46 protein-coding genes and 1 pseudogene (1 of these 47 running past the window's edge) are annotated in these 57,671 nt (G+C 46.7%); 39 read left to right on the forward strand and 8 right to left on the reverse strand.

Annotated features, from left to right (window positions below):
* Positions 1 to 508 precede the first annotated feature (508 nt).
* The 8 genes from ACFVQB_RS20195 to ACFVQB_RS20230 all read left to right on the forward strand — a co-directional run bounded on the left by ACFVQB_RS20195 (position 509) and on the right by ACFVQB_RS20230 (position 10,106).
* Positions 509 to 1,081, forward strand: a complete 573-nt coding sequence (locus tag ACFVQB_RS20195) for a GyrI-like domain-containing protein (RefSeq protein WP_379442939.1) — start codon at positions 509 to 511, stop codon at positions 1,079 to 1,081.
* A 420-nt stretch (positions 1,082 to 1,501) separates the two neighbouring features.
* Positions 1,502 to 3,205, forward strand: coding sequence for a patatin-like phospholipase family protein (locus ACFVQB_RS20200; RefSeq protein WP_379442943.1), 1,704 nt, complete (start codon positions 1,502 to 1,504; stop codon positions 3,203 to 3,205).
* 177 nt (positions 3,206 to 3,382) lie between these two features.
* Entirely contained in the window at positions 3,383 to 3,730 is a 348-nt protein-coding gene (locus tag ACFVQB_RS20205; RefSeq protein ID WP_379442945.1) for a GNAT family N-acetyltransferase, read from the forward strand.
* Between the two features lie 105 nt (positions 3,731 to 3,835).
* A complete protein-coding gene (rarD, locus tag ACFVQB_RS20210; protein WP_379442947.1) occupies positions 3,836 to 4,714 on the forward strand; it encodes an EamA family transporter RarD in 879 nt (292 codons plus the stop codon).
* 461 nt (positions 4,715 to 5,175) lie between these two features.
* Positions 5,176 to 5,442, forward strand: coding sequence for an AbrB/MazE/SpoVT family DNA-binding domain-containing protein (locus ACFVQB_RS20215; protein ID WP_036617560.1), 267 nt, complete (start codon positions 5,176 to 5,178; stop codon positions 5,440 to 5,442).
* Positions 5,439 to 5,774, forward strand: coding sequence for a type II toxin-antitoxin system PemK/MazF family toxin (locus ACFVQB_RS20220; protein WP_379442958.1), 336 nt, complete (start codon positions 5,439 to 5,441; stop codon positions 5,772 to 5,774). The genes ACFVQB_RS20215 and ACFVQB_RS20220 overlap by 4 nt, the downstream gene beginning before the upstream one ends.
* A gap of 299 nt (positions 5,775 to 6,073) precedes the next feature.
* Positions 6,074 to 9,226: a GNAT family N-acetyltransferase gene (locus tag ACFVQB_RS20225; protein ID WP_379442961.1), complete on the forward strand. Its 3,153-nt coding sequence runs from the start codon at positions 6,074 to 6,076 to the stop codon at positions 9,224 to 9,226.
* A gap of 1 nt (position 9,227) precedes the next feature.
* Entirely contained in the window at positions 9,228 to 10,106 is an 879-nt protein-coding gene (locus tag ACFVQB_RS20230; RefSeq protein WP_379442965.1) for an amidohydrolase family protein, read from the forward strand.
* A 171-nt stretch (positions 10,107 to 10,277) separates the two neighbouring features.
* On the opposite strand, the gene ACFVQB_RS20235 is transcribed toward ACFVQB_RS20230, so the two are convergent.
* Positions 10,278 to 11,234, reverse strand: a complete 957-nt coding sequence (locus ACFVQB_RS20235; protein ID WP_379442969.1) for a phosphotransferase — start codon at positions 11,232 to 11,234, stop codon at positions 10,278 to 10,280.
* A gap of 193 nt (positions 11,235 to 11,427) precedes the next feature.
* On the opposite strand from ACFVQB_RS20235, the pseudogene ACFVQB_RS20240 reads away from it, so the two are divergent.
* A pseudogene (locus tag ACFVQB_RS20240) lies at positions 11,428 to 12,129 on the forward strand (iron-containing alcohol dehydrogenase); the annotation flags it as partial.
* 346 nt (positions 12,130 to 12,475) lie between these two features.
* Here the strand turns inward: ACFVQB_RS20240 and ACFVQB_RS20245 are convergent.
* Both ACFVQB_RS20245 and ACFVQB_RS20250 read right to left on the reverse strand, forming a co-directional pair.
* Positions 12,476 to 13,540: a hypothetical protein gene (locus tag ACFVQB_RS20245; RefSeq protein WP_379442973.1), complete on the reverse strand. Its 1,065-nt coding sequence runs from the start codon at positions 13,538 to 13,540 to the stop codon at positions 12,476 to 12,478.
* 76 nt (positions 13,541 to 13,616) lie between these two features.
* Positions 13,617 to 14,408 (reverse strand): hypothetical protein, encoded by a 792-nt coding sequence (locus ACFVQB_RS20250; RefSeq protein WP_379442977.1) that lies wholly within the window; start codon positions 14,406 to 14,408, stop codon positions 13,617 to 13,619.
* Positions 14,409 to 14,710: 302 nt separating this feature from the next.
* Between ACFVQB_RS20250 and ACFVQB_RS20255 the strand changes: the two genes are divergently transcribed.
* Both ACFVQB_RS20255 and ACFVQB_RS20260 read left to right on the forward strand, forming a co-directional pair.
* Positions 14,711 to 16,768 carry a methyl-accepting chemotaxis protein gene (locus ACFVQB_RS20255; protein ID WP_379442981.1) on the forward strand — a complete coding sequence of 686 codons (2,058 nt, stop codon included), beginning with the start codon at positions 14,711 to 14,713 and terminating at the stop codon, positions 16,766 to 16,768.
* Positions 16,769 to 17,030: 262 nt separating this feature from the next.
* Positions 17,031 to 17,447 (forward strand): hypothetical protein, encoded by a 417-nt coding sequence (locus tag ACFVQB_RS20260; RefSeq protein ID WP_379442983.1) that lies wholly within the window; start codon positions 17,031 to 17,033, stop codon positions 17,445 to 17,447.
* A gap of 159 nt (positions 17,448 to 17,606) precedes the next feature.
* Here the strand turns inward: ACFVQB_RS20260 and ACFVQB_RS20265 are convergent, their stop codons facing one another.
* Entirely contained in the window at positions 17,607 to 17,981 is a 375-nt protein-coding gene (locus ACFVQB_RS20265) for an iron-sulfur cluster biosynthesis family protein (RefSeq protein ID WP_256336612.1), read from the reverse strand.
* An 85-nt stretch (positions 17,982 to 18,066) separates the two neighbouring features.
* On the opposite strand from ACFVQB_RS20265, the gene ACFVQB_RS20270 reads away from it, so the two are divergent.
* The 9 genes from ACFVQB_RS20270 (at position 18,067) to ACFVQB_RS20310 (ending at position 30,730) form a co-directional block, all read left to right on the forward strand.
* The gene (locus ACFVQB_RS20270) at positions 18,067 to 18,192 is read left to right on the forward strand and encodes a hypothetical protein (RefSeq protein WP_379442988.1); all 126 of its coding nucleotides are present in this window, start codon (positions 18,067 to 18,069) and stop codon (positions 18,190 to 18,192) included.
* A 37-nt stretch (positions 18,193 to 18,229) separates the two neighbouring features.
* Complete coding sequence (locus ACFVQB_RS20275) at positions 18,230 to 19,258, forward strand: LacI family DNA-binding transcriptional regulator (protein WP_109998934.1); 1,029 nt, start codon at positions 18,230 to 18,232, stop codon at positions 19,256 to 19,258.
* Between the two features lie 182 nt (positions 19,259 to 19,440).
* Positions 19,441 to 20,700: an ABC transporter substrate-binding protein gene (locus ACFVQB_RS20280; RefSeq protein WP_379442994.1), complete on the forward strand. Its 1,260-nt coding sequence runs from the start codon at positions 19,441 to 19,443 to the stop codon at positions 20,698 to 20,700.
* A 74-nt stretch (positions 20,701 to 20,774) separates the two neighbouring features.
* The gene (locus ACFVQB_RS20285) at positions 20,775 to 21,662 is read left to right on the forward strand and encodes a carbohydrate ABC transporter permease (RefSeq protein ID WP_379442998.1); all 888 of its coding nucleotides are present in this window, start codon (positions 20,775 to 20,777) and stop codon (positions 21,660 to 21,662) included.
* Positions 21,655 to 22,500, forward strand: a complete 846-nt coding sequence (locus tag ACFVQB_RS20290; RefSeq protein ID WP_379443002.1) for a carbohydrate ABC transporter permease — start codon at positions 21,655 to 21,657, stop codon at positions 22,498 to 22,500. The genes ACFVQB_RS20285 and ACFVQB_RS20290 overlap by 8 nt, the downstream gene beginning before the upstream one ends.
* Positions 22,501 to 22,582: 82 nt before the next feature.
* Positions 22,583 to 24,115, forward strand: coding sequence for a glycoside hydrolase family 30 protein (locus ACFVQB_RS20295; protein WP_379443006.1), 1,533 nt, complete (start codon positions 22,583 to 22,585; stop codon positions 24,113 to 24,115).
* A 102-nt stretch (positions 24,116 to 24,217) separates the two neighbouring features.
* Positions 24,218 to 27,208: a beta-galactosidase gene (locus tag ACFVQB_RS20300; protein ID WP_379443010.1), complete on the forward strand. Its 2,991-nt coding sequence runs from the start codon at positions 24,218 to 24,220 to the stop codon at positions 27,206 to 27,208.
* A 297-nt stretch (positions 27,209 to 27,505) separates the two neighbouring features.
* Positions 27,506 to 28,840, forward strand: a complete 1,335-nt coding sequence (locus ACFVQB_RS20305) for an AbfB domain-containing protein (protein WP_379443014.1) — start codon at positions 27,506 to 27,508, stop codon at positions 28,838 to 28,840.
* 51 nt (positions 28,841 to 28,891) lie between these two features.
* Positions 28,892 to 30,730 carry an RICIN domain-containing protein gene (locus ACFVQB_RS20310; RefSeq protein WP_379443018.1) on the forward strand — a complete coding sequence of 613 codons (1,839 nt, stop codon included), beginning with the start codon at positions 28,892 to 28,894 and terminating at the stop codon, positions 30,728 to 30,730.
* Positions 30,731 to 30,848: 118 nt separating this feature from the next.
* On the opposite strand, the gene solA is transcribed toward ACFVQB_RS20310, so the two are convergent.
* Complete coding sequence (solA, locus tag ACFVQB_RS20315; protein ID WP_379443022.1) at positions 30,849 to 31,988, reverse strand: N-methyl-L-tryptophan oxidase; 1,140 nt, start codon at positions 31,986 to 31,988, stop codon at positions 30,849 to 30,851.
* Positions 31,989 to 32,219: 231 nt separating this feature from the next.
* On the opposite strand from solA, the gene argH reads away from it, so the two are divergent.
* From argH to ACFVQB_RS20365, 10 genes are all read left to right on the forward strand, one after another.
* Complete coding sequence (argH, locus tag ACFVQB_RS20320; RefSeq protein WP_379443026.1) at positions 32,220 to 33,728, forward strand: argininosuccinate lyase; 1,509 nt, start codon at positions 32,220 to 32,222, stop codon at positions 33,726 to 33,728.
* A 17-nt stretch (positions 33,729 to 33,745) separates the two neighbouring features.
* Complete coding sequence (locus tag ACFVQB_RS20325) at positions 33,746 to 34,690, forward strand: amidohydrolase family protein (RefSeq protein ID WP_379443029.1); 945 nt, start codon at positions 33,746 to 33,748, stop codon at positions 34,688 to 34,690.
* Between the two features lie 62 nt (positions 34,691 to 34,752).
* Positions 34,753 to 36,102 (forward strand): sugar ABC transporter substrate-binding protein, encoded by a 1,350-nt coding sequence (locus ACFVQB_RS20330; protein ID WP_379443033.1) that lies wholly within the window; start codon positions 34,753 to 34,755, stop codon positions 36,100 to 36,102.
* 27 nt (positions 36,103 to 36,129) lie between these two features.
* A complete protein-coding gene (locus ACFVQB_RS20335) occupies positions 36,130 to 37,074 on the forward strand; it encodes a carbohydrate ABC transporter permease (protein ID WP_379443037.1) in 945 nt (314 codons plus the stop codon).
* A 25-nt stretch (positions 37,075 to 37,099) separates the two neighbouring features.
* Complete coding sequence (locus ACFVQB_RS20340; RefSeq protein WP_379443041.1) at positions 37,100 to 37,960, forward strand: carbohydrate ABC transporter permease; 861 nt, start codon at positions 37,100 to 37,102, stop codon at positions 37,958 to 37,960.
* 235 nt (positions 37,961 to 38,195) lie between these two features.
* Positions 38,196 to 38,630: an alpha/beta hydrolase-fold protein gene (locus ACFVQB_RS20345; RefSeq protein WP_379444429.1), complete on the forward strand. Its 435-nt coding sequence runs from the start codon at positions 38,196 to 38,198 to the stop codon at positions 38,628 to 38,630.
* A gap of 105 nt (positions 38,631 to 38,735) precedes the next feature.
* Entirely contained in the window at positions 38,736 to 39,491 is a 756-nt protein-coding gene (locus ACFVQB_RS20350; RefSeq protein WP_379443045.1) for an exodeoxyribonuclease III, read from the forward strand.
* A gap of 267 nt (positions 39,492 to 39,758) precedes the next feature.
* Complete coding sequence (locus tag ACFVQB_RS20355; protein WP_379443049.1) at positions 39,759 to 40,742, forward strand: alpha/beta fold hydrolase; 984 nt, start codon at positions 39,759 to 39,761, stop codon at positions 40,740 to 40,742.
* A gap of 44 nt (positions 40,743 to 40,786) precedes the next feature.
* Positions 40,787 to 42,736 (forward strand): serine hydrolase domain-containing protein, encoded by a 1,950-nt coding sequence (locus tag ACFVQB_RS20360; RefSeq protein WP_379443053.1) that lies wholly within the window; start codon positions 40,787 to 40,789, stop codon positions 42,734 to 42,736.
* 219 nt (positions 42,737 to 42,955) lie between these two features.
* Complete coding sequence (locus ACFVQB_RS20365; protein ID WP_379443058.1) at positions 42,956 to 43,933, forward strand: diaminopimelate dehydrogenase; 978 nt, start codon at positions 42,956 to 42,958, stop codon at positions 43,931 to 43,933.
* Positions 43,934 to 44,115: 182 nt separating this feature from the next.
* Here ACFVQB_RS20365 and ACFVQB_RS20370 read toward each other — a convergent pair whose 3' ends face one another.
* Both ACFVQB_RS20370 and ACFVQB_RS20375 read right to left on the reverse strand, forming a co-directional pair.
* Positions 44,116 to 44,970 (reverse strand): pentapeptide repeat-containing protein, encoded by an 855-nt coding sequence (locus ACFVQB_RS20370; protein WP_379443062.1) that lies wholly within the window; start codon positions 44,968 to 44,970, stop codon positions 44,116 to 44,118.
* 106 nt (positions 44,971 to 45,076) lie between these two features.
* Positions 45,077 to 46,126 (reverse strand): LacI family DNA-binding transcriptional regulator, encoded by a 1,050-nt coding sequence (locus ACFVQB_RS20375; RefSeq protein WP_379444433.1) that lies wholly within the window; start codon positions 46,124 to 46,126, stop codon positions 45,077 to 45,079.
* Between the two features lie 246 nt (positions 46,127 to 46,372).
* Here ACFVQB_RS20375 and ACFVQB_RS20380 point away from each other — a divergent pair, with 246 nt between their 5' ends.
* From ACFVQB_RS20380 to ACFVQB_RS20400, 5 genes are all read left to right on the forward strand, one after another.
* A complete protein-coding gene (locus tag ACFVQB_RS20380; protein ID WP_379443066.1) occupies positions 46,373 to 47,647 on the forward strand; it encodes a glycoside hydrolase family 140 protein in 1,275 nt (424 codons plus the stop codon).
* A gap of 63 nt (positions 47,648 to 47,710) precedes the next feature.
* Entirely contained in the window at positions 47,711 to 48,757 is a 1,047-nt protein-coding gene (locus ACFVQB_RS20385) for a Gfo/Idh/MocA family protein (protein WP_379443069.1), read from the forward strand.
* The gene (eutH, locus tag ACFVQB_RS20390) at positions 48,757 to 49,842 is read left to right on the forward strand and encodes an ethanolamine utilization protein EutH (RefSeq protein WP_379443073.1); all 1,086 of its coding nucleotides are present in this window, start codon (positions 48,757 to 48,759) and stop codon (positions 49,840 to 49,842) included. Before ACFVQB_RS20385 ends, eutH begins: the two co-directional genes overlap by 1 nt.
* A gap of 108 nt (positions 49,843 to 49,950) precedes the next feature.
* Positions 49,951 to 51,834: a beta-glucoside-specific PTS transporter subunit IIABC gene (locus tag ACFVQB_RS20395; RefSeq protein WP_379443077.1), complete on the forward strand. Its 1,884-nt coding sequence runs from the start codon at positions 49,951 to 49,953 to the stop codon at positions 51,832 to 51,834.
* A gap of 385 nt (positions 51,835 to 52,219) precedes the next feature.
* Positions 52,220 to 52,762, forward strand: coding sequence for an NADPH-dependent FMN reductase (locus ACFVQB_RS20400; protein ID WP_379443080.1), 543 nt, complete (start codon positions 52,220 to 52,222; stop codon positions 52,760 to 52,762).
* A 164-nt stretch (positions 52,763 to 52,926) separates the two neighbouring features.
* Here the strand turns inward: ACFVQB_RS20400 and gdhA are convergent, their stop codons facing one another.
* Positions 52,927 to 54,303 carry an NADP-specific glutamate dehydrogenase gene (gdhA, locus tag ACFVQB_RS20405; RefSeq protein ID WP_379443083.1) on the reverse strand — a complete coding sequence of 459 codons (1,377 nt, stop codon included), beginning with the start codon at positions 54,301 to 54,303 and terminating at the stop codon, positions 52,927 to 52,929.
* A 389-nt stretch (positions 54,304 to 54,692) separates the two neighbouring features.
* Here gdhA and ACFVQB_RS20410 point away from each other — a divergent pair, with 389 nt between their 5' ends.
* The 4 genes from ACFVQB_RS20410 to ACFVQB_RS20425 form a co-directional block, all read left to right on the forward strand.
* Positions 54,693 to 55,166 carry a GreA/GreB family elongation factor gene (locus ACFVQB_RS20410; RefSeq protein ID WP_379443085.1) on the forward strand — a complete coding sequence of 158 codons (474 nt, stop codon included), beginning with the start codon at positions 54,693 to 54,695 and terminating at the stop codon, positions 55,164 to 55,166.
* Positions 55,156 to 55,662, forward strand: coding sequence for a cation:proton antiporter regulatory subunit (locus tag ACFVQB_RS20415; RefSeq protein WP_113053601.1), 507 nt, complete (start codon positions 55,156 to 55,158; stop codon positions 55,660 to 55,662). The genes ACFVQB_RS20410 and ACFVQB_RS20415 overlap by 11 nt, the downstream gene beginning before the upstream one ends.
* Before the next feature lie 3 nt (positions 55,663 to 55,665).
* Positions 55,666 to 56,871, forward strand: a complete 1,206-nt coding sequence (locus ACFVQB_RS20420) for a cation:proton antiporter (RefSeq protein ID WP_379443088.1) — start codon at positions 55,666 to 55,668, stop codon at positions 56,869 to 56,871.
* Between the two features lie 184 nt (positions 56,872 to 57,055).
* Positions 57,056 to 57,671, forward strand: partial view of an alpha/beta hydrolase gene (locus ACFVQB_RS20425; RefSeq protein WP_379443091.1) — the 5' portion only. Its footprint extends 341 nt past the window's final position; 616 of the gene's 957 nt are visible here — the first part of the coding sequence; the start codon lies at positions 57,056 to 57,058; the stop codon falls past the right edge of the window.

Genomic DNA, 57,671 nt, shown 5'->3' on the forward strand with positions numbered 1-57,671 from the left:
AGCGAGGTGTTTTTTGTCAATAGAATTAGTTTTGTTGAAATGTTCTTACACCCACTAGGGGGGTTAGCTCGATATTCTAGGTGCGAAAGTTGAGTAATTAATCAGTAACGAAATAAACTTTTCGAGGGTTACGAAACTTAATTGTGCACAAATAGTTGCGATACGAAGCCCTAGCACAACTATACTTTTGTTAATAGGAGGGATCAGATGGATTGGCTTATGAAGATAAATCGGGCATTGGATTATATTGAAATGAATCTAGTCGGTGAGATCGAATTGAAGGAAGTTGCTCAATGCGCTTGTTGTTCTTCACATTAGTTTCAGAGAATGTTTTCATTCATTGCAAATGTTTCACTTGCGGAATATATAAGAAGAAGACGGCTTACTCTCGCTGCAATTGAATTGCAGAATAGTCATATGAGTTGTTGATATTGCCATAAAGTATGGTTATGAATCACTGGTTTCATTGGCAAGGGCTTTTCAATCGTTGCATGGTGTTAATCCAGCAATGGCTCGTGAAGAAGGGACTGCCCTCAAAGCCTATCCTCGGCTTTCCTTCCTTATTTCGATTAAAGGAGAAGAGCCTATTAACTATCGTATCGAAACAAAAGAAAATTTTCAAATATTTGGAATTGAAAAAGTGTTTCAATTAAACGGGATAGAGACTCCAGCAGAATTATGGAAGCAAAGCCACGAAAACGGCGGACTTGCTGCAAATGCCGGTGACCTACCAGATTTTTTAAGTCAGTATTATCATAAAGTACGTGCTGTTTGTAGCTACAAAAAAACCGGAGAGGATACTTTCCCATATATGTTGTGTGCATTTAAAGATGAAACAAGTAAAGCCGATGGATATACAAGTATAACGATACCAGCACAAACGTGGGCGATCTTTTCATCTGATCCCTTTACATGGGATAAATTCGATGAAACCATTGAAACATTATATAGACGATTCTTTTCTGAGTGGCTTCCTACTACAGGATATGAACAGGTAGACGGAATGGAATTTGAAATTACTGGAGGTAAAGATGGACTGAATTTTGTTGAGCTATGGTTTGCTGTAAGAAAAATATCTTAGTTTTATTTCTTTTAGATTATTCTGAAATAATAACTTAATAATGACAAGGGGAGTAGCCAAATGTTACCGATTGGTTGCTTCTTTATTCAACTAACGGGAAACGTTATTTGAATAAGCAAATGAGCGGTCTGCAGAGTTAGCAGGTTGCTCATTTTTTCGTTGAGCTGTCGGTCAGATAAGAGCTTAATGAATTTGTTTATTATCGAACCAAGATCAGCGTGGTATTGACGTATCGGAAGCATATGGGTGTATTTTGGAAAACTTATGGGTTACGTCTCAAGCCTGAAAAGGATGTCGCCTGCTCTTATTCAATTGAAGTTACTTTTGGATTGAAAGTAATTATAAGTTCACAGTATAATACAAGGAAGTAAGTTTAATTTTGGAATTTATGACTAGAGTTAAATCTTAGGAGGAAGTTACTTGCAAAAGGAACCTTTACCCCAGTCAGAGAGCGATATCCAGGAAAATGTCGTTCCCAAAATGGGACTTGCGCTTTCGGGAGGCGGATTTAGAGCTTCCTATTTTCACTTGGGTGTATTAAGATCACTTGCAAAGAAAGATTTGTTACGACATGTAGAGGTCATATCTACCGTATCCGGAGGAACGATTATCGGTGTACTTTATTATTTGGAACTTAAGAAGCTCATCGAAGAGAAATACGATCATGAAATACTCCCAGAAGATTATTTACAGATTGTAAAAAATATAGAGACGGAATTCTACAAATTTACATCCAAAAATATTCGAATGTTATCGTTCCTTGATGTAATGAAGAATACAAAGATTGAAATATTGAAATTAAAAATACTATTGTTATCTAATATAAGATACACGCGCACAAACTATATTGGGGAGCTATTTGAAGAGCATCTTTATAAAAAGTTTAGAAGCGAAGACACGAAATTGAGGGTAAAAGATTTACGGATTTCTCCGAAAGGCACTTCTGAGTGCCCCATAAATAAAATACCAAGCCTTGTGATTAACACGACATGTTTGAATAACGGGGCGGGCTTTTTTATTACATCAGAAAAAAGTTACTTGAAGCATCCCAAAAACAGTATTTCAAAATCTGCTCAATATAAAGGCGACATTCATACGGACGACATGTTGTTAAGTGATATCATCAGTGCTTCAGCGAGCGTGCCAGGCATATTTCAACCGATTTCGGTATATTTGCCAGAACTTGAAATCTCTCATTCCTTATTCCTGGTAGACGGCGGGGTGTTCGATAATCAAGGAATTGAAGCTTTACTTGATAAAGGCTGCAATTACTTTATCATTAGCGACGGCTCTAAACCGCTTGATTTCAAATTTTATCCCTTGTATAGCCGCTTTGGAAGTTTATTTAAGACCAACGACATTTTAATGAATAGGAATAGAAATCACACGATAGATAATCTTTATATGAATTATCCGGATACAGTCGTATTTCCGCATTTGCTCTACGGTGTAGATTCGCATCGATTTTATCCTAAAGATGATTGGGAGGATTACATTTTAAATCCTTCAAGTCAGAGTGACATAAAGACCGAGGAAAAAGTATTTCCGTACGGGTATTTGGAATATATATCAAAAATAAGAACCGACTTGGATGCATTTACCGAAACTGAGGCTTATGGGTTATCTTATTGCGGAATGAAAATTTGTGATAATGCTGTCAATAATAACGTGTCTCTATCTAAATTAATTAATGATGTTCCAGAAAAATATCAATTTGATTTCGATCAATTTGATGCTTTAATTAAATCTGAAATGCCTAGCTCTTTACAAAGACAGTTCGAAGTCGGCCAAAGCCGGTTGTTTAAATGGCCTAAAATACTGAAGAAATCTGCAATATCCACAAAAGTAATGGAGTTTTTAACAGCAATAATGAAAAGTCCATTTCTATTGTCGTGGTTCATCTTGATAGTGTTAACTAGCAATATAGTCAAAGTCTCGATTACTGTAGGGACTACCAACCCGTATTGGAAATTTGCAGTGTTTCTTTATCCTTTTATTTACCCAATTATATATGGCATTATTATATTTATCTTCGTCGTAGTACGTTCTTTTATTATTTTCATATTTTTAAAAACGATAAATAAATGGTATTTGAGAGTAGGAAATTTGGATCACCATAAATAAAATGATGGAACTGGGCCAAAAGTAGCTCAATAAAACCAAGAAGGCAGCCGGTCAATGTTATCGGCTGTTTTGTTCAACTAACGGGCAGAATTGCTTCATCAATTATCGAATGCTCTAATGAACATTTCTATTAAGGGAGGTTAGGCATGGAAATTAAGATACGAGAAATTGTAGCGAATGATTATACTGAAGTTGTTTTTTTATGGAACGATGTTCTTGAAATTCGTAATGTTTGCATTATTTGAGAATGATGTGGTTGGTTTTGTAACTATAGTTCAGGCATTATCCATAGGGGTTTCGATTGGTTATTTACATATACAGGCTCTTGCCGTTAAAAAGGAATTTCAGCTTCGTGGGGTAGGCACAAAACTATTAAGACACACTGAAAATTATGCTAAAGAACTCGGAATAACTAGTATTATTTTATGCAGCGGATTCAAGCGAACTGACGCCCATGCTTTCTATGAGCATAATGGCTACGATAAAGATTCATACTGCTTTGATAAGATTATTAACCTTGACTAATAAGTAATAATTAAATCAAACTAATCAATTATTTCCTTTACTTGAGAGGGGATTGAGACGTATAATCCGTTCAGACATCAGAGCAAGAAGAGGGGAAAAATGATTATGAATAACGGTTTGGTCAACGCTATTATTGCGTATATCATGTGGGGGGTTCTCCCGCTTTATTGGAAGTTGTTTAGCGAAGTGCCGGCAGGCGAGATTCTATCGCATCGGGTTGTGTGGTCATTCGTTTTCATGGGTATTCTGGTCGCCGCTCAGCGCCGCTGGGGTGACATAAAGCGGATTGCGACTAGCCGCTCGCTCCTGCTTTCGCTAGCTGCCAGTGGAATGCTTATCGCGGTTAATTGGCTCATCTTTATCTGGGCGGTTAACAACGGGCATGTCGTCGAGACAAGCCTTGGTTATTATTTGAACCCGTTGCTGAACGTGTTGTTAGCGGTCCTCTTCCTTCGTGAGAAGCCAAACCGCGGCCAATGGCTCGCGATTGCCATCGCTGGCGCAGCGGTGCTCATCATCGCGATTGACTATGGACGGTTTCCGTGGGTCGCGATCTCGCTGGCCGCGTCATTTGGCTTGTACGGCCTGGCGAAGAAGAAGATCAAGCAAGACGCTTCTATAGGCTTATTTTCGGAGACAGCTGTAGTCCTGCCCGTCGCGCTCGGCTACTGGATCTATTTGGCCGTTGTGGGGAAAACGACCGCATGGACGCTGCCTGCGCCCATGTTCTTCGAACTGATTCTTTCCGGCGTAGTTACGGCGCTGCCGCTGCTCTTTTTTGCCCGGGCGGCCGCCCGGATGTCGTTGTCTACGCTCGGCTTCGTTCAATACATCGGACCCACGATCATGCTGTTACTGAGCATATTCGTATTCAAGGAATCGGTCTCGCCGGTTCTGCTCGTAGGCTTCGCGCTCATCTGGACAGCGCTCGTCGTATACGCTACAGCATCGGTTCGCGGCACGAAACTCGCGAAGGCGAGCTGATGGATAAGGACCCCGGTATCATCAAAATGGCTCTTTCCGTCCGATAAGGCGGAAAAAGCCATTTTTTGTTTGTGTTGTTATCAGGCGTACCTGAGCACACTACGTTGACTGTGACTAACCCTATAATGAATTCACATTATACAGGGTATAAGCTACCTTGGAACGATAGCTCCATAAAACAGGGGCAGACTGGACTTTATTTTTTCGTCTAAGGCTTACAGCTATTTTTTTATTGTTGGGGATGATCTGGGAACCCTCGTTTCGACCAAACGAGGTTTTTTTATGCTCATTTTGCTTTATCCCAATGGTATCTCTATTCGTAATCATAGGCTGTACAATCATTATTTTATGGTTGAATACAATGTATCCATTTATTGTTTTATGTATATCATATGGATATACAACTGTAGAGAGGTGAGGTATAATTGGAGCATCAATCAAACGAAAGGCGTGGGATTGCCATGACTACAGCCACACTTAGCAAATGGGGAAATAGCAGTGCAATTCGCATTCCTAACCAATTGCTTAAGCGTCTTAATCTGGAAGAAGGCTCGGAAATTGAGATTTTGGTGACAGAAGATAATGAATTGTTGTTGCGTCCAAAAACCAAGCCTGTAGAGTCCAATGAGGAACTACGTAACCATCTAAAGACTTTGCTCTCTAAAGTGAAACAGGATACAAGACATGAAGAAATAGACTTTGGCACTGAAGGGAACGAATTACTTTGATTATTCCCAAGCGAGGCGATCTGATATGGCTTGACTTTGATCCTCAAGCGGGTCATGAGCAAGCCGGGAGACGACCGGCTATTGTTCTATCGGAACATGAATTCAATGAAATAACGGGTTTTCCCGTTGTATGTCCCATAACGAGCCAAGCCAAGGATGATCCTTTTGAAGTTACACTACCAGAAGACCTACCATTTTCAGGTGTTGTTTTGACGGATCAGTTGAAGAGTCTTGATGTGCGGCAACGACGTATTCAAATTGCGGGGCATGCCGAACCAACCTCTGAATTTATGAAATCAGTTCTACGCAATGTCCGTTCTATTTTGGCATAATTTAAGATTATTAGCTGTTCGTATACCTAAATCCACGTCTAACTCAGAGGCGTGGATTTTTTCTTTCATACCTAAATAGATTCGTCCATCCTTGACGCTTCGAACAAGAGCTTCTGAAAGGCACTTATGAGTTGAAAAGAAAGATTTTTAACTCTCTGAAAATGTTTCCATTTATAGTATGATAAGACTATCGCTAGCTTCTTCAAACATGGCCTGTATTATCTCTGCGGCTATCGGGCAAAGGGCATATCGAATGATCAGGAAGACCATCCTATAGATAAAGATAAGGAGACCCAAATATGACCGTAACTTCGATTATCGAACAAATCCGCATTATTGAATACGATCCCTCCTACGCTGCCGCACTCGCTGATATGTGGAACCGCAGCAATGAAAGTTGGGGAGGCGGCACCAACCAGAGAACGGAGGACACCGTTCGCCGGGAGATGGAGAGTTCGTCCAATCTCAATGCGTTTCTAGCTGTTCATGAGAAAGAGGTTGTTGGCTTCTGCAGCTTCGCCCACTACCGCTATGACGAGAATGCCCTGTATGTACCGCTATTGAATGTTCGCCCCGATTATCACGGCTATAAGGTCGGACGCAATCTGATCCTGAATGCGGTTCGCAAGACCGTGGAAGCGGGATGGCCTCGACTGGATCTGTTCACGTGGGCGGGTAACACCAAGGCTGTGCCGATGTACAAGAAATGCGGGTTCTTCTGGGAGAAAAAGGATGATAATGTGCATCTGATGAACTTCATCCCGACCATCTTGCAAACGGAAGCACTTGCTACTTATTTTGAGGAACTGGATTGGTACGCAGACAGCACGCGTGAACTCGTCATCGAGCCGGATGGACGACGGGAGCGTGGTTTCGATTTCTTTGATTATTCCTGGAAAAAGGGAGATATCTCCTTGCGAGCCGAATTTGAGAAATCGGGTCGCGGGCTGACAGCTCTCGAAACACCAGATTACGAAATCTCCACAGAGATCGACGATCATGATCTCGTATTTGGTTCCGCATACAAGGTTCGCTACCGGATCACGAACCGCTCAACTTCCGAGCTGAAGTTCGAGATCAAGGGCCAGGACAACAAAAATATTCGTTTTGCGCTGGATGCTGCAAGAGCTGTTGCTCCGGGAGAAACGGTAATCGTGGAAGGCGAATTCCACCTTGATCCGGTTCAAGAGGAGCAAAGTCAGAATAAGACCCATCCCGTTGTCACGAGCACATGGCTGATTGGTGGCAGGAAAGCCGAGTTTCGTATGGGTGTTGCCCCGAAATTCCCGGCCAAGATCAACACGGCGTTGCCCGTAAAAGAGCTCTATACAGGCATCCCGGCTGAGCTATACCTGAACGTGGAGAATAATTTTGATTCCGAAGCGGAGTTCTCTTTTGACTTGCCGGAAGATGAATTCCTGGAGTGGGCAGAACGTTCGGTGCGCTTCACGGTCCCTGCAAAAGGCAAAGCATCTGTGCCGGTAGCCTTCACCTTGCGTTCGTATGGTCTCTATTCGCGAGAAGTAGAGGTAACGGCTGTTCCGACGGATAGACAGGCGGTCTCTTTCACAACCAAGCTGTCTGTTCTGATGAAAGGTACACAAGGACGTTATGGCGGGGAAAACGGGGAACAGTGGGTGGCCGTGAACGGTGCATACTCCCTTCACATGAGCAAGCAAGATAACATGATGTGGATTGAATACCCTGGCTCGGTCCACACGTTCTGGTGGACCTATCCGAAGCTGGGTAAGCCATTTGCAGAAGAGTTTTCCAAGAAACAAGCCAAAGAAGTGAATATCTATTCCGAAGGGGAAAGTCAAGTTCTCGAAGCACTGTATGAATCGGAAGACTTCCCTGGTTTAGAGATTAAGTCCGTCGTCAAGCTGTCTGCCAACGGAATTGCGGAGTTTTACCACGAAATTGGGAATACGCGCAGCGCAGAGCTGGAAGAGAATATGTTCTTGATGACGAACTTTGGTTTCTTCGGCAACCGGCTTATTCTCCCGTACCAAGGCCGTTATGTGGATATGGGCGATGCGTACTCTGGTGATCCGAGCCATTGGGACAGCGCCCAAATTACAGAGAACTGGCTGTTCTGCAAGGAAGAGTACGGTGCTTGCGGTATCTATTGGGACCCTTCCCTGAAACTGCTTCGTCCGGAACACACGCTGGGGTTACAGCATGAGCTCGGCCGAATTCCAGCAGGAGCCGTTGTACGAACGAAGGCGACCGTATTTGCTCTGAACACCTTTGCCAAATGGCAGGATTTCCGATCTTTCGCCCAAAAACGGCGGAGCCCGGTTGTACCGAAGCTGGACAACCATCTTGAGCTGGCATTGGGTGGTGGCAATCCGTTCGCCCTGGATGTGCTGACAGCAGAACTGATCGAACGGAAAATGGTTCCGCTTGCCGGAAACCTGGAACTGCATGTGCAGAATGGTGGAGCACCGGAGCATTTAGCTGCTGATATGGAATTAAACCGAGAGCAGGATCTGCGCTCCGCTCAGTTGGAGTTCTCCCCTAAGGAAAAGGATGCGACAGAAGAACGCGAATTCGGATGGAAGGTTCGGGCGGTATATCGAGGCGAGGATCGGATTCAAGAACGGACCACCCTCTGGTATCCGCAGACAGGAGCAGCCGTTGACTGCGTGATTGAAGAAGGTCCAGCAGGTCCCGTGTATACGGTGAGCAATGGAGTTCTTTCGATGGCAGCTGCCCCCGGCTTCGGAAGTGTCGTGCATTCCTTGAAGTATCAGGGTGAAGAATGGCTGGACAGCACGTATCCGGAAGCAGCCCCACGTTCCTGGTGGAATCCATGGTACGGTGGACTTGGTGTAGGTATCCCTGGTATGAACGGTTTCAGCCGTCAGTTGGAACAAAGAAGCGCAGCTTGGACGGAGCGGAAGGATGAATACGGTAACGTCTGGAAAGGAATTCAGATCACGACCCGCATCGAGAAGCATGAAGCGAATCGGGGAATTACGGTACAGCAGCATTACCTCATGCTGCCCGGCGTTCCTGTTCTCTGTGAGTTGCATTCGGTTACGAACGAAAGTGGCTTGGCGCTGGATTACTCACTAGCAGAGGAACATTTCTTCAAACCTTCGCCTGTCTTTGCTGATGGTTGGCTGGAACACCCCGAGCAAGGGCGGTACCCTCTCGGAAAGGTAGACGCATATCTTCAGTCCAAGGGTTTCTTGCGAATGGGTGCAGTTTCGCGTAAAGACATGCTGCATGCTGTGAATCGTTACCCTAATCAGAACGCTGCGGGGTTTGTGAACAATGTGGTGCTTGGTCACAGTGTGTATCACAATCTGCCACTTCTGAACGGGGAAACCGTCTGGACTGAGCCGACCTATCTGATCTTGGGGCAAATTCCTCTGAATCCAGAGGATGTACGTGGCCTTCTGCAGCTAAACTTTGCAACTTCTAAAGGCGAAAAGGAGGCTTAACATGCCGATCATTGATATTCACATTCATCTGTCGGACATCGACAGCTTTCATCGAACGGCGATAGATCTATCGAAAGTGGATTACTCTGCCGCTGGCCTCAAGGCGGAGTTTGATAAAAACGATGTTATTCTTGGTATCGGAATGGGGGTTACGGAGCAGACGAAGGGAGCGTTCCCGGATTCCAGTTCTCCCAACCCGATGGGACTTGATTTGGAAGAAACGGTTCCGTCATTCCTCATGGAATGCGTCGGCATTAATCCAAATCACCTTGGTGGTGAATATGCTCAGGACGAGCTGGATCGGATTGAAGCACGACTGCAAGCACCTGAAGTTGCTGGAATCAAACTATATGTGGGGTACTATCATCACTACGTTTATGACAAGATCTACACACCGGTCTATGAACTGGCAGCCAAGTATAACGTGCCGGTGGTTATTCATACGGGGGATACGTACTCCATGAATGGATTGCTCAAGTATGCACATCCGCTGACCGTGGACGAATTAGCCTTTCAACAGCGCGGAGTGAATTTTATGATCTGTCATTTGGGTGATCCTTGGGTGATGGATGCCGCTGAAGTAGTGGCAAAGAACCCTAACGTTTACGCAGATTTGTCAGGCCTCGTTGTCGGTGATCGGCCCCATTTTGAACGGTTTATGAACGAGCTCTTGTTCATGGATCATTTCCGCCGGGCGCTGGTATATTCGGATCATTACGAGAAAATGCTATTCGGAACCGACTGGCCGCTTGCGCCGATCGATCTGTATGCAGAATTCGTCCGCCGACTTGTGCCGGAGCAGCATCATGAGAAGGTATTTTATGAGAATGCTCTTGGATTATTTCCTCGCATTAAACAGCGAATTGCAGATCTGGGTTAAGCACCAGTTCATTATTATCTGTGAAAAATGTATGCCATGTAGATCATGGAAGCATATGATGTTCATGCTGAATCCCTATCATGTAAGCTCCTGCTACTTCTGGTGGCAGGAGCTTTTTTTGTCCGGCAAAACAGTGAATTCATCTTATGCCTAATCTGGAATGAGGAGGGATCAGGAGAACAAAGGTTGAGTTACCATCTTCATATACTTTTTTAAGTCGTCTTTTGCATATGAGCGTTGTTCCCATACCCCAAGGTTCCAACTCATATAACGGATGCCGAGGTATCGGGATGCCAGGGAGAAATACTTTTCGAATTGATCTTGTGGAATATCGTATCCGTGAGAACTTAGGGCCTCCCGATAGATGTCTACTTGTCTCATATGGCTACAGCGCAGAGGAACATCGAAGAACAGGGAGCCGGACCTTGCTTCTTCCCAATCGATAAAATAGACATCCTCATTGTTATGTACCAGTACGTTTCCGGGATTCAGATCATTATGGATCATCGTATGCATATTTTCATCCCTGATTAGAACTTCAAGATCATCTACGATACTACTGGCTACAGCTTCAATTTCCGATATGATCGGTAATCCAAATTCATCAATGAATGCCGGGCTTTCTAGGGCGGCGCACCACGAAGGTCTCCAACGTTTTTCCATCATATCGATGATGTGATTTCGATCCACAATAGGTATCCAGGGCAGTTCTTTTTCGGACCCCATATTCGTTCCATGTATGTAAGCCAGCGCTCGTAATTCTTTATTCTGAAGCAGATCCATATCCAGATGGCTATAATCAGTTTGGTAGTCCACATCCTGAATGCAGATCAAGCTGCGATCTTCAGTATGAGGTTCATTTGATAGACTAAAGGGCACATTGGCGCTTTGTGAAAATAATCTGGACAAGGCAGAGCGTTCAATGAACGTGGCCTTCTTCGTAATGAGAGAAAGGTCCTTTTTCACTCCATTTACTAGGAGTTCAATACGATGTCGAAGCAATTCCACGGCCTGATATCCCGCTTGGATAGGGTTACTTTCCATGCTTAGGATGTGAGCATCCGAGGATACATACTGATTAATGGTTTGTTTTATTAATGCTTGTCCTGTGATAGATTCCTTACTCATCTGATAGCTCCTTCCTGCTCGTCAGTTCAGTAGCAATGTTAATAGTATCATAGATAAGATGCATAGTTTGTCGAAGAGAATGGAAGAATATCGCAGAACCCATTCGTTAGGGCAATGAACGTCCCATTTGTTTTTACGAATAAAGAGAACTATAATGATGGATGCACAAAATTTCAGACTTCTTTGGAGGAAAATAACGTTTCAGGACACGCAGGAGAAGTGGGCCTGGTTCAGCGAGTATTCCTTTCCGGCGTTTTCCATTCTTGATCCGGTGAATACATATACGGTACCTCTGGATCAGACCGTATATGGTATGATGTCTCATGTGTTTGAACACTACTTCCATCTGGATACCAATACACCCGTTCAGCTTGGATTCTGTGAGACCATTCTCCGAACGGTAATTGAGACTGCGCCTCTTCTGATCAAAGATCCGGAAAACTATGAACTGCGCGAAACCATTCTCTATTGTGGAACAATGGCGCTTAATGATGTGCTGAATATGGGTCTTGCCGGGGACTGGGCATCTCACAATATTGAACACGCCGTGTCGGCCGTGTACGACATTCCACATGGGGGAGGCCTTGCTATTCTGTTCCCGCATTGGATGAAGCATAATCTGGCTGTGGATGTAGATCGCTTCAAACGCTTGGCTGTTAATGTATTTAATGTGAATCCTACAGGGAAGTCAGACAAACAGGTTGCTGAAGAAGGCATTGAAGCGCTGCGTAAATTCTGGACCTCGATTGGTGCACCTAGCCGTCTGGCTGACTATGACATCGACGACAGCCAGATTGATGCGATGGCTGATAAAGCGATGCGTTTTGGTCCATTCGGCTTTTTCAACAAATTGCAGCGTGAAGATGTGGTGCAGATTTATCAAGCTTCGCTGTAACATAGAGGGCACATTCACCTTGTAGGTGAGCTTACTCAACAAGGACGTTCCTGTATTTCTCAGGAATGTCCTTTTTTTGGTGTTTTTTAGTAAGAAATTGATACCGATGTTAGGTCTTCTGGTATTACACTCTCGGCTTAACTAGAGTCGCATCCTGTCATTTCAGATAGAGCTAGCTTGGACGGTGTAGGAGCACAAAGAGCAAAGCGAATAGATGAATAAGATGGAATAGTGAACTTTCATTTGGAATGGAATAAACAGGGTAAGACTCAGGAGTCACAAACGGGGAAGTGACTCCTGAGTCTGGAGTACTGGCTTGTTAAGTAGTACTAAAGGAGAATCAATATTATTTTATGGGATTGGACAGAAGCATAAAATTATTGATGAACCCCTCTTTTTGAAGGAATATACCTTCAACTTCTTTCGTTTTCAAATCATAGTAATAAATTCCTCGTTCATTATTTCCCTTTCCCTTTTCTCCTAAAAAATAGAAACCACTTCCATCTTTGGAGAGGAATAATTCACTGCTAGCCTTAATAGGAAGATCAATTTCCTTTCTTTGTCCTGTTTTGATGTTAACAATACTATATTTAATTGGATATTTGTTAATATGCTCAGCCGTGGCAATGAGAATTTTGTCTCCCCTTGTTGATAAAGTTAAAATTTGCTCCTCATCTAGTTCAATAACCTTACGAGTCTGTTTAGAGATCGGATCTATCTCAATAATTGTATGGTTTGGAGGAACCATCGGTGTTTGCGTCTTATTGGACTCCTCCATATGACTATATTGTTCTTCTTCAGAATATTGGATGGCATAGGATTTGCTCGTTTCTGGATCATAGGAAATATCCCATGTCGTTGTGTCTGAATCGTGGTCATTCAATATAGTCATTTCTTGAGTTTCTTTATCATAGAAAATGACTTTGACGGGCCGTTCTCCCTTCTTAACAGCAGCCATAACCAATGTATGATTAACGGTATCCGGAATAATCGAATTGATTGCGAATAATTCGGAGCTTAATTGCTGAATATTCTGTGTTTTTATATCATATGAAAACAATTCGTCACCCTTATCTTTTCCAGCTCCTGAATAGTAGATGGTGTCTTCTGCTAAGGAAGCCACTGTTAAGGGGTATTGAGAGTTATAGGGCAAATCAGCCATTTTAGTTAGAGCCTTATTTTGTATATCATATGTGTATACTCTCATGATCATTCCATCATTGGTATCTGTTCCATTAACATACTCCGTGTTTGTAATTGAAAGATATTCATGGGTCTGTGTACCAGTGGTTTGCGTTTCGTTGGGGTCTACTGCTTCAATTGCTTTTTTTTCTGAACTACATCCCGCAACGAAGAGAAGTAGAGTAACTATGACTGAAATAAATTTTGTGATTGAAGTTTTTTTTTCCATGATTCATCATCCTTTTCATTAAGAAGATACGATAAGGAGGCGAGAATATCGCCCCCATTATAAAATATCTTATAAATTAGAATGTATAGAAGTATCTTCCTTTAAATGAAAGGGAGGAAGACCATTTTAAATCGAAAAGTTCAACACCAGTTTTCCAAATATCTAATGTCGCGTCTGGAAGTGCTCCATTATCTCTCTTAGTAACATTTGCAAAAACATTATTATCCAAATTGCGTGCATCCAAAACTTGCTCATATTTAGGATTATCTATATCTCCTCTGGTTGCTGCATCACCTTTTTTCAGAGTATTACTGTTTTCACCAGTTGTATCGGTAAAATTAGTAAATCGTCCCTCACCAAGAACAGTGCTCGTTGTAATTGTGATTTTATTATTGTTATCTCCATAAGTATAGGTTCCAGCTGCTTTTCTAGTACCCCTTGGTAGGGCTTTATAAGCAGCTAAAGCGAAGTCGTTCCCTTGAGGGAAAACAAACTCCTTTATGTAACCCTCACCATCATATATAACCCTCAATCCTGGCTGTGGAAGAGGATTCTCGACTTTATATACAGGTAAATTTTTCGCTTCTTCTTTAATTTTTTCAATGAACTCTTCTTCACTTTTTAATTTTTCAAGATCTAATTTTTGTATGTTATTCTTTGTTGGTTGACTTTGAGAAATCGAAGGAATGTTTACTGGTTCGCCCTTTTCAAGAATAACCATCTGATTAGATCCGTCGTACTCTAATATTGTTCCCGCCTGCATTCTGGTAGGGATTACACTCACAGAATCTTCCGAATAAGCGAAAGAAGCGACACTACCAACAAATAAAGATGCTGTAACTAATAATGCTGAAACCACTTTTTTCATTTTATATCTCCCTCTCAATTATAAATATATTTGAAAGCTGGCCAGCTATTCAAAACTCTCAATTATGGGAAAATAAGTATTCATATAGAGGAGTGTAAGTTATTTTACAAATTAAGTCAATAAATAAAATATAATACTAGTTACATATAGTTTTATTTTCAGATAGATGATTATGAGATGTTTAAAAAAACATTTTCAGTGCAAACGTTTTTCCTGCTGAACAATTGATTGATATCTACCGATATAAAGTTAACCCATACAATATTGGACACAATCAAGGATGAAATGGAAGGTGGATTCATTTGGTAATCGCGAAGGCGAGAGAACGCATGGTCAACATGTCGTTCAGAGTTAAATTGCCGCTAATGATCAGTTTACTGGTAACCATCGTGTTGGCAGTAACTGCGGTATTATCTTACAGTGTAGCAGCAGTCATTACCCTCGACAAAAGCAAGGATGAGATTAAAGCAACCTCTGACCGGATTGGTGCGGGCTTGTTCACCTCACTAACGTTGGAAGAACAGTCCACATTCCTAATTACAACACATCGCACATTCCTAGATCTGCTGGAGATTCGGAGTACGGATGGACAGAATGATGATGTTTTTTTCTCGAAAAATAGTGAACTCGTGGATAAAGCCAATGGGATATTGGCAGACAGCCTCGCAGGGATGGAAGGCAACAGCAATATCATATTGCTGGACCGGAAAGGCATCGTCGTTGCAGCGAACGATCCTGAAGCCCTCGGGGGAGAACGTGCAGATCGCGCGTATTTTCAACAGGCAGTTCAAGGCCAGAATGTAATTAGTGAAGGAATTATTTCCAAGTCACTGGGTACGTTGGGTACAGCTTTTGCGATGCCGATCTACGATGAGAACAAGCAAGTGAAGGGCGTACTCGTATCTACCGCATCAACCTCGTTCTTCGTTGACCAGCTTCAGAACATCAACATTAATGAAGAGGGGAAAGTCATTATTCTAGACCGCGTAGGTACAGTGATGTTCAATTCGGCGGATGAGAAGATGGCGGGGCAGAAGCTGGAGTCTGGTGAATATCAGTCACTGATTGATCTGCCTTCTAACGAGCAGTTGCAGCAAGGCGATGTGAGCACAAAGGACAAAGTAGTCTTTTATTCCAAAATTCCAAGATCGGATTGGACCATCATTGTTGAAGATAAACTAAGTGACGTGCAGAAGCCGTTACGGGCAATGGCGAAACAGATGTATATTGTCCTGTTCAGCGCAATTGCGGTGTCTATCATCGCAGGAATACTGATCTCCCTGCTGATCACCAAACCCATTACGAGACTGACAGCATTGTTCAGACAACTTGCAGACGGGGATCTGACGGTGCAGGCTAAGGGCAAATATAGCGGAGAATTCAAACAACTGGTGGACAGCTTTAACACGATGGCCGCGGGCAACCAACAGCTGATTTCCAGTATGAATCATTCCATCAGCGTGCTGAAAACAAGTACAACCGAACTGGATCACTCCACCCAGCAGACCTCGACCTCCATTGCCGAAACAACGACAACGGCGTTTGAAATTTCACGAGCCATGGAGTCCCAGGCAAATGATACGGAAGCCATCGTGGATAAATTCATGAATGTGGGCAATAAAATTGCGAACGTCAATGAGATGTCACAGTCGGTGAAGCTCAAGGCAGATGAGATCACAGATGCATTCAAGAGCAACCATGAGGTCATTGATGCACTGATTGCGGTGAACGGACAGAACGAGGCCGAAGTGAACAATATTTCCAAGATTACAGTGCAACTCGCTGAAAGTTCCTCCGGCATTCACCAAATTACGGGTACGATAACCGAGATTGCGAATCAGACGAAGCTGCTTGCGCTCAATGCCTCCATTGAAGCGGCAAGGGCCGGTGAGCATGGACGTGGCTTTGCCGTAGTTGCATCGGAGATTCGCAAACTGGCGGAGCAGACTACAGCCCAATCAGAGGATATCAGCCGGATTGTGATGCAGACGATTGATCATGTCCAGCAGAATAACCGGAGTGTACAAGCGATTGAGGCGATTGCTGAACAGCATAAGAGCAGTGTAGGCCAGACCAAGGAAACGTTCAATTTTGTCACCCAAAATATGAATGAGATGATGGAGCAGGTTCAGGCCATTGCCTCCGAGATTGAATCCATTGAACGCGATAAGGATGACGTCATTGGAGCTGCACAGAACTTGTCTGCTTCGGGTGAAGAAGTGTCCGCATCCGTGGAGGAAGTGACCGCGACGATGGAGGAACAGTCAGGCATGACCGAGCATCTGTCAGAGATGGTACAGACCATCGATGGGTTGACCAAACAGCTTGCTGAAGCATCATCCCGATTCAAAATAAAGTAAACAAGCGCATGATATCATTGGAAATGTGGGGATGCTAAAACCGTAACGATTTTGGTTCAGTTCGAACCAGCATACAACTGAACCTCCAAGCCTGTTTAGTTAAGGGCGAGGAGGTTTTATTTATTTTTAAAATAGAGACCCGATGACATCAATTGTATAATTCATTATGGGAAAAAATGAGGTTAACAACGAAACATTTACTGTTTTATCTGCGTCTAAATAGGAAAGTATTGTAAATTTAGAGTGGGAAGGTGGGAACTTGGTGCAAACACGAAGAAAAGTATTCATTTCCTTCATCGCATGTCTCTTATTCATTCCTTCAGTAGCTTCAGCTCAAGAAGCTCAATTGAAGGCACCTGTTATCAAAGCAGTGAAAGTTAAAAAAATCTGCCCTTCTGTGATCCTTGAACCACTTCAAATACTCATAGATGAATATAAATTGAATAAAACAGAAGAACAGATCGAAGTAAGTATTATGCTTAGATATGATGTGAACATATCCAAACAAAAGTTTTTAAAGACGAAATTCTCTGCGTTCAAGGACGCTGTCACGGACAAGGAGGGATTCGGAGGATACAGTTTTTTTGCCAAATTGACGATCACCGAAATAGAGGAAGTGAGTACATGGGATGCAGTCTCTACCATTTCACTCCCATCGGACACGGTGTCCATCTATTAAGTATGTTGAGAAGCCTTTATTACGCTGATTCTAGGGGGATTGGGCAGGGCAAATATCGATTCCATGACAGATTTTTAGGATGAAAAATCCACAACAAAAGCCGGTCAACCCTTATGGGTGCCGGCTTTTGTCCTATTTGTAGTTTCAAGATCAGTGAGGTTATCGTACGAACCAACTGAGCGGCTGCGGCGAAGTGTCTGCGGTATCCCGAAGATCATGGGCCTTGACATGATTACCGTATATCATGGAATCACTGCTCAATCGGTAGGAAGGGAAACTGTTCTCTGATTGCAGGCGAAGGCAAGGCTCAAAATAAATCTGTTGCTGTTTGTTGATAAGGAAAGGAAGCGAATCGGATTCAATCCGAATGTCATCACTGTCCGGCTCGTTAACGATTAGAAGCACAGCAGTACCATCACATCCGCATCCATCGGTGTCATAAAACAGCTTGAAATAGCCCGGCCGATCTCCCAGCATCGCGTTAAGTCTTGATTCTGCCAGCGGACTGACCTGAATGATCATAACGTCGTTCACACTCCTCTAATCACCTTATGAATTCGCTTACAATCTAATATATGGAACAATGGTGTGAAATAGAAGGGAAAGCAGGCTGAATCTGATGAAAATTACAACTTTGGTGGATCTTCCGATCGAACGGTTTAATTACCTGAATATCATCGGAGAAGACCCCGTGATGGAGCCTCGCAATGAAACCCATTTCATCCCGATTCCTTATCTGGTATGATAAGCAGGAATATTAGAGAAAAAGGATGGTTCCACATATGACACCGATTACCATATATGACATCGCCAAAGAAGCGAACGTATCCGTATCCACGGTCTCCCGTGTGCTGAATGATACGGCACCTGTGCGTGCAAGCACGAGGGAGAAGATCATGTCCATCATCGAAAAACATCAATTCCAGCCCAACGCGCAGGCGCGCAGTCTGATCAAGAAAGAGACGGGAACTATTGCGATCATCCTGCCGGACATTACGAATCCGTTCTTCCCGGAAGTGTTCTGGGGAGCTGAGAACGAGGCACGTGGATTGGGGTATACGTTCTTCCTGTGCAATACGGCCGGGGATTACAGCCGGGAGTCCGAGTATCTGTCCATTTTGCGCGAGAAGCGGGTAGATGGTATTATTTTTCTCGGTGGACGAATCAACATGCAGGTCTGTCCGGATGAGATGGCTCAGGAATTGATCGATATGGGCAAACGCATGCCAATCGTGCTGGTCAATGGCAATATTGCCAAAGGCGGATTCCATCGGGTGTACACGGATGAAGGGGCCGGGGCTGTTTTGGCTGCTGAACATTTGCTCGAGCTAGGGCATCGGGATATTGCTTTTGTGGGCGGTTTGAAGGAGTTGTCCACCACGATGGTTAAGGTCAAGGCCATTCAGAAAAAATTGCGTGAGCATGGACTCGAAATTCCGAAAGAGCGTCAACTCCTAGGAAGCTTCTCTATTGAAGACGGCAAACGGGAGATGTCTAAGCTGCTGGACCGTGGAAATCCTCCAACTGCGGTGATCTGTGTGAACGACTACACGGCGATTGGTGCGATTAAGGCGACCATTGAGCATGGCTTATCGATTCCGAAGGACATTTCCATTGTCGGTTTTGATGATACTCCGCTTGCCAGTGCCGTTATACCGGAACTGACGACTGTATCCCAGAATACCTACCAGCTGGGCAAGCTGGCCGTGGACAAGCTGCATGAACTGATTAATCAGGGCAACCCGAAGAAACAGACCATTTTGCAACCAGAGCTTGTTGTCCGCCAAAGTACTGGACCCGCACCACGATAAATGGGGAATGTTTGAAAAAGAAAGCGTTGACATTTCTTCGGAGGGTGAAATATAATGAGGTCGTGAATGAAACCCCTTTCATAAACTGGAACGGGTTTTAATTTTAAACTTTATGAAACCCATTTCATGAAACGGGTTTCAGTTGTCTGATCTTCCATTCATATTTCAAGGGGGCGCACGGTATGAGAAAAAGTTTAAAGGTCATTTCGTTATTGATGCTGGTCATGGTATTGGGTCTGACAGCCTGTAGCAAGGGTGACAGCGGTGCAGCTGGCGGCAAGGTCGATCTTAGCATGACGATCTGGGGCTCGGAGGACGAGAAGAAGATTTATCAGGAGAGACTCGACATTGTGAAGCAGACCTATCCCGATATTAATGTGAAACTGAACGTCGTTGCCGGAGACTATGACCAAAAGGTTCAGACGATGATCGCCGGAGGAACCGCACCGGACATCATGATGATTGCCGAGAACTATCAGGCGTACGCCTCCAAAAACCAAATTGTTCCGCTGGATGACATGATCCAGACCAACAATGTGAACATGTCAGAGCGTTATTCTGATGACATCGCAAACCTGATGAAGTTTGACGGCAAGCAGTTCGGTATGCCGGACCGCGCAGGCGCGATGGTGCTCTTTTATAACAAGGATCTGTTCGACAAGGCTGGGGTGGAATACCCGACCAAGGAATGGACGCAGGAAGATCTGCTCGCCGCTGCTCAGAAGCTGACGGTGAAGGAGAATGGCAAAACGGTTCAATGGGGTTACTACCCAGGCAGCTGGTGGCCACAATGGATGCAATTGATATACCAAAACGGTGGTTCCCTGTTCGATGAGAGCGGCAAACCTACCTTCAATACCGAACCTGTACGTAAAGCGCTGCAATTCATGAATGATCTGACATTCACGCATGGCGTTGGACCAACACCAACGGAAATTGCCGACATGGGCAATATCGGTGCTGACCCATTGTTCGCTCAAGGTAAAATTGCCATGGAAACGACGGGATTCTGGAATATCGGTTCACTTGCCAAGGTGGAAGGCATCAATTGGGACATTTCTCCGATATGGGGAGAGACAAACGCGTTCTTCAATGGCTTCACGATTACGAACGCGTCCAAACATAAGGAAGAGGCATTCAAAATCATAGAAGCGTTGACTACGCCAGAAGCACAATTGCCGATGATCAAAGCCGGCCAGGATGCCCCGGCAACGAAGGCCGGTCTGTCCAGCGATGAGTTCCTGAATGCTGAGTATGGCGGGAAGAAAATCAACATGGCTGCTTTCAGCGAGTCCACCATCTACGCCGAGCCGTTCAATCCGCAATGGAATGAAATGATGAAGCTGATTAATGACAAGCTGGGTGTCTACTTTAACAATAAAGCTTCATTGGATGATACAGTGACCGAGATTCAGAGTGGGCTGGAGAGAATCTACAAATAGCATCGACAGGGGACAGACGGAATTCGGAATGAACCCCGGTTCCGTCTGCTCGCTTCGTCATGGGAGGGATTAACGTGAGAAAAAAGGACGGGAAATGGTTTTATATCTTCATCTCGCCTTGGCTGATCGGGTTCCTTGGGCTTACTCTGGGTCCGATCCTGTTTTCCATATACATGAGCTTCACCAATTGGGATCTGTTCCAGTCCCCTGAATTCATCGGTGTGGACAATTACAAAAACCTGTTGACCGATGACCCGATCTTCTGGAAGTCGGTAGGCAATACTTTCTTCTATGCGCTGATATCGATTCCACTTGGGATGTCGATCTCGCTATGGATTGCGTATTACCTGAACAAGAAGATCAAGGGGATCACCTTCTTCCGCATCCTGTTCTATCTGCCTTCCGTCGTTCCGGTGGTTGCAAGCTCACTGCTCTTCATCCATCTGCTTGCTCCAACGGAAGGGTTGATCAACCAGGCGCTTGCCATATTCGGCATTCAAGGTCCTGCCTGGCTGCTGGATCCGAACTGGGTTAAACCTGCCTTGATACTTATGTCGCTATGGGGCGTCGGGGGCGGCGTGGTACTGCTGCTGGCGGGTATGAAAGGTATTCCTCAGGAGTTGTACGAGGCCGCCGCCATTGATGGGGCGAAGAGCTCGCAATCGTTCTTCCACATTACATTTCCGATGCTGACCCCCGTCATCTTCTTCAATCTCGTCACCGGGATGATCGGGGCGCTCCAGACGTTCGCACAGGTATTCATCGTTACAGCAGGTGGACCGGACAATGCCAGTCAGATGGTTGTTCCTTACCTGTTCCAGAATGCCTTCCAGTTCTACAAAATGGGATATGCATCGGCCATTGCCTGGGTGCTGTTCATCATCATCATGGCGTTGACCCTGGTTGTGTTCCGTTCGTCGGCGCTATGGGTGCATTACGAGGAGGGAAAAGCCAATGAGTAATCCATCCACTGTGGAGAAGATAATATCTTACATTTTTCTGATTCTGGTCGGGGTGCTGCTTGCTTCCCCTTTCCTGTACATGATCTCCATCGCACTGGCGAGTGACGCTACAACCGTAAAATCAGCCTTTACCTTCATACCGCTCGAATTCCAATGGTCCAATTTCTACACGATCTTCACGAATAATAATCTGGGTACTTATTTAAAAAATTCAGTCATTATTACCGTCATTACCATTATCGGATCGGTATTGTCAGCTTCGGTCGTATCTTACGGCTTCGCTCGTATCAAGGCGAGAGGCAGTCGCTTTCTATTCATTGTACTGCTCAGTACGATGATGATTCCGGGCGAGGTGACGATGGTGCCGCAGTTCATCATCTTCCGTCATCTGGATTGGATCAATACATTCTATCCACTGATCGTACCGAGTTTCTTCGCCGGAGCATTCAACGTATTTCTCATTCGGCAGTTCGTCATGAGTATTCCGAAGTCGCTTGATGAAGCTGCCATGATCGACGGCATGGGACATCCAGGAATTTACTGGAAGATCATTATGCCGCTCACGTATCCGATTCTTGCCGCCATCGCCATTTTCTCGTTTTCCTATAACTGGGGAAACTTCATGGGGCCGCTCATTTACATCAATGATCCGGAGAAAATGCCATTGGCACTCGGTGTTCAGCTTCTGACCACGGTAGGTGGCGGACAGATGCCACCATGGAACCTGGTTATGATTGCTTCCCTGTTCCTGACCATTCCGATGGTGCTGGTGTATCTGTTCGGACAGCGTTATGTCTATGAAGCGAATATCAGTGGTGGCAGCAGCGGGATCAAGTAACGGGAGGTGAACGCAGTGTTGAAGCCAATTGTGAAAACCAAGAACCGTCTACATCGCACATGGGTAAAGGGCTGCATGAACTATGAATAACAACAAGGACCCTTTCAACAATGACAACAATAATCATCACAAGCAACGTAGGTGGCGCAGCCAGAGCTACATCCTGATGGGTGTGGCCCTGGTCGTGCTGCTCGCAGGAGGAGGAATTATCATCAAACATTTTGCCAATGAATCATCCAAAACACTTGCATTCCAAGGTGAGCCGGTACGTCTGAAGCTGGAGCAATCCTATGATCATTTTGAAGGCTGGGGCACATCGCTCGCGTGGTGGGCTAACGATCTTGGGGGATGGAAAGATCAAGCGAAGGTCAGTGAAATAATGGATCTGGTGTTTGACCCGGAGAAAGGGCTTGGTCTGAACATTGTTCGCTACAATATTGGCGGTGAGGAGAACCCCGATATGAAGGCGCTTCGGCCCGGAGGGGATGTTCCCGGCTTCCAGCCTGAACCCGGCGTGTGGGACTGGGAGGCAGATGCAGGACAACGTGCCGTATTACAAGGTTCTCTGGAACGTGGGGTCAACATTGCCGAAGCGTTCTCCAATTCACCACCTTACTGGATGACGATCAGCGGCTCGGTTACGGGTGCTGTAGATGGCAGCAACAATCTGCGAGAGGATCAGTATGATGCGTTTGCCGATTATCTGACCGAAGTAGTGAAGCATTATCGCGATGAATGGGGCATTACGTTCCGTACACTTGACCCACTCAATGAACCTTCCTCTGATTGGTGGAAGAAAGGCAACATGCAGGAAGGCAGTCATTTTACCAATGACAAACAGGCCGAGATTATCAAGAAGGTTGCGGCATCGCTCAAAAGCAAAGGGCTGGACGGTACGGTTATCAGTGCTGCGGACGATAACAGCATTGACGAGACGGTGCACAATTTAAGTCTCTATGATCAGGATACGCTCGATGTGATCGACCAAATTAACACGCACTCCTATAATGGTAGCAAAATGGAGGAACTGCGCACGTTGGCCGAGCGGTATGGCAAGAAACTGTGGATGTCCGAGTACGGAACGGGTGGCAGCGAACCGCATAGTCACGAGGACATGACTTCTGTGCAGGAACTGGCGGAGCGCATCATGTTCGATCTGAAAATCATGCAGCCCGCCGCCTGGGTATATTGGCAAGCCGTTGAAGATGAAGGTGCCAACAATAACTGGGGCTTCATTCATGCCAATTTTAATGGAGAAGAGCAGTACGAGATGACGAAACAGTATTATGGCATGGCCCAGTTTACGAAATTCATCCGTCCAGGTGCAACGATTATTCCAACAGATGATGGGCGATCCCTGGCCGCATATGATGCAGAGCAGAAGAGACTAGTATTGGTCATTCGCAATGAGTTATCTGCCGGAACTACAGTATTTGAACTTGGGGCGTTTGACTATAGCAGTACTTCTACAGCACAGGTGTACCAGACGTCACCGGATCGCAACATGGAGCAGCTGGAGAACATTCCGCTATATGCGAATGGACTTGAAGTGCCAACTGTGGACAATTCCATCACCACCGTTGTATTGGAAGGCGTGACGTTGCAAGCTAACTGATGGCTATTGAAAAGGAATCAAAAAATCTGGGGATAACAGCGATTGGAAGGTTGTTCTGTCATCGCAGTGATGAACTCAAACACAGAGAAGGAGGGCCTATCCTTGACAGAGAAATCATCCCTTTTGCTTCAGGAGCAGGAGAAGAATACACAGGCCAGAACTGAGCATAGTGCTCGATCTGAACTGACTTACGATCAGCGCAGCTTCATAATGAATGGAGAACGAGTATTTCTAAACAGTGCCACCATCCATTACTTCCGCATGCCGAGGGAGGAATGGCGGGAGGTACTGATGAAGGCGAAGCTGGCTGGCATGAATTGCATTGACACCTATTTTGCCTGGAACGTGCATGAACCGGAGGAAGGACAATGGTCGTTTGAAGGAGACAATGATTGTGGAGCCTTTCTGGATCTGTGTGCAGAGTTAGGCATGTACGTAATCACGAGACCGGGACCGTTTATTTGCGCAGAATGGGATTTTGGCGGTTTCCCGTATTGGCTGGAAACGAAGCAGGGAATTAAGTTCCGACAAAATAATGAAGCCTATCTATATTATGTAGATCTGTATTTTGATCGAATCATTCCAATCATCCGTGAGCGCCAGCTATTTGCCGGAGGCACTGTTATTCTCGTACAGGTCGAGAACGAATACGGATATCTGATGGATGATACAGCAGCGAGTGCCCATATGAATCACCTTCGGGACAGCCTGCTTCAGCGCGGGATCGACGTTCCGCTTATCACCTGTGTAGGTGGTGCGGAGGGCACGATTGAAGGGGCCAACTTCTGGTCAGGTGCTGACGGGCATTATGCGAAGCTTCGGGAGAAGCAGCCGGATACACCGAAGATCGTTACGGAATTTTGGACGGGATGGTTTGAAAATTGGGGTGGGCCTTCTGCCATTCAGAAGACGGCGCCACTGTTTGAGAAACGCATGATGGAAATTCTTCGCACGGGCTATACCGGAATCAGTCATTACATGTTCTACGGCGGAACCAACTTTGGCGGATACGGTGGCAGGACCGTGGGCAGCAGCGATATTTTCATGATTACCTCCTACGATTATGATGCGCCGCTGAACGAGTATGGGCGGGTAACGGCCAAGTATGCTGTAGCTAAAACGTTATCCTATTTTGTGCATGCGTTTGGAGCATTGCTGATGGAAACGGAGGAAGTACCAGCAGAGCAGATCAAGGTACGTCATCCGCAAGGCGTTTCTGTACGAGGCAGGTCTAAAGGCAACGAGAAGATATGGTTCTTGGAGAGTCACAAGGATGAACGCGAGACGTTTCACGTCACGCTGGAGGAAGGCCGGACACTTCCCGTAGCTCTGAACTCAGGGCAGATTATTCCGATACTGGACAGGGTAGAGATTGCCGAGAACGTATACCTGACAGGCGGCACGATGATTACAGGCAATGAAGTGGTGAACGGAGAATTGACCCTGTTTATCGCTGCGGAAGCGGGACAGCGTTCAGTCGTGGAACTGGAGACGAACACCTTGAATGTACAGGGCAGCAGCATGCAAGTGCTGGTTGAACGTGGTCAGTTAAACGGAGCCTATCGCTTCGATCTGGTACATTTCCGTGAGCCAGGCATCATTCATCTGGAGGCAAGTGGTGTCCCCATTCGGTTCGTGGTTCTGGACAAGGAAACGATGGATCGCACGTGGAGAATCGCTGGAGGGGGAGAGCCGGATCAGCTGCGTTACGCAATCGGATTTGATGATGTAGATGTCTCCCTTTCCGGGCAGGTCACGGGTATGATCTCTGATCCGAATCGGATGATTGTGCTTCTAGGCAGCTGGACGGATGGTGAACGGACGTTAACTGGACGTCAGTTCATATACGGAGAAGCAAACGATTCTCAGAGCGGCATACAGGATGAACATGTTCAGGAGTCATCCGCAGCAATTCAGCATGCTCCGTTCACAACGCCGCCAATGCCACCGAAACTGTCGGATTCCCCTGAGCTGTCTCGTGTGACATTGACAGCGGAACAGCGTGCTTCGAGTGGTCAACCCGAACATTTTTCCCAATACGGGCAGGGTTTCGGGTATTTATTATACGAGTGTGACTTCGAGCGTTCGGTGGATGGAATCACCACCCTTATTCTGCCGGATCTCCAGGACACGGCCAGAATATATGTCAATCGTGTGGAACAGGCACTGGTCCGTCAAGTTGGTGCAGCGGGTGTCCAGGTGCAGACGACGGAAGGAAAGAATACACTCCAGGTGCTGGTACAGCATATGGGCAGGCTGAATTTTTCTCCATATTTGGGTGAAAGCAAAGGTCTGGCAGGACCTGTTTATATCGGCGGTTCCGTTCAGGACATCCGCCGAAATTGGCATTCGGAGCATGGGGTAGTTCACCTTGATGAAGTGAATCATCTTCAGGAGGCCCCGCTTCTGAGTAGAAGCTTTACGCTGGATGGCATGGACCGTGCGATTCTCGTTGGTGCCGTCAGCCAAGGATTGCGCATCAATGGCATGGATGTGCCGATGGAAGGGTATCAGGACTGGTTTTCGTTTAACACGTTGGATCTTTCCCTTTACTTGCGGCACGGAGGGATCAACACGCTGGAGATGCTTTATAGCAGAACACCGCTGAATCGGCTGGAACTGATCCTTTACCGGAGTGAAGATGAGCTGAAGGATTGGCACATGGCAGGTGAGGATGCCTTGCTTCCACGACAATGGGAGGCATATGAGCCCCCGAACGATTTAGATAATCACCATAACCATGGGCAGGATGCTGACTATAGTGGCAATTGGAGTGCCAATTCTGTGAGGAATGGTTCGTACAGTCAACTCGTCTGGTACCGCTGGCGCTTCGCCAAATCAGCTGTACCGGAATACTTCCGAGTGAACCTGATGCTTCGCCTCACTGGGATGAGCAAGGGAACACTTCATCTGAACGGCCACCATCTGGGACGTTACTGGCAGATTGGTCCGCAAGAGGATTACAAAATTCCGGTATCCTGGCTGCAGGATGAGAATGAATTGCTGTTGTTTGATGAGGAAGGCCGGACGCCAGAACGGGTGCGCTTCTTGTATGATAACTTGTCCCAGTATCCATGGGTTGTGGTCGAGTAAATCTTCTTTTCATTGTAACGTACAAGGGAATTGGGTCTGTTCTGATCAGTCGTGTCCTGTTCTAGCTCGTCGCATTTATTCTCTTAGCCTCTCTTAGCGGAGACTGCTCGGATGATTGAATCTATAGATTCTGAATCTCCGGGCAGCTCGGCTAAAGTGAGTGGACGACGAGTATAGCTACTACTATTTATTGAAACCGTTTACATAATGGGGAGTTGTGCGGTTACGTGATCTGTGAGGGAGGTGATGTTTGGCAAAAGGTATGCCTGTCCCACACTTTCGATAAGGAGATGACCCATGTTCACAACGAAAAGATGGAGTACAAGGTTATTCAAAACTTGTAAGTCCGGCATGATCATGCTGCTCGGAGCACTGCTTCTATTCATTACGTTACTCCCCAATACAGCCAGAGCAGCAACAAGTGTCTACACGATTTCGGCTTTTACCAATACGAGCGAATCCAATCTGTATATCTACGAATCCTACAATGCGACTAATTACGGTTTACTTAAAGGGCCTGCCTATACCCCCCCGGCCAATCTGATCCGTGATCCCAGCATCATGAAGCATACGGATGGGCTGTATTATGTCGTTTATACCACGAACTGGTCAGGCAATACGATCGGCATCGCATCCAGTACAGATAAGGTGAATTGGACATTTGTCCGCAATATTACTCTATCTGCCCCCACCACGATTGCGCATACCTGGGCACCGGAATGGTTCAAAGACAGCAACGGCAGTCTGAACATCATCGTGTCCATCTCCCCAGGCAATTATGAGAACTTCAAACCTTATGTCATCACGGCGACCAATGCAACTCTGTCTTCCACAACATGGTCTGCTGCCACAGAGCTTGCAGGCATTGCACCCAACTACATCGATACCTTCATCATCAAGACCGGCTCAACCTATCACGCATTCACCAAGAATGAGACCACCAAGTATATCGAATATGCTACGGCTACTTCCCTCACCGGACCTTACACGTTCAAAGGGACAGGGGATTGGGCTGGCTGGGGTTCCTGGGTAGAGGGACCTGCGCTTGTCCAGCTGGATAACGGTTCCTGGCGAATCTATTTTGATGGTTACTCTACACAAAAATATTATTACAGCGACTCTGCCGACGGGTTTCAGACCTGGAGTACAAAGCAGGAGCTTGCCGGTCTGACCGGATTGGTTCGGCACATGACCGTGTTGAAGGAGACAGGACAGTCGGGCGATATTCGACGGTTGGAATCGTACAATGTTCCGGGCAGCTATATTCGCCATTACAACTATCAGGCCCGAATTGACACCAATGTCAGTCCAGCAGTGGATTCACAGTTCCGTATCGTTCCTGGACTGGCTGATTCATCAGGGGTATCGTTCGAGTCCATCAATTATCCGGGCTACTTCTTGAGGCATTACAACTATGACATTGTACTTGTGAAAAATGATGGCAGTGCAACCTTAAAAAGTGATGCCACGTTCAAGCGAGTTAATGGGCTTGCCAATTCTACATGGACTTCTTACGCATCATTGAATTACCCAGACCGTTATCTGAGACATGTGAACAACATGCTGCGACTGGAACCGGTCGTAACGGCGGTTGACAAGGCTGACGCCACCTTTAGGGAGACGGCACAGTAAAGCGTGAAAAGACTCCATTGAACTCATTTTACTTCAGAAGGAGTGAATCGAATGAAATGGTTGAAACGATTGGGCACCCTGCTAATGGCAGGAAGTCTTATAACAGGGAGCTTCGGCACGGAAGCATCCGCCGCGGCTTCTTATACAGCCACGGCTGATCCCTCGAAGCAATATCAGACCATCGAAGGTTGGGGAACGTCCCTTGCCTGGTGGGGCAAAGTGGTCGGAGAGTACTCCAACCGGGATGAATATGTGGAAAAGATGTTTAGCCCAACAACCGGGCTAGGTCTGAACGTCCTGCGTTACAACATTGGAGGCGGCGATAATCCTTCATCGAATGTTCTGGAATATCGCAAAGCTGTGCCGGGATATCAGCCTTCCCCAGGCGTGTATGACTGGAATGCAGATGCCAATCAGAGATATATGCTCCAAGCCGCCAAATCGTATGGAGTCAACGTCTTTGAAGCCTTTGCGAACTCGGCACCGTACTGGATGACCATTAGCGGAAGTGTGTCCGGTGCCGCGAATGGTGGCAACAATCTCAAGCCGGATTACTATGATGATTTTGCTGATTATCTCACAGAGGTCGTGAAGCATTTCAGAGATAACTGGGGCATCACATTCGACACAGTCACCCCTCTCAATGAACCGATCTCCACTTGGTGGAAGCTGGGCAATAATCAGGAGGGCATGCACTTTGATCGGGCAGATCAGAACACGATTCTGAGCCAGGTGCAATCTTCACTTACAGCAAAGGGATTGTCCACAAAGCTGAGCGCGCCAGAAGAATATAGTCTGGATGACACAACCACTTCTTTCAACAGTTACAGCAGTGCAGTAAAGTCTGCGATCAGTCAAATTAACACACATACCTATGGCGGAAGCAATCGTGCATCGTTGCGGAATACAGCGACTTCAGCGGGAAAACATCTCTGGACCTCAGAATATGGAGACGGGGATGCCAGCGGACTAACGATGTCACGCACGATCCTCAAGGATATACGAAACATGGGGGCGAGTGCTTGGGTGTACTGGCAGGCCGTAGATAGTGCGGATGGCTGGGGATTTTTCAAAAACGTACTGAATAACACGCAAACGACCAGCTACACCGTGAATCAGAAATATTATGTAATGGGCAACTACAGCAAGTTTATTCGTCCCGGATACAAGATCATCGGCATGAGTGATGCCAATACGCTTGCCGCCTATGATGCTGCTTCAGGTAAAGTAGTACTGGTGACTACCAATTCGGATTCGAGTGATACAGCGGTGACGTATGATTTGAGTCAGTTTACAAGTGTTGGATCGTCTGCTCAAGTGTATCGGACATCCTCTACGGAGAAGTTGCAGCAATTGACCAACATCAACATTCAGAATAAAAAGTTTACAGCGACCGCCAAAGCGGGCTCGGTTACGACCTATGTCATATCCGGTGTGACGTATAATGGCAGCACAGGATATGAATCCGGGGCGATCTATAAGCTGATCAATCGGAACAGTGGTCTCGCTCTGGATGTGAATGGGGCTTCCACTGCCGGGGGTGCAACGATCATCCAGTGGAACGACAATGGCGCAGCAAACCAACAATGGAAGTTGGAGTCTGCGGGCAACGGTTATTATAAGATCCGTAACGTAGGCAGTGGTCTGCTGCTGGATGTGAATCAGAGCTCTACTCAAGGAGGAGCAGCCTTGATTCAGTGGCAGGATAACGGGGGCAACAATCAACAGTGGTTACCGGTGGATGTCGGAGGATATCTTGTGCTCGTGAACCGCAATAGCGGCTTAACCGTTGATATCAACCAGAGCTCCACAACCGCAGGTGCCTCGACCATTCAATGGGCAGACAATGGTGGGGCCAATCAGCAATGGAGCCTGGTCAAAGTGAATTAGAAATGACTGTGCGGCCTGTGTATTTGGATTAAACTTGGTTAATGGTACTCCTTTCTTGAAACATGGTGCGCTATACCACACGGCACGGTTCAAGAAAGGAGTTCTCCCCGATACATGGCTACCGAAAACGGGAAAGGGCAAATCGCCCAATATCCTGATCCGTATGTCCTGTTTGCACCAAGTCAGACAATATTTTGCCCACTGCACTTGCGAATTTGAAGCCATGACCGGAGAAACCGCCTGCCACCCATACGTGGTCATGGGAGGGGTGACGGTCGATAATAAAATCTTCATCCGGTGTGAACTCGTATTTGCATACCGCACCACGCTTCAGCTTTCCGGCTGCCAGAGGCATCCGAAGTTCAAGTAATCTCCGCAGATCACCCTCATCCGCTTCATCAGAGCCAAATGGAGCCAGTGTACCACCTGGTGTCCACTCCTGCCCCGTATCGTGGCGTCCAATCTTCAGACCCGACCCGCCAATGCTCGGAAATCCATAATATCCGCCTTCTTTTCCAGCCAGCGTGAAACCGGGAAAGTGATCCTCGGCGAACAATGCCTCCGGTGCATCGAACCATCCCACGGTTTTGCGTACAGCTCGAATGGGAAGGTTCACGAACGGTTTCAGCGTATGAAACCATGCCCCGGCACTGAGAATGACCTGGTTTGCATAATACGTCTCGCCAGCAGATGTGATGACTCCAACAGAATCTGCGCCGCACTCGATATGTTCAACACGTGTATGCGTCAAAAGGGTGGCACCTGATGCTTCGGCTGCCTGACGGAAGGCGAGCACGCAGCGTTCACTGAACAAATAACCTGCATCAGGCTCATACATTCCTTCGTAATGTTCGGGGACTTCAATGCCTGGCCAGCGTTTCATGATCTCGGCTGCGCGTAAGGTTTCATACCGAATCCCCGCATCGTCTGCATGGGTTAAACGATTGTGAAAAGAATGGATGTCCGGGTCAACTATATTTAAGACGCCCGATGGTACTAGCAATTTGGCCCCGGTGGTATCCTCCAGTTCTTCCCACAGTTCCTGCGCCAGAAGTGCCAGCGCTATATAATCAGGTCCCCCGCTGTACACGTGGCGGATAAGCCGTGGTTCTCCGTGATGGCTGCCCTCCGTATGCGGAGGATCAAAGGCATCAATCAGCAATGTTTTTAATCCACTACGCGCAAGATAATAACCTGCACTCATGCCCATCGATCCGGCTCCAACGATAATGACATCATAGGAATGTGATATAACCATCCCTCCTTCCGCTTATTTTTCAGAGACCAATCGTATACAGGATAATCTAGTCTTCAAATCTACGGGAGTCAATAGAACGGGTTATAGAGAAAGCCAATACGACAATAGAAAATTTTGATTAAGGATAAAGTTGTATGTATACCAAAATAGTGGTAGAGTTTTGAACTAAACATTCCGACCTGATTAGTCGGTATTGCGGATTTTCTAAGATTCAGATGAAGAACGAGGAAGGTGAAGTCAACGTCAACAAATCCAACACAAGCGTCTGGTTTTCCCAGTCAAACCTATGCCGAGATTGTACTTGAACCCGCCTATAACCAGGCCAGACAGCATCTGCTGAACCCCATGATGGCCGTAAACAAAGCTCATCTGATTATGCTCCGTGAACAACACATCATTCCGGAGCAAGAGGCGTGCCACATCGCTTCGGCTATACAGAGTCTGGATGTGGATGGGCTCCGAACGAGCGATTATTCCTCCCACGTTGAGGATTTGTTCTACCAAGTTGAAGTTGAACTGGGGAAGCTTGGCGGACCCTCCGTCGGGAATCTGCATTTAGCCAGAAGCAGAAACGATATGGGAATCGCCATGTATCGTATGGTGCTGAGGGAGAAGCTGAACTCAACCATTTCCTCAGGGCTGTCATTACACCGAAGCCTGAGAGAATTTGCATTACGTCATATCGATACCCTCATGATTGCTCACACGCACACCCAACAAGCCCAGCCGACAACACTTGCCCACTACATCTGTGCCGTTAGCGATTCCCTTGAACGGGATCTTAATCGGTTGAAATCCGCCTATAAAGGCTGTAATCGCAGCAGTCTTGGTGCGGCTGCTCTCACCACTTCTGGTTTTCCGGTCTGTCGAGACCGGACCGCAGAATTGCTTGGCTTTGATGGCATTATTGAGAATGCCTATGATGCCGTCAGCGGCGCGGATTATTCAGGCGAAGCCGCCGCCGTTGCCCAGCTTGCTGCTATCAATCTGGGGCGTTTCGTCCAGGATCTGCTGTTATGGTGCACACAGGAATATGGCGCATTAATTGTAGCTGCCCCTTACGTTCAGATTAGTTCAATCATGCCGCAAAAACGGAATCCGGTATCGATTGAACACGCCCGTTCACTCCTTTCGAGTGCCAAAGGAGATGCAGCAACTGCTCTTAACATGATGCATAACACGCCCTTTGGCGACATTGTAGATACCGAAGATGATATGCAGCCCTATGTATGGAGAAGTCTGAATACGCTTGAATCCGTATATCGCTTGCTGTCCGAAGTGATGGATACACTTAAGGTCAATGTGTCGTTGCTGCGGGAACGGGCAGAGCGTAGCTTCGCCACGGTTACCGAACTTGCAGATACGCTGGTTCGCACAGAAGGAGTGTCGTTTCGACAAGCTCATTCCATCGTGAGCCGTATTGTAACACAGCTGACTGAATCCGGTACTTCCATTTCGGGATTGAACTGGGATGTGGTCAATGCCGCGGTGCAGGAAATTGCAGCCAAGCCGCTTGCTCTAACCTTTGAGCAATTAGAGGAAGCGATATGCCCCGAGCATTTTGTACACATTCGGAATGTACGTGGTGGTCCCAATCCGAAGGAAGTTGCAAGAGCATTGGAAGCTCAAGCGCTCCGTCTGGACACACAGGAACAATGGAGTCTCGGCACCACCAATAAACTCTGTTCCGTAGATGCAAATCTGGATTTAATTCTAAACGGCTGGCTTAACAGAACCTAAACGGAAGGAGCAAAACAATGTTCTCCAATCCCGACTTTCGAGTTTTTGATATCCATGCCCATCTGCCTTATAAACTTTTGTTTTCCTCATATAAAAACCATGAACTGGTGACGCGATATGGCAAGGAACGCAGTGAACGAATGCGACTAACCTGGGATTTCCCAGCGGTGGAGGAGCAGGGAGAGGAAGCAGCGCGGCCGTTAATCGAACGGTGGGTGGATGAATTGGACAAATACAATATTGCCGGACTTAACTTTCTGACGGCTCTGGATAATGACAATCTGGCTGAACAAATATCCATATACCCGGATCGGTTTACTGGCTTCGCCTATCATCCCATTGAAAATGAAGATGCATCCATCGAGCTGCGTCGGGCGGTTGATGAGCTCGGATTGCGGGGATACAAGCTATTTGGTCCTCTCACCCAGATTCCCTTTGACTCTCCTTCGCTCGATCCGGTGTGGGCGTTTCTTGCAGAGCGGCGCCTGCCTGTCCTGATTCATTTTGGCATGCTTGGTCATGCCGGAGGCATCGTTCATCATCCCAACATCAATCCGCTTGCCATCTTTAACACGGCCCGTGCCTATCCGGATATTCCGTTCATCATCCCTCATTTTGGCGCAGGGTATTTCCAGGAACTGCTTCATCTAAGCTGGAGCTGCCCTAACGTCTACATCGACACATCCGGTTCCAATCAGTGGGTACGCTGGATGCCCTATGAGCTGAACCTGGAGACGTTATTCCGCAAAACATACGAGCTGCTGGGTCCGGAGCGAATCATCTTTGGAACGGATGCGAGCGGATTTCCGCGTGGTTATCCCTATCGTTATTTGCAGGATCAGGTCCGGGTATGCCGTGAACTTCGCTTCCCTGAAGCGGACATTGAACTCATCTTCGGAAATAACGCAAGACGTTTGTTGAAGCTGCCTGTTGGCAAAGCCGTCGGTTCCACCAACGCGTAAGTCAAGGAAATAGAGAACAGGTTATAACACTTTTGTTGCAAAAGAGGGGAGAGTGGCTTCACTTGACGGGAACCGATAATCTTTTATTCAGGTCAAGCAAGACCCTGCGATTTTTGATTGTAGGTTTACTCTTATTGAGCATTACAGCTTGTTCAGCCAAGCCGTCCGAAGAGTCTGGTTCGGCAGGTGTTACAGCTTCAGGTGATCAGACCGAGCCCATCACCATTGAGTACTGGCAGTATGAATTTCCAGCCAAGGTTGAACTGATCAATACCTTAATCCAGGAATTCGAGACGGAACATCCCAACATCAAAGTCAAACAAACCAATTTTCCGTACGACCAGTACAATCAAAAGGTTGCTACTCTTGTTCCCGCCGGAAAAGGACCGGATGTCATCAATCTGTATTACGGCTGGCTGCCCAAATATGTGCAATCCGGTTATTTACAGCCGCTACCTGAAAGCAGCTTTCCGGGCATCGCCGAGGCATTTTTCCCTTTTGTAGATACAGCCAAATTAAATGGAAGCTATTATGCTCTGCCTACAGGCGTGCGAACGCTGGGGTTGTTTTATAACAAGGACTTGTTCACCAAGGCTGGACTTGATCCAGACAAACCGCCTACAACCTGGGAAGAGCTTGTCTCGGATGCCAAAGCATTAACGGAAACGGACAAAAACGGGCAGTTGGTGACAGAGGGTTTCGCATGGGAACCGGGTTCCCAGCTTCATCACTGGTTCCGAGACGGATTGTTATATCAAGCAGGAGGCAAGGATACAAGCGAGGATCGTCGGAAAATTCTGTGGAATGATACACCCACAGGGCTTGAAGCATTCAAGTATCTGGTTGATTTTGCAACCGTGCATAAGGTGGGCATTAACGGCTTTTACACCGATGACGCCAATGCGTTCAAAACGGGCCATGCCGCAATGAACGTGGATGGTTCATATCGATTGGGGTCTATCAAAAAAGACGCTCCCGATTTGAATTTTGCTGTCGCACCGCTGCCGGGTTATAAAGGAAAATCCACACAGGCTTCATTCTGGGCTAATGCGATTCCAGCCAATGTTACCGGAGAGAAGTTGGAAGCAGCGACAACATTCCTACAGTTTTTAATCAGCAAGGGTGTTCAGGAACAATGGGTGGAGAAGGTCGGTGAACTTCCCGCACAGAAAGAAGTGGCTCTTCAGGATAAGTATGTGAATGACCCGCTGCTTGGCCCTTTTATCTCCCAACTGAACGATGCCAACGCCCACTTCTTCATTGATGAGACGCAGGAGCGTACGTTGTTTGTTAACGCTGTGGATGAGGTGCTGCTTAATCATGTGCCGGAAGACCAGGCCTTCAATGATTTGGTGGCCAAAACCCAGAAGCTCTATGACGACTACTGGGCGAAACAGGATAAGAAAAAATAAGCTCTCATTCAAGGAGGCTGCGCAGCTATGAGGACTACCGGGGTGATCCCTACGCGGCCGAAACGGCGTTTATGGTTCGGATCGGGAATAGGAAGACTCAATTACAGACATAAACAGCGGTTATTCATTTATGGCGGTTTGTTGATTCCGCTGATCTATTTTGTAGTCATCCGCATCTTACCCATTCTGTATTCCTTTAACGTGAGCTTTCGCGAATGGGGCATGCTGTCACCGGACAAACCCTTTGTAGGTTTTGATAATTATGCGACATTGCTAAGTGACCCTCTATTTCTCAAGTCGCTGGTGAACACAGGGATTTACGTCGTTGTTGGTGTGCCTGCACAGTTGATTGCCGGATTAATCGTGGCTCTTCTTCTCCAGCAAGTGGTGAAGCTGCGCGGATTGTTCAGGACGGCCTACTTTATCCCGTATGTAACCAGTGTAGTGGCGGTAAGCTGGATATTCCGGTGGCTGCTGATGAAGAACGGGATTGTAAATGCCCTTTTTATAGAGTTGGGTCTTGGAGCGCAGTCATTCCTGTATTCGCCCACACAGGCCATCTTCTGGATTATTGCGGTGATGGTATGGCAGAATATCGGGTTTCAGATGCTCATTTTCCTGGCGGGCCTGCAAAACATCCCCAAATTATATTATGAGGCAGCTGCCATAGACGGAGCCACGGGTTGGCAGCGCTTTGTCCATATTACGATCCCTCTGTTGAACCCGGTCATGCTTCTCTCCGTCGTCATGGCAAGCATCGGATTTTTGCAATCCTTTACCCAGGTGCTGAATATGACTGGCGGCGGGCCGCTGGACTCTACCATATCTGTCGTGCTTCATATATACAATTTGGCTTTCAAAAGTTTTGATATGGGTCTGGCCTCGGCAGCAACCGTCATTCTGTTTGCCATCATATTCATGCTGACACTGGTTCAGCTTAAAGTGCTGGGCAGCCGTTTTCAACAGGAGTAAAAGGAAAGGACGGTGCTCTTCAAGCATGAGCAGATCTGCCGCATGGGCCGATACCCAAACAACGCTCCGCTGGAAACGTTCCGGGTCACTGATCAGTTATGGTTTACTTACGCTCGGACTTGGTTTGATGGTGTTTCCGTTTCTATGGATGATATCGACGTCGTTCAAGACGCTGGATGAAATCTACTCTCTGAGCCTGATCCCTTCGAGGGTTACATGGGACAATTATACGGCCATTTTTCAGGGAACCCCATTTCCCCGCTGGATGCTGAACAGCTTATATGTGGCCGTCATTGCCACCGTGAGCGTCTGCGTATTTGATTCCATTACGGGATACATTCTGGCCAAATTTACGTTCTGGGGGAAACAGGCAATCTTTGTACTCATTCTGAGTACATTAATGGTGCCGACTGAAATGCTGATTATTCCATGGTATCTTGTATCCAGCAGTTTCAATGGCATGGATACGTACTGGGGGATTCTGTTTCCAGGCTTAATATCCGGGTTTGGCATTTTTCTAATGAAGCAATTCATGGAATCACTTCCTTCGGAATTACTGGATGCGGCACGAATTGATGGCATGGGAGAATGGGGCATTTTCCTTCGGATCGCTGTTCCGCTGGTTAGGCCAGCGTTTGCCACCCTCTGCATTCTGACATTTCTGGGCAGTTGGAATTCGTTCATCTGGCCGCTCATTATTACGCAGAGTGAGGAGATGTTTACGATTCCAGTCGGGATGGCTTTCTTCTCCAGCGAGGCCAAGGACAGCAGCAACTGGGTGCAGATTATGACTGGAGCAACACTTTCGGTTCTACCATTGATCGTTCTCTTTCTGTGCTTCCAGAAGCAGATCATTCGGGGCATCGCTACAACGGGCCTTAAATAGCATTAAAGCTTCGGACATCCTTTATAACAGAAAGAACAATACAAAACAAAGCCGGTAACCCTGTCAAGGGGCCCGGCTTTGTTCTATTACATGGAAATGAAAAAGGTATGCATGCAATGAAGCGGTGCATTTTCCATATGGAAATGGGTGATTCGTCCATGGAAGCCCGAACCGACCTTGGATATAATCGGAGACTAAAGCCGTAGTAACCAGGAGGAATACTTCATTGAAACAAGTGATGAGACATGACGAAGCAGAACCGGAAGTAACTCTGCCGGGAACAGCCTTTTATCGCATGCGTGCAGAACAGACCGAAAAAGAGTATGAGATCAGAGTTTGGGTGCCGGAGAGCGCCCCGCCAGCTTCCGGATATCCCGTGATCTATCTGCTGGATGCCAATGCGGTGTTTGGTACGATGGTTGAGGCCATGCGTGTACAATCTTTACGCCCGGAGAAGACCGGGGTTGTGCCGGCAGTTATTGTTGGCGTGGGGTATACAGCCCGGGAACCCTTTCCACCGGACAGGCACTATGATTTTATGATGTCGGTTCCCGAAGGGGAATTACCCCGGAGGCCGGATGGAGCAACCTGGCCAGAGCATGGCGGGACACATGATCTTTTGTTTTTTGCCAAGCATCTGCCCGAAGCATTAACCTGGCTGTATCAGTGATCATATGGCTTAGGCAGTCCTCATTCTGTTTGAAATACGTCACACCTCAGCTTGTCCTTCCGAATTCGCCCATGCTATATTGGGGAGATGTGAGGAGATGAGGATATGAAGCTGGTGTCCTGGAATGTGAATGGATTGCGGGCATGTGTTACGAAAGGATTCATGGATTATTATAACGAGAGTCAGGCCGATATTTTCTGTGTGCAGGAGACCAAGCTACAGGCAGGACAGATCGAGATGGATCTGGGAGAAGACGTATATCAATACTGGAATTATGCTGTCAAAAAAGGATACTCCGGCACAGCCGTATTTACCCGGATCAAGCCGCTATCTGTCTGGTACGGGATCGAGGAAGATAGCGAACCGGAAGGCCGAATGATTACGCTGGAGTTTGATCATTTTTATCTAATAAACGTATATACCCCCAATGCGAAGCGAGATCTGACCAGACTTCCTTACCGTCTGGAATGGGAGGATCGGTTCAGGGATTATGTGTTGCAATTGGAGCAGACCAAGCCGGTTATCGTATGTGGTGACTTGAATGTAGCCCATCAGGAGATCGACCTGAAGAATCCGAAGCCCAATCTGGGCAACTCGGGATTCACACTGGAAGAGCGAGGCAAGATGACCGATCTCCTAGCTGCCGGATATGTGGATAGCTTCCGCCATCTGTACCCGGATCGCACGGATGTGTACAGTTGGTGGTCGTACATGCCTAAGGTAAGAGAACGTAATGTTGGATGGCGGATCGATTATTTTCTTGTGTCCAATCAGCTGGCTCCGAAGGTGTCAGATGCGCATATTGATTGCCATGTAATGGGCAGTGATCATTGTCCGGTGGGTCTGACTTTGCGACTGTAGCCCGCGCAGGAATGAGCTATATGAAAATCAATATCATGAGAACCGCAAGTTTCCGTTAGGGGAGATTTGCGGTTTTTTGCGTTGCCTTTGCGTTGCTCAGGTACAGGGAGGTTCAATGGTTCTTTTTATACCCGAGGTAGGGGAACTGAACTGGACTTTGGTTGGGGGAAGAACTGGACCCTGGATTGTTCCGTTTCCACCAGATCTTGGGTAGGATTGAACAATACATACATAACATGATATTGGGGAGTAAGGGGTAGAGAACCGATGAAGAAGGCATTACGGAGAGGAATAAAAGTATTGGGGGGCCTGATGTTCGCAACAGGGTTTCTAATGCTTGCAGGTACGGCGTATGAGGCCTATCAATCGACACAGGATATGAAGTCCTATCCTCTGCCGGGCAAGCTGTATGAGGTGAGCGGACGCAATATGCACCTCTACACAACTGGCAGAGGAAAAGCAACGGTGGTATTGGCTTCAGGCTGGGGGACACCCAATCCCTATGTTGATTTTAGCCCGCTGTATGACAAGTTGAAATCCCGGGTGAAGATTGCGGTGTATGACCGATTCGGTTATGGATACAGCGACTACACGGATCGGCCGCGTGATATTGATACCATTACGGAGGAAATCCATCAATTGCTGCAAGCATCAGGTCAACGCCCTCCTTACATTATGGTTGGTCATTCTCTGGGCTCATTGGAAACACTTCGATTTGCACAAATGTATCCGGATGAGGTGGTAGGCATGGTGATGATCGATGGAGGAAGTCCTGAATATTACAGCACCGTGGAGATGGATACGCCGGAATGGTATTTTGATTCAGTCCGTTTTCTGGTGAAAACAGGTGTTGCGCGCACATTGCTGCATTCCGATCGGATGATGGAATCCCTGGTCATTGACCCGAATCTGGTGACGGAATCAATGAAAAAGGCAGCCACCATATCGACGCTGAAACATGCCTACAATGACAACGTGATGGAAGAAATCAGGAACTCCAAGGTGAACGCAGCCCGTGTGCTTGAGAACAAAACGGAGTTCTCTTTTCCGCTAACCATTCTTACAGCCGGTTCAGAGAAGCCAAGCGAAGGCAGTCGAGCGTGGGAGGCAGATCAAGCGGGCTTCGCTTCATGGTCGAGACAGGGGATACAGCTGGTTATACCACACGCCGAACATTACATCCATAACAGTCGACCGGATGTAGTAGCCGATGAAATTCTGAAGATGGCTAATCCATCCAATGACATATGAAAAAACGAATCCGATATAAAGGGATAGGAAGACGAGGGAGAAGGATGAAGAAGATGGGGGTTATCGGCAGGTTTCTGTCCATGTTATTGGCAAGTTGCTTGTTGTCTTTAATTGTACTGTCAGTGTCCGTTGTATGTATAACGGACAGAGTTGACGCAGCACCTGTTGTTCATTCGGCTGATCGGACGAATTTATCCGCAGCCGAGTTGGAACAGGCCATCAGCCCGCTGGTGAAGGAACAAATCAGGAAACTGAACATCCCGGGAGCTGCTGTTGTGATTACTCAAGGGGAAGATATCATTTTCAGCCAAGGTTACGGTTATGCCAATGTGGAGCAGCAGATTCGGATGAGCCCGCGTGATACATTGGTTCGCATTGGCTCAGTGACGAAGACCATCACAGCCACAGCTGCAATGCAGCTGGTAGAACAGGGGAGGATCGCGACGGGTGCAGATGTGAATGAGTATCTGACCTCGTATAAGCTGGGTACATTCAATGAGCAGCCGATTACGCTTCACCATTTGCTTACACATACGGCTGGACTGGATCAGGTCCTGTATCGTACCGTGGCAGCATCACAAGATGAATTGGTTGGAGCGGAATCTTTCTTACAGCAGTATGTGAAAGACCAGCCTCCAGTCAGAGAACCAGGTACCCAGTATGAGTACAACAATGCCGGGCTGGGTCTGGTCGGCAATCTTGTTGAACAGGTCAGTGGCCAATCGCTGGATGAGTATATGAAGGAACATCTCTTTCAGCCACTTGGCATGTCTACAGCCGCGTTGGATATGCCAGATGGGAGTCCGGATCTTCCGTTATCCTATGATGTGGATGAAGAAGGAAATTACCATTCCATCCCCTATGAGCATTTTAATATTCCGGGAGCGGGAGGACTTAGTGTAACGCCTAATGAGTTTGCACATTTCATGATCGCTCAATTGAATGAGGGGATGTACAAGGGGAAGGCCTTGCTGAAGCCGGAAACTGTACACACGATGCAGCATGAACAGTATACGGATCATCCGGAACTTGACGGGGTGGGATATGGATTTTTTCTCGGCAAACTGTCTAATGCCTTACCGATGGTCTACCACACGGGAGAAGTGGAAGGATTCATATCCAAGATGGTGCTGATCCCTTCCAGACAGATCGGGATATATGTTGTCGTCAATGCAGGGCAGTCCGATGTACAGCTTCATAATCAGGTTGTGGAGTCCATTACGGACCTGCTGGGTCCAGTAAACACAGACACCTCACAGGTTGTAATAACGTCGCAGAGTGCAGAACAAATGCAGAACTATGAGGGTCATTATATGTTCCAGCTCAGTCCACAGCATGGTTGGGGCAGGTGGGTTAAGTTTTTTGAGAAAGCGAGTTATACGATTCGGGCGGATGGAGGCAATCTGATCGTTAGCGGAACGTTTCCAGAAGAAGAAAGAGAAGAGCAGTATAAGCGCTTTGTGCCCATTCAGGAAGGCGTTTTTCAAGAAGAAGGTACAGACCAGTACATATGGTTTCATGAACAGGACGGACTGTGGAAGGCAACTGGTTTGAATGGGGTGACCATGTCCCAAGCATCCTGGTGGAATACCCCGTCATTTCTGTTGGCTGTGTTTGCGTGCTTCATTTTATTCTGGATTTTCATAGCTATGGCATGGCTCATTCATTACATCATTCGTTGGTTCAGCAGTAATCGGCGGCCGGTCTCCAGAATGATCGGGGTGATGGCGGTAATCTATGCAATCGCTGTGCCACTACAGATAGTGTATGGTTTGACTCATATGAGTACAGGATTTCCATTCTGGTATCGATGGGGGCTGTGCTCTCTTCCGTGGATTGCTGCATTGCTTGGGTTGATTCTGCTTCTGCAGAATGTCCGAGATGCCGTAAAAGGTAACGGCGGATCGTTTGGAAGAAGCGCATTGGCCGTGATGGCTTTGACTTTTACAGCGTATATGGGGTATTGGAATATGCTCTCCATTCATTTTTATTAGTTCACAGCTGAACAGGCGAATAAGATAGTAATCGGGGCGTCTGTAATTAATAAAAAACAGATCCTAACTGTACCTTGCCTTGCATGAAAGCAGCCTTGTTACTGCTCTGCATGTAAGGTATTTTTATTTCGAACTGGAAACCTAACAATTTACATGTTATGTTATATCATTATACTAGAGTAGTAGGCAACTATAGATGAAGACAGGAGAGGATTGAACATGGTCAAAGTTGGTATCGTAGGTTACGGAAATCTGGGCAAAGGTGTAGAGAAAGCGATTACTCAAAACCCGGATATGGAGCTTGTTGCTGTATTTACACGTCGTAACCCGGAGCAGATGGTTGCAGAAGGTACGGAGGTTCGTTTCGAGCACATCTCTGCTGCTGAGCAATACATAGGCAAAATTGATGTGATGATTCTGTGTGGAGGTTCGGCAACCGATCTTCCGGAGCAGACACCTGCAATTGCAAAATGGTTCAATACGGTGGATAGCTTCGATACACATGCCAAAATCCCTGAATTCTATAAAGAAGTTAACGCTGCGGCAGAGCAAGGTGGCCACGTGAGCGTCATTTCCACAGGTTGGGACCCGGGCTTGTTCTCAATGAACCGACTGCTTGCCCAATCGATCCTGCCAGAAGGTAAAGAGTACACGTTCTGGGGTAAAGGGGTCAGCCAAGGTCACTCCGATGCCATCCGTCGTGTTCCGGGCGTTAAGGCTGGTGTGCAATACACTGTACCTGTTGAAGAAGTAATCAACAGCATTCGTGCTGGGGAGACACCAGAATTGACCACACGTGAGAAGCATCTGCGTCAATGCTATGTGGTGGCAGAAGCAGGTGCGAACCAGGACGAGATTCGTGAAACGATTGTATCTATGCCGAACTATTTCTCGGATTACGATACAACGGTAACGTTCATTACTGAAGAGCAATTGAAGGCTGAGCATGAAGGCATGCCACACGGCGGGTTTGTCATTCGCAGTGGAGTTACAGGCGCAGGCCAAAAGCAAATTATTGAATTTGGTCTGAAGCTCGACAGCAATCCTGAATTTACAGCAAGCGTACTGGTGGCTTATGCAAGAGCCGCGCAACGTTTGAGTCTGGAAGGCCACAAAGGGGCCAAGACGGTATTTGATATTCCCCTCGGTCACCTGTCTCCTAAATCGGCTGAGGATCTTCGCCGCGACTTGCTGTAGTCCGTTAATTCATTACCGCAGTTGTAAGTCCTCATTATTCATATCTAAAATGTAATACAACACAAACAGCTCGTCCTTCTAAAAAGAGGGACGAGCTGTTTGTTGTACAAACGAATTAGTACATATTTATGAGCTGTTTATATATTCATGCATTCTCGTAACTCATGTTGGGACAGTCTTCCCTACAGCCAGTGTGAGGGAATGTTTAAATGATCCGGCAACTTGGTACCTGCACTGCCTTTTGCCGAGTTGAGCTGGGATTGTGTCAGAAAGATGCTGCCTCTCAGATCCGCTCCGCCCAGATCCGCATCCCGCAAGTCGGCTCCGATCAGATCGGTGTTTCTCATATCTGTGTTCCGCAGGTCAGCCGCAATCATTAAGGCACCTCTGAAGCTCGCTCCCCGAAGGTCAGCCCCTTTTAGATTGGCACCCAGAAAGTCTCTTCCTGTACGTTTTTTGGTCTTCGATTTGGATGGTCCCTTATCTGATGCTGGAACCTTTGCCCTCACCATTTCGCTGGCCTGTACAAGCAGTTCGTTCACCACCGCCCGATGTGCGGGAATATCGAGACGTAATATGGCAGATGGCTCCAGATCGGTTAGTCGTTCCGTTTCCCGGTATGCGTTCTGCAATGCGGAATGGATGGATGATGTTTCCGGCAGCTGTAACATTTCATTAATGTAGCTCATCATCTCATGAAGCTGCTTCATGACAGGCAAACAATCGAACATCTCGGCAGCAGATTCGGGATGTCTACGCCAATCCTTGCCCGCATATGTAATTTGTGATAGTTTCTGACCAGCCCCGAAACAATCGTACACCGTGCAACCCTTGAACCCTTTCTGTCGCAGCTGTGTATGGATGCCGCAGCGGTTATCGGTACGAAGATTGGGACAGGGGGTGCCACTGGATTTATCAAAACCAAAGTCCGATGATTTGCCATACGGCAAGGCGACACAGCATAGACCAAAACATTGCTCGCAGTCTGCGCTTAAATGCAGAGTAGCCTGATTGCTACTGAATGCTTGGTTAGTCATTTTGTACACTTCCTTTAATTAAAAGACTTGCTATTTTAAGGTCAGTACAACTTTACCATTACACTGGAATTCAATCAATAAGTCGGATAGCGGTTACAGCGCGCATTTACATGGACATGGAGTCCATGCTTGTAACGGGTTTACACGATCTGCGCTCCACAATTTCGGTATTCACATAAATGTGAGCTGCGTTCTTCTCACCCTTACTCAGGTTATCCATAATCCGATTCACGGCGGTTTTGGCCAGCATGTCCTTTTTAACGTGAACGGTTGTCAGTTCGGGACTGATAACTTTGGCTTCGAAAATGTTGTCAAATCCCATCACCGAAATATCTTCGGGTACCCGGAGACCGATATTCTGTAATGATTTGATCGTACTGATCGCCATATAATCGTTCTCGCAGAAAATGGCTGTAGGCCGTTCCTGAAGCAGCCCGATGGACTGCTGTAAACGTTCTTGCGGCATGACCAGCATCGGTTGCAGATCAAACGTCATTGCCTCATCAATGGTCAGATGGTGCTCTGTCAGAGCTGCACGGAAGCCTTCTTCACGTTTGATAAAGTTCGGAATCCGGGTACTGGATTTTACGTATCCAATACGGCTATGCCCGAGTTTCACCAGATGTTTACCTGCCTGATATCCGCCCAAACTGTTATTAATGGAAACAAAGTTCGCATCCACATGTTCAAACGATGTATCGAGGATAACCACGTTGGCATGAATGGATTGAATGGCTTCAATCATGGGCGGGGTCAGATTGATACCCAGAAGCAAAATGCCCGCCGAGGGCTGTTCCTTTTCCAAGGCTTGCAATTCATGCTGCAAATCCTGCACATCAATGGATGAAATGACTAGCGTATTGCCGTGCTGCTTGACCTGCTCCGTAATATGGTGAATCAGCTCGTTAAAAAACGGCAGAGAATCGTAATGTTCCGTGATTATATCTGTATTTTTGCAGGCGACAAAACGAATAATAGCATTGGGCTTCTGGACTTCTTTTCCAGTTTTGATCGTTCTCGGTTGGTATCCATGAGCTTGTGCAATATTCAGTATATGCTCCCGGGTCTGCTCGCTCACGCCAGGTTTATTGTTAAAAGCAAGAGAGACAGCTGCTTTGGATACACCAGCCAACCTCGCAATATCATCAATTTTCAACATACATCCTCCTACAAATGGGCTATATATGTACAGTATACCACGATCTAAGCTTAAATTTCAGTTGTTCACTAAACTAAACTTAACTAAATTGAATGAATTATAACTAAAATTTTGATTGATTTTTTACACGCATGATGCTAATATTCAATTGTAAAACGCATTCATTACTCGATATAAGGTTAAAATTACATTAAATTAACTAAAATAAAATATTTAGTTTAGTTAGAAAGGTGAGATGACACGATGGGGATTAACATTGCAGCCAACCGCAGGACGTTTGAAGAACAGGGGGAAGCTTTTTTCTATTTGGCCGATACCGTCTGGAGCGCGTTTACCAATGCTACGCTTGCTGAATGGGAAGAGTATCTGGATTATCGCAAAATGCAGGGATTCAACGTGCTGCAAATCAATGTGCTGCGTCAATGGGATGCCAGCGAATCTGATCTCGATCTAGAGCCATTCAAGCTGCTGGAAGATGGATCTACGGATTATGGCACATTCAATGATGCCTATTTCGACCGTGCGGAAGAGATGCTTCGAATGGCAGTAGAACGAGGCTTTACGCCTGCACTTGTGCTTTTATGGTGCAATTATGTACCTGACACATGGGCTACGAAGTTTCAGAAGAACAGCAAAATGCCGCTTGATGCCGTCGAGCCGTATGTCGCTTACGCTGTGAGTCGTTTTTCCAAGTTTGATCCCATCTATCTGGTCAGCGGGGATACGGATTTCCCGTCCGAAGAGGCGAATGTGTATTATCAGACAGCGCTGGAGACGGTGAATCGATTAAGTCCATCCAGTTTGACAACGCTGCACATTCAAGGAAGATTGCGGGACATTCCGTTGGCGTTTACGAATCATGAAGGTCTTGATTTCTATATGTATCAGTCCGGGCATAATTCAGAATTTCAATATATGTCATATGAGCTTGCAGATCATTTCTACAACCATTCACAAGTGCGCCCGGTGCTCAATGGCGAGCCTTGTTATGAACAGATCAGTTATAGCCGTAACGTATACGGACGATATTCTGCATGGGATGCCCGCAAGTCCGCGTGGCAGAGCCTGCTTGCCGGAGGCGGAGCCGGAGTGACTTACGGTGCGCATGGCATCTGGAGCTGGCACAAAAAAGGCAAGAAATTCGGCATCGTGGAAGGAGAGGGCTTCGACAGTCCTTATGACTGGAGATCGGCTCTTCGCTTCGAAGGTGCCTGGGACTATTCATTCATGAAGTATCTGTTCCTTCAATATAAGCTGGTTGGTGTGAAGCCACTGGCTATCGTATTGAATGCTACCAAAGAAATCCGTGCTGCTGGCAACGAGGACACTCTGGTCCTTTACGTTCCTGTAAATACCAAGGTTCGGCTCAATTTCCCCGTGGAAGAGTACCGATTTACAACGATTGATCTGGTACATCGCCGTTTTGCTCAGACAGATGCGTTCCGTGAGAACGATTACGGCGTGCTTCCGATGCATGAGTTTGAACATGATGTGCTGATTATTGGCACAAAAAAGTAAGGCATCGAACAGCCTGAAGCGGTGGAGCATCATGAAGAATTACATTATAGATGAGGTGAAGGTATGTGGAAAATCGGTATCGTGGGTACGGGGTACTGGTCGGAAAAACACATTAAGGCCTGGCAGTTCATTGCCGATGCCGAAATTAAAGGAATATGTGACAGGCATGCAGCAACCCTAAATGAAAAATCGGAAAGGTTCAACATCCCGGCAGCGTTTCGTTATTCGGATGTGGCAACCATGCTTAAAGAGGCTGATGTCGATGTGCTTGATATTATCACGCCGCCGGATACACACTTGGAGCTGGTGAAGCTGGCTGCAGCGGCCGGTAAACATATCATGTGCCAGAAGCCGTTTGCACGCTCTATAGAGGAAGCTGAAGAAATGGTTCGGATTGCCGAAGATGCGGGCGTACGCCTCATGGTAACGGAGAATTGGCGCTGGCTTGAGCCTTTTCAGTTGATCAAGAAGCTTTTGGGAGAAAATGCAGTTGGTAACCTAAACACGATTCGTTATATTCATACGGACTTTTACTCACCACGATTTGCACCGGAGCAGCAGCTGCCACAGCCTTTTTTCAGAGATATGCCTCAGTTGCTGTTTTATGAGATGGGTGTACATTGGTTTGATACATGGCGTTTCCTGTTCGGCGAGCCTGAACGACTATATGCTGAGACACGCAAGATAAGTTCTTACACGGTAGGAGAAGATAGCGGCATGGTCATGCTCGGTTATCCAAATTATGTGGGATTGATGGACATGAGCTGGGCAACACGGCGTGAGTTGGATGAACCTTTGCCGGATCGGGTGCTGCCAGATCACAAGGAGCAGTTGATCATCGAAGGGGATAAGGCTTCCATCAAGCTGTACAAGGACGGACGGTTGACCATGATTGATAATGCTGGTATTGAAACGGTACTGGCTGAACAGACGGAACTGAATTACGAGGACAGTCATCGCAAATTGCAATCCCACTTTATTGAATGCCTGAATACCGGAGCGGAATTTCAGACCAGCGGTTCGGATAATGTCAGAACGCTCCGGCTGGTGTTTGATACGTATGACAGTGCAGCCAACCATAAAGTTCAACGGTATGAAGAGGGGAAATAATGTCTATTAATGATATCGTCATGATCATCATTGCCTTCTTTCTGGTGCTTGGCGCCGTGGACAAGGCTCTCGGGAACCGGATTGGACTGGGGGAGGCGTTCACGGAAGGGATTATGGCTATGGGGACGCTCGCACTGGTAATGGTAGGGATCGTTTCTCTGGCGCCATTTCTCGCGAGCATTCTTATCCCACTTATTTCGCCCATGTATGAAGCGATCGGTGCTGATCCAGCATCGTTCGCTAATACCATCCTTGCGGTGGATATGGGTGGATACGCTTTGGCGAGTCAGATGGCGCAGAGTGATCAGGCAGGACTCTTCTCCTGGGCATTCCTTGGAACGATGTTTGGACCGACCATTGTGTTCACGATTCCCGTTGCGCTCGGTATTCTGGATCGGAAGGATCATCCATACTTTGCCAAGGGTGTGTTAATCGGCATCAGTACCATCCCTGTCGGTTGTTTAGTTGGGGGTCTGGTAGCAGGCATTGATGTCACGGTCATCTACAGAAACCTGATTATCCCCATTCTGTTGTCTGTACTCATCATACTGGGTTTGCGCTTTTTTACGAAACAGACTGTGAGGTTGTTTAAAATATTTGGAAGCGGTATCACGCTATTGTCCCTGATCGGGCTGGTAGCTATAGCCGTAAAGACGCTCACAGGTTGGGCAATCATCCCGAATATGGCTCCACTCTCGGAAGGAATCATGACCGTGGGAACCATCGCTATTGTGCTGGCTGGCGCGTTCCCAATGGTGGCTGTCATCAATAAAACATGTAAAACTTCGCTTGAACGCGCAGGCCGATTGCTGAGCCTGGATGCGCCGACTACAGCCGGGCTTGTCGCTTCACTGGCACATAATATTCCGACCTTTCGTCTGGTCAGAGATATGAATCCAAGAGGCAAAGTGATCAGCATTGCTTTTGCCGTTAGCGGCTCCTTTGTACTTGGTGGACATTTAGGGTTCGTTGCGGGTATGAACAAAACAATGGTAACCGCCATGATTGTGGGCAAGCTTGCAGGTGGCATCAGTGCGGCGTTGGTAGCATCATGGGCAACACCTGCCAAAACGGACAAAAAATAAAATCGGATAACAACGTATTATAAACATCTGATGATCGAGTTTAATTAAAATTAGTCATCATTCATTATAACGCAGATACTATGGCATCTATGTAAAGGAGCATATACCATGAATCACGACAAAACAGCGAAGGAAATTCTTAGCGCAGTCGGCGGCAATAATAATATTAATAGCGTTATTCACTGTGTAACCCGTCTCCGATTTAATCTGAAAGATATGAAAGCGCCCAACAAGGAAGAGATCAAGCAGATTGATGGAGTGCTTACGGTGGTGGAGAGCGGCGGCCAGTTCCAGGTCGTGATCGGGAATGAAGTGCCCAGAGTGTATGAATCTCTCGTAAAAACGATGGGCATCAATCCGGTTCCTTCGGATTCGGAAGCTGACACTGGAGAAAAGAAAGGATTATTCAGTCGCTTTGTAGATGTCATATCAGGTGTCTTCCTGCCGGTCGTCGGCGTATTGGCGGCTGCGGGTATTCTGAAGGGATTGCTCGCCCTGTTCCTTTCCCTGAAATGGATGACCGAAGAGATGAATACGTACAAAATTCTGTTTGCCACCGCAGATGCCTTGTTCTACTTCTTCCCGATTCTGCTCGGATTCTCGGCTGGTAAGAAATTCGGCGGTAATCCATTCATCTCGGCGACCATTGGTGCGGCGTTAGTCTACCCAACAATGACGGCTGCGTTCACGGAAGGCACAGGCATGTCCTTTCTCGGCATTCCGGTGGTGCTGATCAATTATACACAATCGGTGATTCCGATCATCATTGCTTCGTATTTGGCGGCGAACTTTGAGAAGTGGCTTGCCAAAATTTCACCTTCATCCATCAAAATGTTTTTCGTGCCGTTGATTACACTGTCTGTCATCACACCGGTTGTGTTCATGGCCGTCGGTCCAGTGGCAACGCTGATCAGTGATTATTTGGCTAAGGGTGCGATGTGGGTTTACGGACTGAGTCCGATTATCGCAGGTCTGATCCTGGCAGGCATCTGGCAAACGGTCATTATATTCGGCCTGCACTGGGCGTTTATTCCGATTCTGATTAATAACGTTGTTACCAACGGCTTCGATCCGATTAACGGCATGTTGTTCTGTACAACATTTGCCCAGACGGGTGCGGCGTTTGCCATTGCCATCAAAACCAGAGATCAACGCTTGAAACCAATCGCCACGTCGGCAACCATCGCCGGATTGATGGGGGTTACCGAGCCTGCGATTTACGGTGTGACATTGCCTGCCAAAAAGCCATTTATCATGGCTTCCATTGCAAGTGGTATTGCAGGAGCGGTTGCCGGTTACTTGGGTTCCAACGCTTACGGTTTTGCCGGAGGTGGTGTATTCGGTATTCCGTTGTTCATTAATCCCAAAGGGATTGATAGCGGATTTGTAGGCTTCATTCTGTCTGTGATCATCGCATTTGTATTGGCCTTTATCCTGACGTATATATTTGGTTATCGAAATGCTGCTCCGTCTGCTTCAGTCCGCAAACAGGCTGATATGACGGAGATACAACAGAGTGTAGTGGCAAAGATGGCAGAGGCAGAGAAAACCGTACTCAGCCCGCTTACGGGGAAACTCATTCCGTTAACAGAAGTTGGTGACGAGGCGTTCTCCAGCGGGGCCATGGGGCAGGGAGCAGCGATCGTACCGGCGAAAGGCGTAGCATATGCACCCTTTGATGGCGTTGTAGTAACGATCTTCAAGACCAAACATGCGATTGGTTTGTTGTCAGAAGACGGTGTAGAGATTTTAATCCATGTCGGCATTAATACCGTGAGTCTTAAAGGCAAACATTTTACTTCCTTTGTATCAGACGGGGATGTTGTCAAAAAAGGAGACAGGTTGGTAGAGTTCGATATCGATGGTATCGTAGCCGCTGGATTGGATATAACAACATCCGTTATCGTATCCAATACAGCCGCTTACACGGATATTAAGGCGAAGGAAGAGGGAAGTATTGAGCAAGGTGAAGCTCTGATCATTATAAAATAATGATGTAAAGCAGTTATATGTCAACTCCTTTTGTACAAGAAAGTTGAAGGGCGGTTCCCTGATGGTCAGGGAGCTGTCTTTTTTATTGGGGGAGAGTCAGGAACATTGGAAAAATAAACGTTCATTGTAATTAGGTTATCCCGTTTTTGTGATGTGAACTCCAGCATTCGATATGGCATAAATCCAATAAAACAAGTGTATATATAAAGAGAATAAAAAACATATACTAACTTTATGTAATTTACTTGACATAATAAATCATATTACTTATTATCTTTAGTAAGCACAGAAATAAACATATCGGATGCGGGATGGTGTAAACATGGGATTTATGGATAAGTTATTCGGAAGAACAACGGAAACTACAAATGAGGAGGAACAATCGATGACAAAACTTAAGATAGGTATCATTCTGGGGAGTACACGTGAAGGGCGTTTGAGCCCGCAGGTCGGAGAATGGGTGAAACAAATTGCGGATGCACGCGGAGACGCCAATTACGAGATCGTAGATATCGCTGATTACAAGCTTCCGCTTCTGGGAGAAGCCGATGCAACGGAACAAGCTACAGCCTGGAATACGAAGCTGGCAAGCCTGGACGGATTCGTATTTATTGTTCAGGAATACAATCATAGCATCTCTGCATCGTTGAAGAATGCACTGGATTACGCACGTGAGGCATGGAACAACAAGGCGGCAGGCATTGTAAGCTATGGTTCCGTAGGTGGTGCACGTGCGGCGGAACATCTTCGGGGCATCCTCGGCGAATTGTCTGTTGCAGATGTTCGCGTTCATCCGGCATTGTCGCTGTTTACCGATTTTGAGAACGGCACAACCTTCAAACCGGCTGATCTGCATCTGACCAATCTGAATGGCATGCTGGATCAAGTGCTCTCCTGGAGCGGTGCTTTGAAAACGGTACGTTCATAAGTAACATGTCAATCATGGTTCTCCTGACGAAGGGAAGAAAGGGACTAATCCTGCGATTGGAGTGACCTTCGTCTTCTATATAAATGTTAAAGGGCAGTTCTCCATTTTGGGAGAACTGCCCTTTGCTCATATTCTTCAATGGAAAAATTATTCCATCTGGAAAATTAGACGATACCTTGCGCCAGCATGGCATCTGCCACCTTCAGGAAGCCGGCGATGTTCGCTCCGGCAAGCAGGTTACCTGCACAGCCGTACTCATCCGCTGCCTGAACACAGCTGGTGTAGATGTTCGACATAATGTCATGCAGCTTGGCGTCCACTTCTTCAAATGACCAGGACAACCGCATGCTGTTCTGCGACATTTCAAGTGCGGACACGGCAACTCCGCCAGCATTAGCCGCTTTGGCTGGTCCAAACAGAACGCCTTCTTTATGGAAAACGTCAATCGCAGCTAGAGTGGAAGGCATATTCGCTCCTTCACCGATCGCTTTAACTCCGCCTTGCACGAGCAATGCAGCGGCCTGTTCATCGATTTCATTTTGCGTTGCACAAGGCAGCGCGATATCACAAGGGATAGACCAGATGCCTTCACAGCCTTCGTTATAAACGGCATGTGGATGTTCTTTGACATATTCGCTGATCCGCAGACGATCAACCTCTTTTAATCTTTTTACGGTATCCAGATTGATTCCTTGAGGATCATAGATGTAACCACCAGAGTCACTACATGCCACAACATTAGCTCCAAGCTCCTGAGCCTTCTGAATAGCATAGATGGATACGTTACCCGAACCGGAGACAACCACCGTGCTGTCCTTGAAGCTCAGTCCTTTGGATGCCAGCATCTCCTTCACAAAGTACACGCATCCGAATCCGGTAGCTTCCTTACGTGCAAGACTTCCTCCGTATAGGAGCCCTTTACCTGTAAGTACGCCGGCTTCATGTCCACCGCTGATGCGTTTGTACTGTCCGAACATATAACCGATTTCCCGTGCACCTACACCGATGTCGCCGGCAGGTACGTCCGCATCGGAACCGATATATTTGTACAGCTCAGTCATGAAGCTTTGAGTGAAACGCATGACTTCCAGATCTGATTTTCCTTTTGGATCGAAGTCGGAACCACCTTTACCACCGCCGATTGGCAGGCCAGTCAGGGCATTTTTGAAAATTTGTTCGAATCCAAGGAATTTAACGATTCCCGAGTAAACGGAAGGATGGAAACGAAGTCCGCCTTTGTAAGGCCCAATTGCGCTGTTGAACTGAACACGGAATCCACGGTTTACTTGTACCTTGCCCTGATCATCGACCCAAGGCACGCGGAACGTAATGACACGTTCTGGCTCAACAAGCTGTTCAAGCAAACCATTCTCCCGATATTTCGGGTGAGCTGCAATGACAGGAATAAGCGAGTCCAGGATCTCTTTGACAGCCTGATGGAATTCACTTTCCTGTGGATTTCTGGCGATAACCGATTCGTAAACGGAATGAACATACTCTGCAGCAGTTACTTGAGTTGAATCCTTAGTTATAGTCGACACTTTTTCAATGCACTCCTTTATTGTGTTAAAGTCTTGGGATGGCTATTTGTATAAATTGCATAAAAGTTTGTAGTTAAATATACAGGAAACAAAATAAAAATACGAGATGAAAACCCATAAAATGTTTTTTATGACGTTATTAAAATCTTCTATGGAACTGTCATACGATGTAAAGGTTAAGTTTGGAAGCTGGATGGACTGCCCATTTCTCGTTATAGAACACGAAGTTAACGGAATAGACTGGATTAAAAAATTAGTTTTGGTAAGATGGTAGTAAGACCGCGGTATCCGTGGTTTTTTTATCTATATGAAGGAGGAGAACAACATGATGAAGAAAAACATGCGAATCAACATGGAGAACAGGGCTTGTATAGGAGGTGAGATCTATTATGAACCATAGGACCTCCTTTCAAAATTGCAGAGAAATGCTGGTGAACCAGCTCATTATATTCGGTGAAGAGAAAAGAACATTTCTCGACGCCTATTTTGACGTGCGTGATCCGGAACGTACGCAGATGGAACGGCTGCTCTCGAACTATACGACGTGTGTGGAGAAGCTGCTCCTTGGTTCGGATGAAGCTCTGGACTCGGTGGTACTTATCGGTAGTTTGATCCGTTTTGAGTACGTTGACTTCCATACATCTGATTCATTCACCATTGTTATGCCGGATGACGCGGACCCGGATGCGGGGCATATTTCCTTCCTCTCCCCTGTGGGGCGGCAATTATTGCTTGGGCTCAAGGGAGAAGTGAGGTCGATTAATATACCGGCTGGCTCCATGCGAGTACGCATTACGGATATTACGTTAAACAATGAATCCTTGAACCGGATGTCCACTGGGGGTGCAGATCATGCACTTTAAAGAGACGGATTTGCCGGGAATTGGACGCAAATATTGGCTGCACACACGAAGCGGTGAGCATCTGGTCATTGTCATCCATAATGATGAGCGACGTGACCTGTTTCACATGGAATCAGGCGATTCGCCTGAAGAACTGGGAGACATGGTGTCACTAGTCACACTGGATGATGATGAGGCACGTGCGGTTGCGGCTATTGTCGGTGGCATGACGTACAAACCAACCTTTCAGGACGAACGTGAAGTTATGCTGGAGGGACTGTTAATTGAGTGGCTCCGTATTGAGCCGCATTCAGAGAGTATAGGAAGAACGATCGGAGAATTGAATATTCGCCAGGCAACAGGAGCGGTTATTCTGGCTGTGGTGGAGAAGAACAGGACGAAGCAGTTTAATCCGGGTCCGGACTATACCTTTACCGCGGGGGCTACAGTTGTTGTCGCTGGTGAACGGGATCAGATCAAACTGTTAAAACAGTTGTTATCCAATGGACGGCTCTAGCCTATGGATATGCTCATATTCGAAGTGGGAATTGCCGTTGCGCTGATTACACTTACGGGGCTGATATCTGCACGATTACGATTTTCGGTCATTCCTTTCTATATTCTGATTGGTATGGCAGTTGGACCGCATGCACCACAGATCGGCATTGTGGATTTGCGTTTTATCGAAAGCTCGGAATTTATTGAATTTATGGGCAGGCTCGGTATTCTGTTTTTGCTCTTTTATCTGGGACTGGAATTTTCGGTCTCCCGCCTGATGAAGTCAGGCAAAGCCATTCTGACCGGAGGTATGTTCTACGTTGGACTAAATTTTGCTTCCGGTCTGCTGCTGGGATGGTTCATGGAACTGCCACTCAAGGAAACGTTGGTTGTCTGTGGTATTATGACGAGTTCTTCCACAGCTATTGTGGCTAAAGTACTCGTGGATCTGAAGCGCACGGCGAACCCGGAGACGGAGATTATTATGGGCATGATCATGTTTGATGATTTGTTCATCGCCATCCATATCTCCATTCTGACGGGGCTTGTACTTAGTGGGGCTACCTCATTCCTGAGCGTCTTGCTCGTATCCCTGTCTGCGCTGCTATTTATTGTGCTATTTCTGATCATAGGCAGGAAATGCATCAAGTATATTGATAAGGCACTCAACATCAAGTCATCGGAGTTATTTCTGCTTACGGTTATGACGCTGCTCTTTCTAGTGGCGGGTTTCTCGGAAACCTTACATGTGGCTGAGGCGATTGGGGCTCTGATGATGGGGCTGGTTCTGGGGGAATCCAGGCATGCCAGCCGGATTGAGCATCAGATTATGCCGTTCAAAGATTTCTTTGGTGCCATCTTCTTTTTCAGCTTTGGCCTGACCATTGAACCCTCGACCCTTGGAGGGGCGGTTGGAATGACCGTTATTGCCGTTATTCTCACCATTGCGAGCAACTATGGTGCGGGCATGATCGCTGGCAGACTCTCCGGGATGTCTCCACGCGCTTCTCTTAATGTGGGATTCACGCTGGTGTCCCGTGGAGAGTTCTCCATCATTATGGCGAACATCGGCAAGGCAGGAGGGCTAATGGCATCCATTCAGTCTTTTGCCGTCTTATATGTGTTGATTCTGGCAGTGCTTGGCCCGATTCTGACGAAAGAATCACCATGGATCTACAGTCAATATGCTCGCTTGAGGAAAAGAATGAAACGAAGGCAAACAGAGTGAATGTATGGGAACGGTTCCTGTCTTTGCTTCATGAGTAATAGAGACATGAAGATTGTTATACAAAGAATTTTCTTAGAGATATGCTTACTAAAAAAGTCGTGCAATGCACGGCTTTTTTTGGTTATATAAGATGAGCTCAAGCAAATGAATTAAATTGGTTTACGACAAGAGGAGAATGTACAGCATGAATAATCTGCCTTCATATCATTCAACACATCATTATTGGAAACAGTATCAAGCCTTTTTCCCAGAAGAATTCAGGCTAGGGGACCATGCGAACCCTGAAGAGGAGTGGTGGGAATCGAACGGGGTTCATCTGCACATCGATCGTCTGCCCGAGCCCGAGTCGCCTGTCAAAATTCTGTTTATTCACGGAGCCGGAGGCAATGGCAGGTTGCTCGCTCCTTATTCCCGAATGTTGCAGCTCCGAGGCTATGAGGTAGTATCGCCAGATCTTCCACCGTATGGGCTGAGCTATCCGTTGCCTGGGACACGTCTCAATTATGGCCTATGGATCAAGCTGCTTGTTTCACTCGCTGATCGGGAATATAAGAAAGACGGCAAGCCGATCGTGGCGTTGGGAAGCAGCATCGGAGGCATGCTGGCTTATCACACAAGTGCACGCAGTGAGCACGTACAGGGCTTGATCGCAACAACATTTGTGGACACGAGTGATGCTGATATGCGTGACCAGCTTGCACCGAACCGTCTGGTCAGCCGATGGGGCAAACGCATAATGGACCAGTTTCCGGCTTTACTGGATCATATGCGGATCTCTGTGAAGCAAGTATCACGTATGC

Origin of the sequence: Paenibacillus sp. NPDC057886, from assembly GCF_042796655.1 — a bacterium.
Taxonomy (GTDB): domain Bacteria; phylum Bacillota; class Bacilli; order Paenibacillales; family Paenibacillaceae; genus Paenibacillus.

Coding starts and splice junctions, on each gene's coding strand:
- ACFVQB_RS20230 (WP_379442965.1), top strand. CDS start 9,228: ATGCCGATCATTGATATTCACATTCATCTGTCGGACATCGACAGCTTT.
- ACFVQB_RS20325 (WP_379443029.1), top strand. CDS start 33,746: ATGTTCTCCAATCCCGACTTTCGAGTTTTTGATATCCATGCCCATCTG.
- ACFVQB_RS20235 (WP_379442969.1), bottom strand. CDS start 11,234: ATGAGTAAGGAATCTATCACAGGACAAGCATTAATAAAACAAACCATT.
- ACFVQB_RS20355 (WP_379443049.1), top strand. CDS start 39,759: ATGAAGAAGGCATTACGGAGAGGAATAAAAGTATTGGGGGGCCTGATG.
- ACFVQB_RS20410 (WP_379443085.1), top strand. CDS start 54,693: ATGAACCATAGGACCTCCTTTCAAAATTGCAGAGAAATGCTGGTGAAC.
- ACFVQB_RS20380 (WP_379443066.1), top strand. CDS start 46,373: ATGGGGATTAACATTGCAGCCAACCGCAGGACGTTTGAAGAACAGGGG.
- ACFVQB_RS20225 (WP_379442961.1), top strand. CDS start 6,074: ATGACCGTAACTTCGATTATCGAACAAATCCGCATTATTGAATACGAT.
- ACFVQB_RS20195 (WP_379442939.1), top strand. CDS start 509: ATGGCTCGTGAAGAAGGGACTGCCCTCAAAGCCTATCCTCGGCTTTCC.
- ACFVQB_RS20295 (WP_379443006.1), top strand. CDS start 22,583: ATGAATAACAACAAGGACCCTTTCAACAATGACAACAATAATCATCAC.
- ACFVQB_RS20250 (WP_379442977.1), bottom strand. CDS start 14,408: ATGAAAAAAGTGGTTTCAGCATTATTAGTTACAGCATCTTTATTTGTT.
- ACFVQB_RS20245 (WP_379442973.1), bottom strand. CDS start 13,540: ATGGAAAAAAAAACTTCAATCACAAAATTTATTTCAGTCATAGTTACT.
- eutH (WP_379443073.1), top strand. CDS start 48,757: ATGTCTATTAATGATATCGTCATGATCATCATTGCCTTCTTTCTGGTG.
- ACFVQB_RS20310 (WP_379443018.1), top strand. CDS start 28,892: ATGAAATGGTTGAAACGATTGGGCACCCTGCTAATGGCAGGAAGTCTT.
- ACFVQB_RS20280 (WP_379442994.1), top strand. CDS start 19,441: ATGAGAAAAAGTTTAAAGGTCATTTCGTTATTGATGCTGGTCATGGTA.
- ACFVQB_RS20335 (WP_379443037.1), top strand. CDS start 36,130: ATGAGGACTACCGGGGTGATCCCTACGCGGCCGAAACGGCGTTTATGG.
- ACFVQB_RS20420 (WP_379443088.1), top strand. CDS start 55,666: ATGGATATGCTCATATTCGAAGTGGGAATTGCCGTTGCGCTGATTACA.
- rarD (WP_379442947.1), top strand. CDS start 3,836: ATGAATAACGGTTTGGTCAACGCTATTATTGCGTATATCATGTGGGGG.
- ACFVQB_RS20395 (WP_379443077.1), top strand. CDS start 49,951: ATGAATCACGACAAAACAGCGAAGGAAATTCTTAGCGCAGTCGGCGGC.
- ACFVQB_RS20370 (WP_379443062.1), bottom strand. CDS start 44,970: ATGACTAACCAAGCATTCAGTAGCAATCAGGCTACTCTGCATTTAAGC.
- ACFVQB_RS20305 (WP_379443014.1), top strand. CDS start 27,506: ATGTTCACAACGAAAAGATGGAGTACAAGGTTATTCAAAACTTGTAAG.
- ACFVQB_RS20415 (WP_113053601.1), top strand. CDS start 55,156: ATGCACTTTAAAGAGACGGATTTGCCGGGAATTGGACGCAAATATTGG.
- ACFVQB_RS20385 (WP_379443069.1), top strand. CDS start 47,711: ATGTGGAAAATCGGTATCGTGGGTACGGGGTACTGGTCGGAAAAACAC.
- ACFVQB_RS20290 (WP_379443002.1), top strand. CDS start 21,655: ATGAGTAATCCATCCACTGTGGAGAAGATAATATCTTACATTTTTCTG.
- ACFVQB_RS20270 (WP_379442988.1), top strand. CDS start 18,067: ATGAAAATTACAACTTTGGTGGATCTTCCGATCGAACGGTTTAATTAC.
- ACFVQB_RS20340 (WP_379443041.1), top strand. CDS start 37,100: ATGAGCAGATCTGCCGCATGGGCCGATACCCAAACAACGCTCCGCTGG.
- ACFVQB_RS20365 (WP_379443058.1), top strand. CDS start 42,956: ATGGTCAAAGTTGGTATCGTAGGTTACGGAAATCTGGGCAAAGGTGTA.
- ACFVQB_RS20400 (WP_379443080.1), top strand. CDS start 52,220: ATGACAAAACTTAAGATAGGTATCATTCTGGGGAGTACACGTGAAGGG.
- ACFVQB_RS20275 (WP_109998934.1), top strand. CDS start 18,230: ATGACACCGATTACCATATATGACATCGCCAAAGAAGCGAACGTATCC.
- ACFVQB_RS20205 (WP_379442945.1), top strand. CDS start 3,383: ATGATTATACTGAAGTTGTTTTTTTATGGAACGATGTTCTTGAAATTC.
- solA (WP_379443022.1), bottom strand. CDS start 31,988: ATGGTTATATCACATTCCTATGATGTCATTATCGTTGGAGCCGGATCG.
- ACFVQB_RS20350 (WP_379443045.1), top strand. CDS start 38,736: ATGAAGCTGGTGTCCTGGAATGTGAATGGATTGCGGGCATGTGTTACG.
- ACFVQB_RS20215 (WP_036617560.1), top strand. CDS start 5,176: ATGACTACAGCCACACTTAGCAAATGGGGAAATAGCAGTGCAATTCGC.
- ACFVQB_RS20360 (WP_379443053.1), top strand. CDS start 40,787: ATGAAGAAGATGGGGGTTATCGGCAGGTTTCTGTCCATGTTATTGGCA.